General features: G+C 58.2%; 34 protein-coding genes and 1 rRNA gene (1 of these 35 only partly in view). 29 read left to right on the plus strand and 6 right to left on the minus strand.

The features are described 5' to 3' along the window. Together PQG80_RS04170 and PQG80_RS04175 are read left to right on the plus strand one after the other, a co-directional pair. Positions 1-19, plus strand: partial view of an LL-diaminopimelate aminotransferase gene (locus PQG80_RS04170; protein WP_271749866.1) — the end only. Its footprint begins 1,163 nt before the window's first position; 19 of the gene's 1,182 nt are visible here — the last part of the coding sequence; its start codon lies beyond the left edge, outside the window; the stop codon is at positions 17-19. Next, the gene (locus PQG80_RS04175; protein ID WP_271749867.1) at positions 16-1,497 is read left to right on the plus strand and encodes an aldehyde dehydrogenase family protein; all 1,482 of its coding nucleotides are present in this window, start codon (positions 16-18) and stop codon (positions 1,495-1,497) included. The genes PQG80_RS04170 and PQG80_RS04175 overlap by 4 nt, the downstream gene beginning before the upstream one ends. Here PQG80_RS04175 and PQG80_RS04180 read toward each other — a convergent pair. Further along, entirely contained in the window at positions 1,494-2,681 is a 1,188-nt protein-coding gene (locus PQG80_RS04180) for a CdaR family transcriptional regulator (protein ID WP_271749868.1), read from the minus strand. The genes PQG80_RS04175 and PQG80_RS04180 overlap by 4 nt on opposite strands. An 85-nt stretch (positions 2,682-2,766) precedes the next feature. Here PQG80_RS04180 and PQG80_RS04185 point away from each other — a divergent pair, with 85 nt between their 5' ends. The 3 genes from PQG80_RS04185 to PQG80_RS04195 are packed head-to-tail and all read left to right on the plus strand — an operon-like array spanning position 2,767 to position 6,376. Beyond that, positions 2,767-3,771 (plus strand): hydroxyacid dehydrogenase, encoded by a 1,005-nt coding sequence (locus tag PQG80_RS04185; protein ID WP_271749869.1) that lies wholly within the window; start codon positions 2,767-2,769, stop codon positions 3,769-3,771. Between the two features lie 39 nt (positions 3,772-3,810). Continuing rightward, entirely contained in the window at positions 3,811-4,962 is a 1,152-nt protein-coding gene (locus PQG80_RS04190; RefSeq protein ID WP_271749870.1) for a saccharopine dehydrogenase family protein, read from the plus strand. Positions 4,963-4,981: 19 nt separating this feature from the next. Continuing rightward, entirely contained in the window at positions 4,982-6,376 is a 1,395-nt protein-coding gene (locus tag PQG80_RS04195; protein ID WP_271749871.1) for a hypothetical protein, read from the plus strand. Between the two features lie 110 nt (positions 6,377-6,486). Here the strand turns inward: PQG80_RS04195 and PQG80_RS04200 are convergent, their stop codons facing one another. Next, on the minus strand, positions 6,487-7,428 hold the full coding sequence (locus tag PQG80_RS04200) for an ArsR/SmtB family transcription factor (RefSeq protein ID WP_271749872.1): 942 nt from the start codon (positions 7,426-7,428) through the stop codon (positions 6,487-6,489). A gap of 212 nt (positions 7,429-7,640) precedes the next feature. On the opposite strand from PQG80_RS04200, the gene PQG80_RS04205 reads away from it, so the two are divergent. The 11 genes from PQG80_RS04205 (at position 7,641) to PQG80_RS04255 (ending at position 22,689) form a co-directional block, all read left to right on the plus strand. Further along, on the plus strand, positions 7,641-8,063 hold the full coding sequence (locus PQG80_RS04205) for a hypothetical protein (protein WP_271749873.1): 423 nt from the start codon (positions 7,641-7,643) through the stop codon (positions 8,061-8,063). Between the two features lie 12 nt (positions 8,064-8,075). Beyond that, on the plus strand, positions 8,076-10,502 hold the full coding sequence (locus PQG80_RS04210; RefSeq protein WP_271749874.1) for a molybdopterin-dependent oxidoreductase: 2,427 nt from the start codon (positions 8,076-8,078) through the stop codon (positions 10,500-10,502). Between the two features lie 172 nt (positions 10,503-10,674). Next, a complete protein-coding gene (locus tag PQG80_RS04215) occupies positions 10,675-11,013 on the plus strand; it encodes an ArsR/SmtB family transcription factor (protein ID WP_271749875.1) in 339 nt (112 codons plus the stop codon). Positions 11,014-11,106: 93 nt separating this feature from the next. Beyond that, entirely contained in the window at positions 11,107-13,362 is a 2,256-nt protein-coding gene (locus PQG80_RS04220) for an excinuclease ABC subunit UvrA (RefSeq protein WP_271749876.1), read from the plus strand. A 24-nt stretch (positions 13,363-13,386) separates the two neighbouring features. Next, complete coding sequence (locus PQG80_RS04225) at positions 13,387-13,980, plus strand: YdeI/OmpD-associated family protein (protein ID WP_271749877.1); 594 nt, start codon at positions 13,387-13,389, stop codon at positions 13,978-13,980. 204 nt (positions 13,981-14,184) lie between these two features. Continuing rightward, positions 14,185-18,894, plus strand: coding sequence for an S-layer homology domain-containing protein (locus PQG80_RS04230; RefSeq protein WP_271749878.1), 4,710 nt, complete (start codon positions 14,185-14,187; stop codon positions 18,892-18,894). A 41-nt stretch (positions 18,895-18,935) separates the two neighbouring features. Further along, on the plus strand, positions 18,936-19,136 hold the full coding sequence (locus PQG80_RS04235) for a hypothetical protein (protein WP_271749879.1): 201 nt from the start codon (positions 18,936-18,938) through the stop codon (positions 19,134-19,136). Between the two features lie 177 nt (positions 19,137-19,313). After that, entirely contained in the window at positions 19,314-19,685 is a 372-nt protein-coding gene (locus tag PQG80_RS04240; protein WP_271749880.1) for an iron chaperone, read from the plus strand. Positions 19,686-19,820: 135 nt separating this feature from the next. After that, on the plus strand, positions 19,821-21,008 hold the full coding sequence (locus PQG80_RS04245) for a heavy metal translocating P-type ATPase (protein ID WP_271749881.1): 1,188 nt from the start codon (positions 19,821-19,823) through the stop codon (positions 21,006-21,008). After that, on the plus strand, positions 20,951-22,012 hold the full coding sequence (locus tag PQG80_RS04250) for a heavy metal translocating P-type ATPase (protein ID WP_432432713.1): 1,062 nt from the start codon (positions 20,951-20,953) through the stop codon (positions 22,010-22,012). The genes PQG80_RS04245 and PQG80_RS04250 overlap by 58 nt, the downstream gene beginning before the upstream one ends. Then, entirely contained in the window at positions 22,009-22,689 is a 681-nt protein-coding gene (locus PQG80_RS04255; protein WP_271749883.1) for a sulfite exporter TauE/SafE family protein, read from the plus strand. The genes PQG80_RS04250 and PQG80_RS04255 overlap by 4 nt, the downstream gene beginning before the upstream one ends. A gap of 23 nt (positions 22,690-22,712) precedes the next feature. Here PQG80_RS04255 and PQG80_RS04260 read toward each other — a convergent pair whose 3' ends face one another. Continuing rightward, positions 22,713-23,147 (minus strand): FixH family protein, encoded by a 435-nt coding sequence (locus tag PQG80_RS04260; protein WP_271749884.1) that lies wholly within the window; start codon positions 23,145-23,147, stop codon positions 22,713-22,715. A 176-nt stretch (positions 23,148-23,323) separates the two neighbouring features. Between PQG80_RS04260 and PQG80_RS04265 the strand changes: the two genes are divergently transcribed. From PQG80_RS04265 to PQG80_RS04285, 5 genes are all read left to right on the plus strand, one after another. Continuing rightward, on the plus strand, positions 23,324-23,503 hold the full coding sequence (locus tag PQG80_RS04265; RefSeq protein ID WP_271749885.1) for a hypothetical protein: 180 nt from the start codon (positions 23,324-23,326) through the stop codon (positions 23,501-23,503). A 108-nt stretch (positions 23,504-23,611) separates the two neighbouring features. Further along, positions 23,612-24,949, plus strand: a complete 1,338-nt coding sequence (locus PQG80_RS04270; RefSeq protein WP_271749886.1) for a spore germination protein — start codon at positions 23,612-23,614, stop codon at positions 24,947-24,949. Then, positions 24,946-26,055 (plus strand): GerAB/ArcD/ProY family transporter, encoded by a 1,110-nt coding sequence (locus tag PQG80_RS04275; protein ID WP_271749887.1) that lies wholly within the window; start codon positions 24,946-24,948, stop codon positions 26,053-26,055. Before PQG80_RS04270 ends, PQG80_RS04275 begins: the two co-directional genes overlap by 4 nt. Continuing rightward, positions 26,048-27,154, plus strand: a complete 1,107-nt coding sequence (locus tag PQG80_RS04280) for a Ger(x)C family spore germination protein (RefSeq protein ID WP_271749888.1) — start codon at positions 26,048-26,050, stop codon at positions 27,152-27,154. The genes PQG80_RS04275 and PQG80_RS04280 overlap by 8 nt, the downstream gene beginning before the upstream one ends. Before the next feature lie 114 nt (positions 27,155-27,268). Continuing rightward, positions 27,269-28,171 carry an aldo/keto reductase gene (locus PQG80_RS04285; protein WP_271749889.1) on the plus strand — a complete coding sequence of 301 codons (903 nt, stop codon included), beginning with the start codon at positions 27,269-27,271 and terminating at the stop codon, positions 28,169-28,171. Positions 28,172-28,273: 102 nt separating this feature from the next. Here the strand turns inward: PQG80_RS04285 and PQG80_RS04290 are convergent, their stop codons facing one another. Further along, complete coding sequence (locus PQG80_RS04290; RefSeq protein ID WP_271749890.1) at positions 28,274-29,911, minus strand: response regulator; 1,638 nt, start codon at positions 29,909-29,911, stop codon at positions 28,274-28,276. Between the two features lie 189 nt (positions 29,912-30,100). Between PQG80_RS04290 and PQG80_RS04295 the strand changes: the two genes are divergently transcribed. The 6 genes from PQG80_RS04295 (at position 30,101) to PQG80_RS04320 (ending at position 43,355) form a co-directional block, all read left to right on the plus strand. Continuing rightward, the gene (locus tag PQG80_RS04295; RefSeq protein WP_271749891.1) at positions 30,101-31,453 is read left to right on the plus strand and encodes an ABC transporter substrate-binding protein; all 1,353 of its coding nucleotides are present in this window, start codon (positions 30,101-30,103) and stop codon (positions 31,451-31,453) included. An 82-nt stretch (positions 31,454-31,535) separates the two neighbouring features. Beyond that, positions 31,536-32,405: a carbohydrate ABC transporter permease gene (locus PQG80_RS04300; protein WP_271749892.1), complete on the plus strand. Its 870-nt coding sequence runs from the start codon at positions 31,536-31,538 to the stop codon at positions 32,403-32,405. A 12-nt stretch (positions 32,406-32,417) separates the two neighbouring features. After that, a complete protein-coding gene (locus PQG80_RS04305) occupies positions 32,418-33,254 on the plus strand; it encodes a carbohydrate ABC transporter permease (protein ID WP_271749893.1) in 837 nt (278 codons plus the stop codon). A 410-nt stretch (positions 33,255-33,664) separates the two neighbouring features. After that, a complete protein-coding gene (locus PQG80_RS04310) occupies positions 33,665-40,003 on the plus strand; it encodes an S-layer homology domain-containing protein (protein ID WP_271749894.1) in 6,339 nt (2,112 codons plus the stop codon). 251 nt (positions 40,004-40,254) lie between these two features. Beyond that, a complete protein-coding gene (locus PQG80_RS04315) occupies positions 40,255-41,637 on the plus strand; it encodes an ABC transporter substrate-binding protein (RefSeq protein WP_271749895.1) in 1,383 nt (460 codons plus the stop codon). Continuing rightward, a complete protein-coding gene (locus PQG80_RS04320) occupies positions 41,634-43,355 on the plus strand; it encodes a sensor histidine kinase (protein ID WP_271749896.1) in 1,722 nt (573 codons plus the stop codon). Before PQG80_RS04315 ends, PQG80_RS04320 begins: the two co-directional genes overlap by 4 nt. 22 nt (positions 43,356-43,377) lie before the next feature. On the opposite strand, the gene PQG80_RS04325 is transcribed toward PQG80_RS04320, so the two are convergent. Then, a complete protein-coding gene (locus tag PQG80_RS04325; protein WP_271749897.1) occupies positions 43,378-44,658 on the minus strand; it encodes a Gfo/Idh/MocA family protein in 1,281 nt (426 codons plus the stop codon). A gap of 367 nt (positions 44,659-45,025) precedes the next feature. On the opposite strand from PQG80_RS04325, the gene PQG80_RS04330 reads away from it, so the two are divergent. Then, the gene (locus tag PQG80_RS04330; RefSeq protein ID WP_271749898.1) at positions 45,026-47,395 is read left to right on the plus strand and encodes a DUF4832 domain-containing protein; all 2,370 of its coding nucleotides are present in this window, start codon (positions 45,026-45,028) and stop codon (positions 47,393-47,395) included. A 48-nt stretch (positions 47,396-47,443) separates the two neighbouring features. On the opposite strand, the gene PQG80_RS04335 is transcribed toward PQG80_RS04330, so the two are convergent. Continuing rightward, the gene (locus tag PQG80_RS04335) at positions 47,444-48,451 is read right to left on the minus strand and encodes a DUF3231 family protein (protein ID WP_271749899.1); all 1,008 of its coding nucleotides are present in this window, start codon (positions 48,449-48,451) and stop codon (positions 47,444-47,446) included. A 355-nt stretch (positions 48,452-48,806) separates the two neighbouring features. On the opposite strand from PQG80_RS04335, the gene PQG80_RS04340 reads away from it, so the two are divergent. Continuing rightward, positions 48,807-48,905 (plus strand): 16S ribosomal RNA (locus PQG80_RS04340); the annotation flags it as partial.

Genomic DNA, 48,905 nt, shown 5'->3' on the forward strand with positions numbered 1-48,905 from the left:
CGATGGAGGCCAACCATGAAAAAAATATTGAACTACATTAACGGCAGCTGGACGGAATCGTCGTCGGGAAAATTCCTGCCCGTCACGAATCCCGCCACGGGAGAAATACTCGGGGAAGTGACGCAATCTACGGCGGAGGAGGTCGACCTGGCCGTCCAGGCGGCGATCGCCGCGCAGAAGTCCTGGCGGCTCGTGCCCGCCCCGGAGCGTGCCGAGGTCCTGTACCAAGTCGCGCATCTGCTCAAGGCTCGCAAGGAAGAACTCGCGCAAATTCTGACGAGCGAGATGGGCAAGGTCATCGACGAAGGCAGAGGCGAGGTTCAGGAAGCGATCGACATGGCCTACTATATGGCGGGCGAAGGCCGGCGCCTGTTCGGGGATACGGTTCCGTCCGAGCTTCGCAATAAGTTCGCCATGAGCGTGCGGGTGCCCGTCGGCGTCGCCGGGCTCATCACCCCCTGGAACTTCCCGATCGCGATCGCGTCCTGGAAGTCGCTGCCGGCGCTGGTCGCAGGCAATGCCGTCGTCTGGAAGCCGGCCTCCGAGACGCCGATGATCGCCGCCGAATTCGCGAAGCTCTACGAAGAAGCGGGGCTACCGGCGGGCTTGGTGAATCTCGTCCATGGTTCCGGCAGCGTCGTCGGAAATGCGATGGTCGAGCATCCGGGCATAGATCTGATCTCCTTCACGGGCTCCAACGAGGTCGGGAAGCGGATCAACGCACAGGCAGGCGCGCTGCTGAAGAGAACGTCACTGGAGATGGGCGGCAAAAACGCGGTTATCGTGATGGACGACGCCGACCTCGATCTGGCGGTAGACGGCATTTTGTGGAGCGCCTTCGGCACGAGCGGGCAGCGCTGCACGGCCTGCAGCCGGGTCATCGCGCACGAATCGGTCAAGGAAGAGTTGGAAAGCAAGCTGCTGGCGCGTATGAAGGGACTTAAGCTCGGCAACGGGCTCGATCAGTCCGTGCAAGTGGGGCCGGTAATCAACCGGGGCTCGCTCGACCGCATCGATTCGTATATCCGTGTCGGCGTCGAGGAAGGCGCGAAGCTGCTGGTCGGCGGCAAACCGGCGACGGAGGGCGGTCTCGCGAACGGCAGCTTCTATGAACCCACGCTGTTCACGGATGTAATGCCCGATATGCGGATCGCCATGGAGGAGATCTTCGGGCCGGTCGTATCGATCATCCCGGTCGGCAGCCTCGAAGAGGCGATCGAGGTGAACAACCGCGTGGAGTTCGGCCTGTCGAGCTCGATTTTCACCCGCGATATCAACCGCGCCTACCAGGCGATGCGCGATCTGGACACGGGGATCGTCTACGTGAACGCGGGGACGTCCGGCGCCGAGATCCATCTGCCGTTCGGCGGCACCAAGGGCACGGGCAACGGACATCGGGATTCCGGCGTCGCTTCGCTCGACGTATACACGGAATGGAAGTCTATCTATGTCGACTACAGCGGCAAGCTGCAGCGCGCGCAGATCGATAACTATTAATCCCTGGCGTTGCGGATCGCCATAAAGAGCAGCAGACTGTGCTCGAAGGTAGAGAGATCGAGGCCGGTGAGCTCCGAGAGCTTATCCAGCCTGTATACCAGCGAATTCCGGTGGATGAACAACGTGCGCGCGGTCTCGCTGAGGTTCAGATTGCACTTGCAATACGTCAGGAACGTCGCCGACAAAGTCTCATAATTGCCGTGGCTGCGCAGCTCGCTCAGCATCTCCGAGAATTTGTCCGCGACGGCCGGCGTCAGTTCTTTCGTCAGCAGCTCCAGCGTGATTTCCCAATCGTTATAGTGATAGAATGGGTGGGACATCTGGGTTCTTTTCCCGATTTTAAGCGTCCGGATCGCATTTTCGTAGGATTGCTTGATCCCGGCAGCGCCGCTCATCAGGTTGCCGAGCGCGACGGCCGCGCTGGCTTGATGCTTTTCATGGAGAAATTGATTAAGCCTGCGCACCCGCTGTTCGGTCTTCTCGATGAAGGCGTCCCGATCTTGAGGCTGCACGGTCTTGAGTACGATCAACTGCTCGAGATTGAGCAGGGAGAAGATATCCTGGCGATGATCGACGAATAGGCGCTTGACCTGCTCGATGAGCTCCTTCTGAAAATACGGGAACGAATACTTGTCCAGGCTGCCTTCTCGTCCCGGCAAGTGGAGAGAGAGCAGATCCAGCTCGATCACGATGCAGACGCGCTCGAGGTCGAAGCGATAGCCGAGCATCCTGCCGTATTCGATCATCGGCTCGGTATCGTCGGCATGATTGGAGAACAGCAAATATTGAACCAGCGTATCGAGCGCTTTGGTCTCGAGTACCGTCGTTTCTTTTTTGAACGATTCGTGGAACATGAGTTCGACATGGCTTTTGACCAATTGAACGTATTTCTTGATCGATTCCGGCTCGCCGGCGATGCCGAGTACGCCGATGACGGCGTCGTTCAGCAGGATCGGCGTGGCGATGCCGGGCAGCACGTTGTCGAGCGCTTTGACGTCGCCGGCCTCATAGGAGAGGGTCCGGTTTTTCCTCAGAACGTCGATCGAGGCGATGTGCAGGCTGCCCAGCCGACTGCGGTCGGTCGAGCCGATGATGTTCCCTTTTTCGTCCGTGATGATAATCGGATATTCGATAATCTCGCTCGTATGGTCGACGATCGTCTGGGCGATCTGGTCTAGTATCATGCGTGAATCGCTCCTGCCGGATGGCGTATTATGGAGCCCATTATAGCATGATTGCGGCGGCAGCAGGGCGGGAAAGGAGCCAGGGATGGCGAAACCGAAAGTATTGCAAATTCTGTCGATGTACCACGAAGCGGGACAACTCGTCCTAGAGGAAGGCGCGGAGGTGCTGCGGACGGATCGCTACGATATCCCGCATCTGTGCGAGATGGCCCGGCACGTCGACGGCATCGTGCTGCGCGCCCCGGCGCGGATCACGCGGGAGGTGATCGACGCGAATCCGCGGCTCAAGGTCATCTCCGGCGCAGGCGTCGGCCTCGACAACATCGACGTGGCCTGCGCGACGGCGTACGGCATTCCCGTCCTCCATGCGCCGTCCGTCAATCGGGTGTCGACCGCGGAGCATGCGGTCATGCTGATGCTGGCGCTCGGCAAGTCCGTCGTTCGGCTGCACGGCGAGATGAGCAGGGGCCATTTCTCATCCCGCAGCGTCGTTCCCACCTATGAGCTGAGAGGCAAAAAAGCGGGCTTGATCGGGTTCGGCCAAATCGCGCGGGAGACGGCGAGAAGGCTGAAGCTCGGCTTCGAGATGGAAGTCGCCGCCTGGGTCAGGGAGAAGGACGAGACGAAAAGCGGCATCGCCCGCGAGCTGGGCGTCGAACTTACGACGTCTCTATCGGATATCTTCGACGCGTCCGACTATGTATCCGTACATATCCCGCTCACGGCCGAGACGCGGCATCTGATCGACCGAAGCCTGCTTGGCAGAATGAAGCCGACGGCTTACTTCATCAACACGGCGCGCGGCGCCGTCGTGAATCAAGAAGACCTGTACGCAGCGCTGGCGGAAGGGCGAATCGCAGGCGCTGGGCTTGACGTATTCGATCCGGAGCCTCCCGCGGCAGACCTCCCGCTCTTGTCGCTGCCGAACGTAATCGTAACGCCCCACGTGGGGGGCACGACCGTCGAGTGCAACTATATCACGTCGACGACGGTCGCCCGCAACGTCCTTCGCGCGCTGCGGGGGGAGACGCCGGAGTACGTCGGAAATCCGGAAGTGCTGACGCAAGCAAGAGATAGACAAACGCCGTAATACGGCTCCGGGAATAAAGGGAAAAAGGGGGAGAATGCCGTGCGAGTCGTAGTATTGGGTACGGGAATGATCGGGAGCGTCATCGTCCGCGAGCTCGGCCAGGTCGCCTCGATCGACGAGGTCGTGGCCGTGGATGCCGTAGCGGCGAGCGTGGCGAGGTGCGTAGCGGCGGCGGATTCGGCCAAGGTCTCCGGCATGTCGGCCGTACTGGACGACTATGACAGGATGGTCGAACTGCTGCGCGGGGCGGACATCGCGGTCTCTTGCTTGCCGCATAGCTTGAGCCTGCTGGCGATCCGTGCCGCCATCGCGGCAAGATGCCACTTGATCGATCTGGTCGGCTCGAATTACGAGGAGAAAGCGGCGTTTGGCGAGAAGGCGCTCGAAGCCGGCGTGCTGGTCGTGCCCGGCGCCGGCGTGGCGCCAGGCATCGCGAATTTCCTGGCCGCCCGCGGGATCGAGCTGCTCGACGAGGCGGACGAGGCCGTCATGCTATGCGGCGGACTGCCGCGGCATCCGCTCCCGCCGCTCTGGTATCAGGTCGTCTTCCGGTTGGAGAGCCTGCTCGGACTATGCACCAAGCCGGCGCTCGCCGTAGAGAACGGCGAACTCGTGAAGCTGCCGCCGCTGACGCGCCTTGAGCGGCTGCGATTCCCCGATCCGGTCGGCGATTGCGAAGCCGTGGTCACGGACGCGCACAGCACGGCGTATACGCTGCGGTCGAAGGTGAAGCGATTGTACGAGAAGACGGTGCGATACAAGGGGCATTGGGAAAAAATGAGCGTGCTCGCCGAGCTGGGCTTCCTGGACGAGACGCCGATCGACGTAGACGGCGCGCTCGTCTCCCCGCAGCGGGTCGCGATCCCGCTGCTGGAACGGAAGATGAAGGGCGGCTCGAACGAGGATATGACCGTATTGCGCGTCACGGTCACTGGAACCCGGGGCGGAAGACCGACCAAGCTGGAATGGGAGATGGTCGACGCGTACGACAGCGAACGGCAGATCACCTCCATGGCGAAAACGACGGGCTTCCCGGCCATCCTGCTGACGGAATGGATGGCGGAAGGCAAACTCGGCAAGCGCGGCGTGGCCGCGATCGAGGACGTCATTATCGGCGAGCATTTCGAACCTTTCGTACAGGAACTCGGGAACCGGGGAATCGCGATCTCGTTCAGAGAAGAGATACAGTAGGGAAAGCGGGCCAATAAGGATGACATCCGCATTCAGGACGGCAATGGAGAGAGGCGTCATTTTCTCCATTGCCGCTGTTTTTATAGCGCAGCAGCTCTCTCATTTGACGTCGCTGACTTTTCTGCTCGGAGGACTCGTGTTTCTTGCCATCGTCCTGCTGCTGCCGAGACTCAAGGGGATGACGTTTTGGCTGACCGCCATATTCGCGGTAGCCGGGGTCGTTCTCTTGTCGGCGCGGTCGGCGGAAGCCCGCGTATGGTTCGACGCGGCCGGCGTGAACGTTACGATCGTTACGCTGTTTCTGTTCGCCCCCTTGTTCGGCATTCCGGTTCGACTCCCCGCATATGTCGATGCGTTGAAGCGGTTCTACGAGGCGAAATTCAGCAGCCCTGCCGCGTTAGTCGCAGGGACGCAGCTTTTGACGCAAATATTGTGCGTATTCATCAACGTCGGATCGATTCCCGTCGTTTACGAGATGGTGTTCGTCAAGCCGCGTCCCGGATTGAACCGGGTGCTGGCCAATGCCATGAACCGCGGATTCGCCGGCGCCATTCTATGGTCTCCGTATTTTGCCGCGATGACGCTCGTAACCTCCACGCTTCGCGTTCCCTGGTCGTCGGTACTGCCTCATATGCTTGTACTTGCCGTCATTAGCCTTATCGTCGGCTTGGCGGTCGATTATCGGGAACTGCGTCGCGTGCGAGGGACGGGAGCGCCTTCATCGGCACCCGGGGAGGCCCGCTTGGCAACGACGATAACGGAGGGGAGCGCCGCTTTCCCGATGGGACTCGGCATGTATTTAATCGGCGCGATGATCGTCATCTTGACCATGGAGAATACGATCGATCTGCCCATGGTCCTGCTGATCTGCATGGCTGCGATTTTTTTCCCGCTGATCTGGTGCGCGGCAAAGGGGAAACTATCCTTCTACCGGCGTGGGATTCGCCATCACGCAACCGTCACTTTGCCCGCTCTGCAGAAAGAGATCGCGCTATTTCTGGCAGCAGGTTTCTTTAGCGGTTCGATCGGCGCCTCAAGTATCGGAGAGTCTGTTCCGGAACTGCTGAGCGCGATCCCGCTTCCGGTAGCCATGACGTTTTCCATCCTCACTTTAGCTTTGATCGTGGGCACGTCCGCGCTGGGCGTACATCCGATCGTGCTGGTTACCATCCTGGCCGGAGGCATCGATCCGCTCGGCGTAGAGATGAGCCCGGTATCGCTCGCCGTGCTGCTGCTCGGGAGCTGGGCCCTATCCAATCCCGTGTCTCCGGCTTCGGCCGTGAACAACCTGCTGGCGGGGCTGCTCAAGAAAACGGTGTTCGAGACGGCGGCGCCGAATTACAAATTCGCAGGATGCATGGGTATCGTGTTTCTCGTATATTTAACGAGTGTCGTGATAAGCTACGAATCATGAATGCGCTCATAATTAACTACGTTAATTAAATTCCGTATTTCCCGCGATACTTCATGTCATAAAACAATTGAACAAGCTACCCTGTTTCCGGGGTAGCTTGTTCTTTTCCATCATACGGTTTCGTAACGAACCATGACTTCAATATCGTGCGGATAGTTGCCGAATTTCCTACCGTACAGACTCACGCCCCCGGGATACGCTGCCGACTCAGAAGAGGAGATCCGTAAGTATATCTCGCTGCCCGGGCGGATGCCCAGTTCGGACACGCGGACGTCCGAGATCTTGACGCCGTCCATGAAGGAGCCATCCTCCGTCACTAAGAGCGCTTTCTGAACCCCATGCTGGGAATCGCGATCTCCCCACCAATCGGGGTTCAACAATCCTCTCGATTTGCCGAAATCGCCCGGACTGGTCCATCTGCCGACATGAACGCCGTTAATGGAAAAGTCGATATCCGATGGCCAATCCTCCCGGTATCCCGGAGCTTCGGATCCGATCTCGAGCGTCATGCGCAGAACGGTCGGCGTCGTCGCGGTAATCAGGTAATTCGGAATCCGATACTCGACATATCCGCTTGAGAACCAGAGATGCTGCGCTTCCACATGCTCGGGGTCGGCAAAATACCGCGGATCGTCCACCATGCCGATTCGCTTGATGAAAGAGGCCAAGCCGCAGGACGGTTTGACATCAAATTTCGTATATTGCCCGATTGGAATGGAGACCCGATAACCTTTGCCTCCATCGTTCCAGTCCGCAGCGGGGGAATGCTCCGATGACGACGATGGTCGAAAAACGATGGTCATCCGATCATGAAGCAGCCGGCACATCTTCTGGCGGCCACGCTCGCCTGGTACCGAATCGGCGGCTATAAGTCCCGCCGATTCCAATTGCTGCACATGCCTGGAGACGATCGCTCCCGAGATGCCGAGCTTGTCCGCCAGTTCTCTCAGATTCATCGGTTCGTCTCTTAGCAGTTCGATCATCCGTACGCGGGTCGAAGAGGACAGGCATTCCCATATTTCCATGTGTTTAGTGCTGAACTCGATCTCCATCGCTATCATCCTCTTTATTCCTTTGTATAACTACCAGGTTAACATATAACGAAGCAGTTTGCTGTACGACCCCTTTGTAGAGAAGCTCGGAGACAGCGACAGCGCGTTCTCTTTGGTTGCGTCCGCAGGTTTGAAGGTTCGGGATTGACGTTTAATTAGATAGCATGGATAGCTCCTGTTGAATAAACCGCAGTCCCCCGAGGAGGACTTGTATGCCCGAACTCTATGCGTTATTCGAAGCCGTGTCGGAGGGCGCCCGGAAGATCGAGCGCGAGACCCGGAGTGCCGACAATCCGCTCGTTACGTTGCTTTTGGTCGTTTTGCGCGAGCAGACGCAACAGATCGAACGGCTGCTGCCGAAGCTCCGCGACGAACGGGTCGAGCTCGCCGACTGCAAAAAAGAAATCGCGATCGTGTATAACGACGACGATCTGCTCGATTCCTACTTCCGCTCCTGGCTCCGCCATCTGAAGTGGTCGGAGGATCCGTTCGAAGCCGAAGGGGAGCACCTGCTGACCCTGCTTGAAGAGATGAAGTCCCGGCTGAAGGAGGCCGCGCGGCTGCTCGAAGACCGGTACGGCTATGACGCCGTCAAATACGTCATACCTTCCTTTTACTTGCCAATACTTCGTTAAGGGGGCGTCGACTTGTCCTGGATCGATGAACGGGTAGATATGAACGTGTATTCGCAAGGCGAGGTCGACCGATGGGTGTACAGCACCTGCAATATTTGCTCCGTCGGATGCGGCTGCCATATTGCCGTGAAGGACGACAAGATCGTGGGCATCCGGGGCAATGCGGAGCATCCGATTAACCGCGGGCGGCTCGGACCGAAAGGCGAGAACCAATGGTATGCGAACAACAGCACGGATCGCCTGGTGTCGCCACTTATCCGGAATGCGTCTGGCGAGCTAGTACCGGCCTCTTGGGAAGAAGCCATGTCGCTGATCGTGCGAAAAACGAAAGAAACGCTGAAGCAAAAAGGACCGAACAGCATCGCTATCTATTCCACCGGCCAGGGCCATCTGGAAGACTATTATACGATCGCGAAGATCGGAAGGGCCGGCCTCCGGACGCATCTGCTGGACGCCAATACCCGGCTGTGCACGTCGACGACGGAGTTCTGCCTGCTGCAATCCTTCGGGGCGGACGGCACGCCGGCTTCCTATGGCGACGTGGACCAAGCGGACGTGCTGATGCTGTTCGGGCACAATCTGGCCGAGACCGGCACGGTGCTGTTCGAGCGGGTGATGCAGCGCAAGAACAGAACCGGCAAACCATATCTTATCGTCGTCGATCCGAGGCTTACGCCCACGGCCAAGGAAGCGGATCTGCACCTGCAGCTCTATCCGGGCACCAACGTGCCGTTATTGAACGGTCTGACGCGCATGATCGTCAAGGCGGGGCAGATCGACGAGGCTTTTATTAGGAAGCATACGATCGGTTATGACAAAATGCTGGAATCGGTGGAGGAATGGACGCCGGAAAAATGCGCGGAGGTCACAGGAATACCGGTCGATCAGTTGGAGAAAGGCGCCAAGGCGCTGGGACAGGCCGCCCGCGTCGTCACGACGACGCTCCAGGGCACGTTCCAGAGCGCGGATGCGACGACGGCTTGCGTGGCGATAAACAACTACCACCTCATCCGCGGCTTAATCGGGAAGCCGGGCTGCGGACCGCTTCATATGGCCGGGCAGCCGAGCTCCTCCGCGAACCGGACCGTCGGCGGCGTCGGCACCTATCCCGCGCACCGGAATCCGCAGAACCCGCGGCATCTGCAGGAGATGGCGCGGCTGTGGAACGTGGAGGAGCGAGTGCTGCCCGCCGGACCGGAGAAAGGCATCGAGGATCAAATCTCCATGATCGAGCGCGACGAGATCGGCTTGTTCTGGAATATCGGGACCAATCCGCTTGTATCGCTGCCGAATCGGCCACGAGTAAAAAAGGCGCTGGAGCGCGTTTTTGTCGTGGTACAGGACCCGTTCCTGACGGAAACAGCGGCGGTAGCGGACGTGATCCTGCCGGCCGCGCTATGGGGCGAGAAGGAAGGCACGATGGAAAATGCCGACCGGACCATCAACGTGCTGCGGAAGGCCGTCGATCCGCCCGAGGGCGTGAGGTCGGACTTCGATATCCTGCTGGACTTCGCGCGCCGCATGGACTTCCGCGACAAGGATGGCCAACCCCTGATCGGGTACCATACGCCCGAGCAGTGCTTCGAGGAATGGAAAAGAATATCGCGCGGCAGACCGTGCGATATGAGCGGCATGACGTACGACAAGCTGGAGCGGCAGAACGGGATTCGCTGGCCGGCGACGGAGGTTGCGCCGCTCGGCACGCCCAGGCTGTACGCCGACCTCAAGTTCCGCACGGAAATCGACGAGGCGCAGAGCTACACGAAGGATCAGTTCACGGGGCGTCCGCTCACCGAGGCCGAATATGCCGAGCTGAAGGCGGACGGACGGGCTATCCTTCATCCGACCCGCTACTCGCCGCCGCCGGAGCGGCCTACGGCAGCTTATCCATTCTGGCTGACGACCGGGCGGCTGGTATGGCATTGGCATACGAGGACGAAAACGGCCCGATCCCCGTACTTGCAGGCTATCGCACCCAACGCTTACGCGGAAATCAACGAAGAGGATGCCGAGGCGTTGTCCCTAGTGCCCGGCGAGATCGTGCGGATCGCGTCGCCGCGCGGCTGGATCGAGGTGCCGGCGAATATCGGAAGAACGGTGCAGAAGGGCCTCATCTTCGTGCCGTTCCACTACGGCAGCTGGGAGGGGCGCCAAGCGGCGAACGAGCTGACGGCGGACTTCGTCGATCCGCTGTCCAAGCAGCCGACGTTCAAGCAATCCGCCTGCAGAATCGAGAAAATCAGGCACGCCCATACCTTGACGATGGAGGATACGCTGCAGACCGTCGCAGACCATTATCGCATCCGTCTGGACGATCTGCGCCGGGCTAACCGGCTCGCAGCCGATCATGGCGTCCAGGCCGGCCGCACGCTGGAGATTCCATTCTCGGCCGCGAACGTGACGCTGCCGGCCTACAGGCCCTATCTCAAGCAAATATGAAGCAACACGGTTGACACGCCGCCAAAAGGCGTCCTAGAATGGAATAGACACCGCATGGTGACCAATCCACATTGCGTCGCTAGTAGAGACTGGAACTTGAATAAGCACGGCCCGCAGCAACCAACAATGTGAGGAGGACACCCATGCGTTTCTAGGTTTAGGAGAGGATGTCATGAGCGTAAACCATCCAACGCGCGACGTATTCGACGCGATCGCAGATCCGACCAGACGCCAGCTTATTCGTCTGCTCGCAGAGGCAGAGACGGAGGAGCTGCCGCTGCATGAATTGACGCCCGTATTTCCTATGGGCCGTACGGCAGTATCCAAGCATTTGACGATCCTCAAGGAAGCGGGACTCGTACAAGACCGCAAGGTCGGCAGAGAAACGCGATACAAGTTCAACGTGGCTCCGCTGCGGGAGATCCAGGATTGGCTGTCGTTCTACGACAAATTTTGGCGTACGAACCTGCTTCGCCTGGACCAATTATTGAAGGAGGATCTCGAAGAATGAGTTTGTCTTCCGGATTCTCGTCCGCTCGCGCGCTCGAAGGCGCAATCGGCATCATCCCATTCGCAGCGATCTCTCACTGGAAGGAAGTAGAGCATGAGCGCACCTAATCAAGAATATATCGTCATCTCCGGTGCCAGGGAGAATAATCTCAAGAATGTCTCGCTGCGCATTCCCAAGCGGAAGATTACGATTTTCACCGGGGTATCCGGCTCAGGCAAGTCGTCGATCGTGTTCGATACGATCGCGGCCGAGTCTACGCGATTGCTGAACGAGAACTTCAGCATGTTCGTGCGGACGTTCCTGCCTCGCTACCCGCAGCCCGACACGGACGCGATCGAGAACTTAAGCATGGCCGTCATCGTGGATCAGAAGCGCCTCGGCGGCGGTTCGCATTCCACGATGGGCACGATTACCGATATTTCCCCGATTCTCCGTCTGCTGTTCTCGCGCGTCGGCCAGCCGTACGTCGGACCGGTGAATCTGTTCTCGTTCAACGATCCGCAAGGCATGTGCCCGGAGTGCAACGGCATCGGACGCCGTCTTGGCGTCGATATGAGCAAGGCGGTGGACCTGTCCAAGTCGCTGAACGAAGGCGCGATTATGCTGCCCGACTACGGTGTCGGCGGATGGGAATGGAATATGATCGTGCAGTCGGGCGAGTTCGACCTCGACAAGAAGCTGAGCGATTACTCGGCAGAGGAACTGGATGCGCTTCTGTACGCCAAGGCCCGCAAGGTCAAGATGGACTTCGCCGGGAAGGCTATGAATATTACGGTGGAAGGCGCCGTCGAGAAGTTTACCAACAAGTACGTCAAGCAGGACGTGAAGACGAAGTCCGAGCGCACGCAGAAGACGGTGGCTCCGTTCATTACCGAGGGGACCTGCTCCAGCTGCCGCGGCGCGAGACTCAATCAGCAGGCGCTGAATTGCAAGATCAACGGACATCATATCGCGGAGCTCTCGGCCATGGAGGTCGGACAGCTGATCGGCGAAATTCGCGCAATCGACGATCCGGCGGCGGCGCCCATCGTCCGATCGCTGACGGAGCGGCTGCAGCATCTGGTGGATATCGGCCTCGATTACTTGACGCTGGATCGCGAGACCGACACCCTGTCCGGCGGCGAATCGCAGCGTGTCAAGATGGTGAAGCACCTGAGCGGCAGTCTGGTAGACGTGACCTACATATTCGACGAGCCCAGCGTCGGCCTGCATCCTCGCGACGTCCACCGGCTTAACGAGCTGCTCCAGAAGCTGCGAGATAAAGGCAATACGGTCATCGTCGTCGAGCATGACCCCGACGTGATCAAGGTGGCGGACCATATCGTCGACGTCGGCCCGCATGCCGGCAGCCGCGGCGGCACCGTCGTGTACGAAGGAAGCTACGAGGGACTTCTGGAGTCTGGCACGCTGACCGGCAACTTCATGAAGCGACCGCTGCTCCTGAAGCGCGAATGCAGACAGCCGTCCGGCAAGCTGTCCATTCGAGACGCGGCGCTGCACAACCTGCGCCACGTGAGCGTAGACATTCCGACTGGCGTGCTGACCGTCGTGACGGGCGTCGCGGGCTCGGGCAAGAGCACGCTGATCAACGAAGTATTCCTCGGCCAGCATTCGGATGCGATCGTCATCGACCAATCGGCGATCGGCGTGTCGACCCGTTCCAACCCCGCGACCTACACGGGCATCATGGACGATGTCCGCAAGGCGTTCGCCTCGGCGAATAAGGTGAGTCCGGGCTTGTTCAGCTTCAACTCGAAGGGCGCTTGCGAGAACTGCCAAGGTTTAGGCGTCATTTATACGGATCTGGCCTTTCTCGATAGCGTGAAGCTGCCGTGCGAGGTTTGCGGAGGCAGACGCTTCAAGGAAGAGGTACTCGCTTACAAGCTGAACGGCAAGTCCATCGCGGAAGTGCTGGAGATGACGGTGGAGCAGGCGCTGGCCTTTTTCCAGCTGAAAGAAGTCGTGCGCAAGCTGCAGGCGCTGAGCGACGTAGGACTGACGTATATTACCCTCGGCCAGCCGCTCAGCACGCTGTCGGGCGGGGAGTGCCAACGTATCAAGCTCGCCAGCGAGCTGCACAAGCAGGGCAGCATCTACGTGATGGACGAGCCGACGACCGGCCTGCATATGTCGGACATCGGCCACTTGCTGGAGATCATGAACCGGCTCGTGGACGCCGGCAATACGGTCATCGTCATCGAGCACAACCTCGAGGTCATCAGCCAGGCGGATTGGATTATCGACATGGGTCCGGACGGAGGCAGCAAGGGCGGACAGGTCGTGTTCAAAGGCCGGCCGGAGCAGCTCGTCGGTGCGCCTCAATCGATTACGGGCCGGTATTTGACATAACGCATCCCGGATAGGAGAGACGGCATGACCCAACGCATCACGCATCCGAAGGCCGACGAATTTTTCCAAAAGTCTAAACGATGGAAGGCCCAATACGAGCTCTTAAGGGAAATCGTCATGGACTGCGGTCTCACCGAGGACTTCAAGTGGATGCACCCCTGCTACACGTATCAAAATAAAAACGTTGTATTAATTCACGGCTTCAAGGAATATTGCGCGCTTTTGTTTCACAAAGGCGCCTTGCTCAAGGATCCCCTAGGCATTCTCATTCAGCAGACGGAGAACGTTCAAGCGGCGCGCCAGATCCGGTTCACCGACGTCGGCGAGATCGCGGCACTAGCATCGGCGCTGAGAGATTACCTTCACGATGCGATCAACGTCGAGAAAGCAGGCTTGGAAGTCGAATTCAAAAAAAGTACGGAATTCGTGGTTGCCGATGAGCTTCGGGTCAAATTCGACGAGCTCCCGGCGCTGAAAACCGCTTTTGAGGCCCTTACGCCGGGCAGGCAGCGCGCATACCTTCTTCACTTCGCCCAGCCCAAGCAGTCCAAGACCCGGGAGGCCCGCGTCGAAAAGTATATGCCCAAGATTCTGGAAGGCAAGGGGATCGACGATTAACGCGTACGATTACTAAATTCCTAGAACGAAAATAGTTGAAGAAGAGGAGCGCTTCCAAGAGCGTTCCTCTTCTTGCTGCCGGGATTTGTCGAAACGTCTTGACTCTTGTCAAGCCTATGCTGCATACTGATTTGTGGCAAATAATAGTAATTTCATTTATATACCTTCCGGTATGCATATGAAATGATCAAAGGAGAAGAGAAAATGAAGAGAAATGCCCTTGCGATCCTGTTAGTCTTCTTCATGGCGACTGCAGTCGTTTTGAATGCGGTCGTGCCTTCCCGGCACGCATCCGCGGAAGTCACTACCTGGACGCCGATTAACAGCGCGGCGGAGTTGAATCAGATCCGATCGGACTTGGCGGGCCATTATAAATTGATGCAAGATATCGATCTGGCGGGATTCGATGCAGGCGACGGCAAAGGATGGAGGCCGATCGGCGGTAATGGAAACGAATTTAAAGGAAGCTTCGACGGCAATGGATTCGTCATCCGTAATCTGACGATCGACCGGCCCAACGAAAATAATGTCGGGTTATTCGGATCCGCCTACCAAGCGACGATCGCCAACGTACATGTGACGAATGCGATAGTCGAAGGGTATTCCTCTGTGGGCGGCATAGCAGGAATCTTAACGGATTCATCGCTGAGCAAAGCCTTTTTTCAAGGTAAAGTGACCGGCAACGAGACCGTAGGCGGCCTGGTGGGTTATAACGACTTTTCACAAATCTCAGACAGCTATGCCGGCGGTCAGATCGCATTGGGCGCTCATCCCGGCGACAGCTTCGGCGGTTTGGTCGGGTATAGCTCGGGCAACGGAGCAAGAGGAACGATCGTTCGCTCCTATTCGACCGCTGCCGTCGGTTCGGGTACGATGGCCGGGGGCTTGGTCGGACAAAAGGTAGGTTCCGCGTCCGTGGTCTCTTCCTATTGGAACACGGAAACGAGCGGACAAGCGGCCTCGGCTGCGGGTTCCGGAAGGACGACCGCGCAGTTGCTGACCAAGTCGACCTACTTGGATTGGGACTTCGGCGGAAACGGTACGGATGACCCGATCTGGGGCATGGTGGAGGGCATCACCTATCCGATCCATTACGGCGACTATGAAAAAGTGGCGCTTGCCTCGCTTGTCGTGACGGATGCGAATGACGTGCCGCTGGCACTGGATCGCGAATTCGCCGGCAATCAGGGGATCTACGGCGTTCGGGTAGGAAGCGATACGGACCATGTGATCGTAACGGGTACGCCCCTCGCTTCGAGTTCGATCGTATCGGTCGAAGGGGGGGGCGACTCGAAGACGCTCGCTCTGACCCCCGGGAAGAATGAGTTCGAAATTAACGTTAGCGATGCTGCGGATCCGTCGAATCTGCATGCCGACTATAAGCTGACCGTTTTTCGGGAAGACGGGAGCGCGCAGTATCCGCACCGGATCTCGAACGCGGATCAATTGTCCAGAATCGGAGACTTGTCCGTCGGTTACGAGATGGACGACAGCTACGAATTGGAAGCGGATCTGAATCTGGCCCCATGGGCCGCAGGCGCCGGATGGGCTCCGATCGGCAGCGGTATGACGCCGTTCCAAGGCCGATTCGAAGGAAACAACCATACGATCGCGAATGCGAGCATCCATCGTCCGGCATCGAACGATCAGGGATTATTCGGCGTTACGTCCGGAGCGACGATCTCCAATCTATCCTTGATCCATGCGGATATAACGGGGGCAGAAGCGGTAGGCGGCTTGATCGGACGCGCGGAGAACACGGATGTGTCCGGGGTATCGGTGCAAGGTAAGGTAACGGGCTCCGGCGATACCGGCGGGTTGATCGGTTCCGCGGACGCGTCGACCTCCGTAACCGAAGCGTACGCCGCTGCCATTGTCAGCGCTGATAACGGCGGCGGCGGGCTGGTCGGCGCCGGAGCGGCTGCCGGATCGGTCACGCAAGCCTTCTGGGACAGCGAGCGGAGCGGTCAATCGTCCTCTGCGGGCGGAGGCGCGCCCTATACGACAGCGGATATGATGAAGCAAACTACATATACAAACGTTGTCGGCTCGACGTGGGCGTTTGGCAGCGGCCATAGGTGGGGCATCATCGAAGGGACTACCTATCCGATGCCTTATGCCAGTTACCTGGGCGTGAAGCCCGCGGCGGTAGCGGTCTCCGCCGCGGGCACGACGCTGACGATGTCGCCTGCCGCGTTCGATGCGTCAAAAGGTCTTTACGCGCTGGCGCTCGCTGCGCCGGTTCCGCATGCGGAAGTGACGGTGACGCCGGCGGCGGGTCAAGCCGTCACGATTAACGGCGTTAACGGAAATACGCGCCAAGTCGACTTGACCTTGGGAAGCAACCCGATCGAGATTGCGGTGACGGGCAGCGACGGACAGATCGGCACATACCGGCTGACGCTTGCGGTGCCCTCGCCATCCGCTGCCGTCACATCCGTTCCTGTGGACGGTTATTACGGGATTGGCGCCCAGTTGGAGTTCGTAGTCGCGTACGACTACCCCGTGGACGTCGATTTAACCGAGTCTCCGGAGCTGCCGATCGAGCTGGACGGCAGCGCGCAGCCTTCTGCTTCTTATGTTGGCATGGCCGGCAGCGATCCGAGGACGCTGAAGTTCCGCTACACCGTACAGCAGAGCGACCAAGCAGCAGCCGGGATTCGGCTTGCTGACGCCCTCGTCTCCGGATCGCCTTCTTCCATTACATTATTGGATAGCCCGGTATCGTTGAATCTGGCGAGCCCGCTGCCGGATACGAGCGGCATCGTGATCGACGGCAACGTTCCGGAGATCGAGCTGATCCCTTCGACGACTACGCCGGTCAACGGCGCCGTGACGGTCACGGTGAACGCGGACGGTACGGGCACGGAGATCTCGGAGGTCAAGTGGGCGGCGGGGAACCGAAGCGCGTCTTACTTTAACGGAGCGGGCTCGGCCTTGTCCGGCGCAACGTTCATCGCAGCGGATAATGGTACGTATACAGTCTATGCCATAGACGAAGCGGGCAACGAGCAGGTCCGGACGATCGACGTGACGAATATCGTCTCCGAGAAGCCGACCGTGCTGCTGGATTATAGCCCCAAGACGGCGGTTCGCTCGGGCGTGGACGTGTCGGTGACGACATCGGTGAATAACGAAGACGCCGGCAACGCGATCGAGCGATTAAGGTGGGCGGAGGGCTCGTTGACCGAGACCGACTTCGATGATCCGACCGTCGGGACCGACGTGCCGTCATCGGGAGCTTTCCATGTGGCCGCGAACGGGACCTATACCGTCTATGCCCTCGATACGGCAGGCAATCGCCGAGTCGAAGAAATTGCCATAGCGAACATCGTCAACGAGGCGCCTACGATAACGCTGGATCACACGCCGAAGACCGCTACCGCGGATGGCGTGGACGTCAAGGTATCGGCGGCCGCAGCCGACGATGCCGCGGGCAATCGGATTGTGACGCTGAAATGGGCGGAGGGCTCGCTGGTCGTAACTGATTTCGATGATCCGACCGTCGGAACCGACGTGCCCTCATCGGGATCGTTCCATGTGACCGCGAATGGAACCTATACCGTCTATGCTGTCGATACGGCAGGCAACCGCCGAGTCGAAGAGATTGCCATAGCGAACATCGTGAACGAGGCGCCTACGATAACGCTGGATTACACGCCGAAGACCGCTACCGCGGATGGCGTGGACATCAAGGTATCGGCGGCCGCAGCCGACGATGCGGCGGGCAATCGGATCGTGACGCTGAAGTGGGCGGAGGGCTCGCTGGGCGTAGCTGACTTTAATGATCCCGGCGTCGGGACCGACGTGCCGTCATCGGGATCGTTCCATGTGACCGCGAACGGGACCTATACGGTGTTCGCGGCAGACACAGCGGGGAACAAGAAAGTAACGTCTCTCGTCATCGATATCGTGGTCGACCCTCCTTTGCCCGCGGCGCCGCCTTCAGATCCGATTTTGAATCAGCTATCTTTTTACCTCATTCCGGGACGCGAGTATACGTTGACGATAGACGGCTTGGAGCTGTTCATACCGGCGGATGCCATTCTGCAGGCGACGAATGTCACGCTTAAGAAGGTGACAGATGAAGCCGAGGGCTTGCTTAAACCCGGTCAGCCGATCCTGAGCGACATCTACGAGCTGACGAAGGACACGCCCGGCAAGTTCAACGCGCCGGTCCGTCTGCGCATCGACGTGAGAAACGATTCGTGGGGCGCCGGTCAGCATCCCGCGTTAGTCTACTACGATGAGGCCGCCGCCAAATGGACGGATCTTGGAGGATCGCTCTCGGACGGCATCCTGACCGGCAACACCGATCATTTTACCAAGTTCGCCCTCATGCCCGTCGCAGACGAGAGCCCGGTACCGCTCCTGTCCGATATTGACGGGCACTGGGCAGAGCAAGAAATCACTGACGCAGTCGCGCAGGGCATCATATCCGGGTATCCCGACGGTACGTTCGGGCCGGACCATCCCGTCACGCGTGCCGAATTCGCATTGCTCCTGAATCGCGTATTGAAGCTGCCGGAGGGCCATACGTTCAGCTTCGAGGACCAGGGAGAGATTCCTGACTGGGCAGACGATGCTGTCGCCTCTGTCGCGGAGGCCGGCATCATGAACGGTTATCCGGACCGCGGCTTCCGTCCGGCAGCTCGCTTGAGCCGCATCGAGGCCGCCGTACTGATCGCCAGGGCCGCGGGGTTGCCCATAGACGGCTCGTCGCGGACATTATTCGCCGACGATGCCGCGATCGCCGGTTGGGCGATGCCATACATCCGTGCCGCGTCTACGTCGGGCCTTGTTCGGGGACAGAGCCTTAACCGGTTTAATCCGACGGCGCCGCTCACGCGTGCCGAAGCGATCTCGTTGCTCGCGAGGCTGGCAGCCTTCCATAATGCGCGCACGGCCGAATGAGACAACCAATCGCCTTCATACGCTGTTAAAAAGGCGAAGGGATGAATCGTCGGGTGAGGAAGAAGGAGCCCAAACTTTATGTTTTTATCATTAAAGGTTCGACCGTCAAAAAATTCATCCTGATCGATATCCTGTTGGGGACAGGATTCTATTATGCGATTAAACTGGTGTACGCAAGCGCGATCGTCGCTACGGCCGGAAGCGTCATCGGCACCGAAGGCATTAAACGAATCAGAAAATAATGGCTCGCGAAACCAGCCGCGTATCCGCTTTTTGAAGCGGATGCCCGGCTGTTTTTTGCCGCCTACGCGCCTCATAACCGACCTGCATGGACTTCAGCAGCCTATACCCAAAAAGTTAAGCGGCGTGTGGTAAAATTAGGGTCAAATTATCGTCTCGTATAAGGAGGAAACCGCGAAGTGGAAGCTTTTGCACCCTATCTGGCGAAAATCGACCATCCCGATCATCAAGCGCGCACCGAGGAGGTATTAAGCTGGGTCTCCCGGACGTTTCCGAACCTCTCGCCCAAGATCGCGTGGAACCAACCGATGTTTACCGATCACGACACGTTTATCATCGGGTTCAGCATTTCCAAAAATCATCTGGCCGCCGCCCCCGAAAAAATCACGATCCAGCGCTTCATCGACGATATCGCGCAAAGCGGCTACGACCACACCAAAGAGCTGGTACGGATGCCGTGGAACCGCCCGGTCGATTATTCGTTGCTGGAGAAAATGATCGCATTCAATATCGAAGACAAGGCGGATTGTCAGACCTTCTGGCGGAAGTAATGCGCCATCTGACGCCAAAGCGTTATTGCTTTTTTACATATGCGTTCCCCTGTGCGGACGGGTTCTTCAAATGATGGGCGCCGCATACCTTCATGGGTAGGCGTCGTCCAAGCCGTAGAGTAGGGGAGGAATCCCATGAACGAGATTCAGATTCAAATCACCGGCATGACCTGCAGCGCCTGCTCGGCTAGGATCGAGAAGGCGCTGCTTCGCATGGAAGGCGTGCGGCAGGCGGCCGTCAGCCTGGCGACGTCGACTGCAGGCGTACGATGGGAAGGGAATGGAATCGGCGGCGAGCAGATTCTGGAGCGGATCCGCAAGCTCGGCTATGGCGCCGCTGCCTACGCGCAGGACGCGGAGCCTTCGACGGCAGACGAAGCCGGGGCGTATCGGCGCCGCTTCTGGATAACGGCCGCGCTGTCGCTGCCGCTGCTCGTCGCGATGGCGACGCATGCCGGCGGTCCGCTGGGCCGTCTGGCGCCGGCGCTGCTGCTGCACCCGGTCTCACAGCTGACGCTCGGCTCGATCTTGCTGAGCTATGCGGGATATCCGTTCTTCCGAGGCGCCTTCCATTCGTTGCGGCAGGGCACGCCTAATATGGACGTGCTCATCGCGTTGAGCACGGCGGTCGCCTATTTATACAGCCAATATCAGGTGTTTCATTCTGGCTCGCCGCATGCGCTGTACTTCGACTCGATCGCGATGGTACTTACCGCGGTGACGCTGGGCAAATGGCTGGAGGCGATCGCCAAGGGAAACGCGCTGCGCAGCCTGAACTCGCTGCGCAATCTGAGGCCCGAGACCGCGCGGGTCGTTCGCGACGGCGGCAGCGTGGTTTCCGTGGCGTCGGGCGCGCTGTCGGCCGGCGATCGCGTCGAGGTCGGCCCGCTCGAGCAGGTGCCGGCCGACGGCACTAGCGAGGAGGGCATCGCGGATGTCGACGAGTCGCTGCTCACGGGAGAGTCGGCCGTCGCGGTCCGCCGCCCCGGAGAGCGGTTGTTCGCGGGGACGCGCATCGTGGGCGGCCGCGTCTTGATGCGAGCCGACGGGAGCGGGGCGCGCACTCGCCTGTCGGCCATGATCGGGCTGGTCGAGACCGCGCAGCTGTCCAAGCCGCGGATCGCGCGCAGGGTGGACCGGATCGCGGCGTACTTCGTACCCGGCATCGTCCTGCTGGCCGCCCTGACCTGCATCGCGTACATGCGCGCCGGACCGGCCGACGATGCCGTCGGCGTCGCGATGGCTGTCCTGCTCACCGCCTGCCCTTGCGCGCTGGGGCTCGCGACGCCGATCTCCGTGCTGATCGCTTCTGCCCTGCGCTGAGAGAGGGAGTCGTCATCAAGGAAGCGGGAATGCTGGAGACGCTGAACCGCGCGGATACGTTCGTCTTCGACAAGTCGGGGACCTTGACGCACGGCAGTCCCGCTGTAAATGGAATTGAAGGCGATTGGCCCCCGGATCAGCTGCTCCGGCTGGCTGCGTCGCTCGAACGGGCATCGGCGCATCCGTATGCGCAAGCGATCGTACGGGAGGCAGGCGTCCGGTCGCTCCAGCTGCTCCATGCGGAGCGCTTGGACGAACGCCCCGGCAGAGGCATAGCCGGGACCGTCGAGGGGATGCAGGTTGTCGTCGGCAGCGCGTCATGGCTTCTTTCGCAAGGCATACTTCCGCCTGCCAACGCGCGGATCGCGTCGGCGGATATGCGTTCGTCGTCGGACTCGGTCGTGCATATCGCGGTTAATAGACGCTGGGCGGGTCTCATTCGCCTGCAGGACCGGCTCAGGGAAGATGCCGGTACAGTGGTGCGTACGCTCTCTGCGTACGGAGAGGTATGGATGGCGACCGGAGACCGCGAGCAGGCCGCGTCGCGCATCGCGGCCGCTACGGGCATACGTCGCGTGCGCGCGGGGCTGCTGCCGGAGCATAAGCTTGGCCTCCTGCAGGAGCTGCGGGGTCGCGGGAGGCGGGTCGTCATGGTCGGAGACGGCGCCAACGACAGCGCCGCCCTGGCCGCAGCCGACGTCGGCATCGCGCTCGCGTCCGGCCATGCCGCCGCGTTGGAGACGGGAGATATCGTCATCGTCGGCGGACGTCTATCCCAGGTAGGGGAGATTTATAAGCTCGCGAGACGGACGATGCGCAATATCCGGCAGAACCTGCTGATCGCGCTGCTGTACAATGCGGTGATGATCCCCCTGGCCGTAGCGGGCTTGCTGGATCCCCGCGTCGCCTGCGTCGGCATGGCGTCCAGCTCGCTGCTCGTCGTCGGCAACGCGGCGAGGCTGCGGCGAGCCGCGGCCGGCCGCCGGAGGCGGAGGCCGGCATGAGCGGCGCGGATATCGCGCTTGCCGTCGCAGCCGGACTGACCGGGGCGCCCCATTGCATCTTGATGTGCGGCGGGATCGGGGCTTCGATCGCAATGGAGGCACGCCGGAGCGCGGCCCGATCGTTGGCCGCGTATCACGCGGGACGGATCGTGACCTATGCCTTGACCGGAGCTGCGATGGGCGCTGCCGGTTCCTTTCTGGAGGCTGCCGGCGGTCTGATCGGACTGCGGGGGGCGGCCAGCATCGCGGGCGGACTGCTGATTATGTTGTGGGCGTGGAAGCGCGTGTCGATCCCGCTCCACAAGCTTAAGCTGCCCGGTCTGACACGGATGAGCCAATCGAAGGCGGCGGCATCGCCGAGGTTCGAGACGTTCGGAACCTTTGTAACGGGTTTATGTCTCGGGTTATTGCCCTGCGGGCTGACTTACGCCATGCAGATGAAGGCCGCCGCGACAGGGACCTGGGAGGACGGCATGCTGCTGCTGCTCGTATTCGGGCTGTCGACCTTTCCCGCGTTGTTCGTGTTCGCGATGACCGCGCGGCGCCTGAGCCGCACCTGGAAACGGCGGCTAACTGGCGCAGGACGCCGGCTCGCCTACCTCATGGGGATCCTCTCCATACTCAAAGGCTTCAGCGCAAACGGATGGATTCCCCCCGTCCATCCCTGGCTGTGGTAAACCGAAAGGGCCGAAGCGCCCGCTCATGCATGACGTCCGGCCCTGAACGGATGCCGAACGGAGACCTCCCGATCGTCGATCGCGGCTTGGGCTTCCAAGACCCACCTGCCAGCCATGACGGGTACGACGATCGCTTCATACTCGCCCGTGCGGCCCGTCTCCGCGGCTTCGGCCGTGAAGACGCCGCAGAACATCCCCGGCATCCAATACTTAAGCGCGACCGTCCCGGCCCGGACCGGCGAGCCCGACGAGTCTGAGATCTTGACGACAAACCGGCTTGGCTCCATCGTAGACGGCGAGATGGCGGGAGATATTAACGTGATGGCGTACGCGTCGCCGCGAGACGACGTTTCCGCCGGCAACGCCGAAGCCCGGGACGAATACACGTACCACAAGGCAAGGCCGACGGCCGCGACGAGCGCCGCCGGCCTTGCCGTCCGTTTGAGGCGCAATCCCATAACCCCGCTCTCCTCGCTGTTTTCCGCATGTATATGACGGCAAGGATCGTCCTTATCTCCCCGAGCGTTAATTTCAACGTTAATTCCAACCATGTTTGGACATAATAGCTTCAGTTAAGGCCAATCAAACCGCTTGGAAAGTCATCCGGCATTCGATGGGGAGGCGCATCACTAAATTGTCAGCTAAAAAAAGCTACTACGCGTTCGAGGATCCGAACGGCAACGTCATGGAATTTCAAGCAACCAGCTTGCAGCAGGCCTATGTGATTAAAAAGAAAAGAGCGCATGATCTCGGAATTCCCAAAGAAGCCTTCGAACTGACAAGCATAAGCAAGAAACCAAGCCAGAGCGCATAGCCTGGCTTTTTTTGCGGCGATGACCGGCCGGCGGCAACAATGTAATAATCAGGAAGAAGAAAGGGAAAGGTAATCCGGAAATAAAGATTTGAGGCGAGGAGACATCCCATGTCGATCGACGATACCATCGAAAGGCTGAAGCAGTCTTCCGACTTCCAATGCGAGTCTCTGGATAACGGCCGTTTCAAGATCGAACTTTGTTATTTTACTACGCTGTGCGACAAGGCGGTCATCAAAAAGGAAGCGGCCCATCCGTTCTTCCATGCCGAGGATGCGTCCGAATACCGGGAGAGGCTGAGCGCCGCGCTTTCCTGCTTGAAGCTGGACGACGATGCCGACCCGATGCCCGATCTGATGCGCGGCTACGTCCTTATCCGTTTCGATGACGCAAGCTACTCGCTGGAAGCCGCGATGGCCGGCAACGATAAACCGCTTCACGCAACATCCGAAATGACCATTCAGGGACCGCAAACCGCATTCAGTGAAGACGTCGATACGAACCTGCTGCTCACGCGCAAACGATATCCGTATCCCGCATTGGTCGCCGAAAAGCGAAATCTTGGCAAGATCTCCCAGACCAAAGCCTATTTGGTGTACGACAAGGAAAAGTGCGACCCGGACGTTCTACGCAGGGCGAAAGGCATGCTGGAACGCATTCAAGCGGATACCGTCATGGCGGTCGGGCAGCTCGAAGCGCTGATGACCGAGACGAAGCTGCGATGGTTTCCTACGATGGTTATAACGGAGCGGCCCGACCGCGTCATCTTCAATCTCGCGCTGGGCAAGATCGTCATTCTATTGGACGGGACGCCGTACGCGCTTGTCGCTCCCGCCGTATTTTACGATTTTATCTCCGCCATGGACGATATGTACCAATCCTTCATCGTCTCCAGATCGCTTATAATCATGCGCTATATCGCGCTGCTCATCACCATTGCGCTGCCGGCGCTTTACGTCGCCGTCGTCTCCTACAACCCCGAGATTTTCCGTATGCAATTCGCCTTGTCCGTGGCGGGGAGTCGCGCGGCCGTCCCATATCCTTCGTTTATCGAGGTCATTATCATGCTGTTCCTCATCGAAGCGCTGATTGAAGCGAGCCTTCGCCTGCCCAGCTACATCGGTTCGACGGCGACGACGGTAGGGGGACTCATCCTCGGACAAGCCGCGCAAATGGCGGGATTGGTCAGCAGTATCATGATTATCATTACGTCCGCCGTCGCCATATCCAACTTCGTCGTACCGATCAATACGATGAGCTTCGCGCTTCGGATCGCCAAGTATCCGCTGGTACTCCTCGCTTCCATGTTCGGACTTGCGGGCGTGGTTTCCGGGATGTTTGCGCTGGCGCTGTACGTCACGAATCTGGAGAATTTCGGACGTCCGTATTTCCGTCTTTTTCTCGGAGAACCGTCCGTGGCGGGATATAAGGAGAGTGAATCGGATTGACCCGCTACTACTTTTACTTTTTTCTGATTTGCATGCTGATCAATACGATCTTCTTCGTGCCCCGCATTTTGCTCTCGCAGCGATTTGAAGGGGGCATTATGGCCATGATCCTCGCGGTGCTGATCGGCAGTGCCCTCGCGCTAACGTTCACGAAGGCGCTCAGTCAATTTCCGGGGCAAGGTTTGCCGGAGATCCTAACCGCTTTTATGCCTTCGGCAATCCGAATTCCGATTCTGTTGTTTCTCGGCATCATGTGGGGCGTGGCGGGTTCGATCATCATCATTACCTTCTCCGTCATCACGAACCGATTTTTAAGCCCGGAGACAAGTCCCGAATTCTTGTTGATATGCTTCTGCGGCATATGCTGCTGGGCGTCCACCCGGAAGTCCTCCGCGATCATCAGCGTGACGGAGATCGTGATCCTTCTGAATTTGCCGATCGTCGCTTTCATTATGTACAAAGCCTACACGCAGAAGTATTTCGAGTGGGACGCCGTAAAGGTGATGTCCGACTATACGTTCAAAATGCCGAGTTGGACCTTGCTTTCCGCGGCCACGTATCCATTCACGGGCTATATTAATTTTTCCCTCTACAACCGGTATTTTAAAAAGTTGAAGGTGGCGCATCAATGGTTGATTCCGATCGTCGGCGCCGCCGTTTTGTTTACGTCCATCATCGTACCCATCGGCGTGCTCGGGGTCACGGGAGTCGGAGACTACCTTTATACCTGGATCAGCACGGCCGATACGCTCCGCATGCAGTACGGCTTTATCGAACGCGTCGTGTTTCTGTTCCTGTTCATCTACATCGGATTCTCGCTTCTCTTCGTGACGATCACGTGGAATATCGGAATTCAGCTGATCCTCGAGTGCCTGCCGAAACGGTTGAAAAAGGTAAAGCGTGGACGCACGGCGTTGCCGTGGATCGTTGCCTTCATTATAGCGGCGGTCACGTATTGGGCCGGGATCGTATCGAACGACAAAGGGATGATCGGCTCCGTGAAGGTATGGCTGTCCATTCGGTTCGATTCCGAGATCTTGTTCGTACTGCTAATGGTATGGATGGCTTGGAAGCGTCATCGGGAACGGAGAAGCGAACATGGCTAATCTGCCGAAGCATGCCAAGCGATGCTGCATCATCGTGTTGTTATGCGCGAACATGTTGTCCGGTTGCGGATTTAGGGACATCGACAAACGTTTTTTTGTCGTGGAGATGGCGCTCGACAAAGGCGAAAAGAAACCGTACAAGGTGTCGCTCAAGCTCGCGATCCCCTCGCCGAAAATGGAGCCCGGCGATTCAAAGTCGCAAATTATTAGCGCGGAGGGCGATAGCATCGCCGAAACCGTCAGACGCATGAAATCGATGGTGGACAAGGAGTTCGATTTCGGTCATACCAAGGTTTTTATCCTAGGAAAACCGTTCGCGGAAGAAGTAGATCTGCGGCACGCGCTCGACTGGCTGGCACGCCGCAGAGATATCCAGGGCGTCGCGTTCTTGGCGATGGGGCAGCCGGACGCGCTGACCGTGCTCAAGGTCAAGCCGCCGTCGGAGCGTTTGCCGGGCAACTCGCTGATTCTTAGCTTTACGAGAGAAGGAACCGATTCGCCGTTTATCGTGCCGGAGTATTGGTTCGATTTTTATCGCAGGTTGAGGGAGAGAGGCAAGGATCCTTACCTGCCGGTCATCATACCTGAGCAGGAAACGTTCGATATCAGCAAGGTGGCCGTGGTTGCCGGAGGGAGGAGCAAGCTGGAGCTGGACGATCGGGACACGGAAATATTCAATCAGCTCGCCCGCTATGTTCAGAGGTCCGTCCTAAAGGGCGAATATAAAGGCAAATCCTTCGAAATAAGCGTCGACCAGATCAAGAAAAAGTACAGGATCGTGACGCCGGCCGAGGGGCAACCGTCTGTCGAGATGCACGTCACCTTAAAAGGAGAGGTCGAGGAATCTGCGGTCTCTTTATTCGAGAAGGACTGGGAGATGCTGGAGCGCAATCTTGCGGAGAATCAAAAGCAGCGGTATGTCGAGGTGTTGGAGAAGCTGCGCGACGCAAACGTCGATCCCGTCGGGTTCGGCTTGCGCTATCGGGCGACGCGGCACCATCCGGCTACGGAGTGGGAGGAATGGCAGAAAATTTATCCCCGTGTTCAATTCCATGTCCATGTGAAGGTGGAACTCAAGGGGACTGGGATTGTCAAGTAAGGCAGACGCCCCGATTCCATAACTTTCCGCTGCGTTTTTTTGCCAAGTAATTGATTCTATCGATGAAAACTGGGGGAAAACCGTTGTAAACAAGGGAAAGGGTGAAAAGACAACATGGAGCAGAGACAACTGGGCAAGACGGATATGAAAGTTTCGGTGGTAGGATTCGGCGGTTACGAGATCTCGATGAAAAGCGTGGAAACGACGATCGAAGGCACGCGTAAACTTCTCAACACCGCATTGGACCAAGGCATGAACGTCATCGATACCGCATCCTGCTACCTGGAAAGCGAGAAAATGATCGGGGAAACGGTCTCGCACCGCCGCCAGGATTACTATCTGTTCAGTAAATTCGGAGAGGGCAAGAGCTACGGGCTGCCCTATCCGGATTGGGACGTACGGAACGTGAAGCCTAGCGTCGAGCGCACCTTGCGCGATCTTAAAACGGATTACCTGGACGTGATGTTCATTCATAGCTGTACGGAGGCGGTACTCCGTCGCGGAGAGCTCGTAGAGGCGGCGCAAAAATTGAAAGAGGAAGGCGTAGCGCGTTATATCGGCTACAGCGGCGACTCCACGCATGCGTTATATGCGATCGAGACCGGCGTGTTCGACGTCCTGCAGACGTCGCTCAGCATCGCGGACCAGGAAGCGGTCACGTTGACGCTCGACAAGGCCAAAGAAAGAGGGATGGGTATCGTCATCAAACGTCCGCTCGCCAATGTGGTATGGTCCCGACAAGGGGCGGAAAACGCGCCCGAGGCGTATATCAAACGGCTGGAAAAGCTGGCTTATCCGTTCATGGACGAGGAATCGGACGTGATCGCCGAGAAATCCCTGCGCTTCGTTCTGTCGTTCCCGCAGGTGCATACCGCGCTGGTCGGAACGAAGAATCTGGACCACATGCTGCGAGCGTTCGAATTCGCCGCCAAAGGCAAGTTAAGCCAGGAGGAATTCGACGCGATCCGCCAGCGCTGGCAGGACATGCACGAGCCCGCTTGGGCAGGATTGGAATAATAATGCGACTTAGACTGGCGAAGATCCGCGGGATGCGGATCTTCGTTTTGCGATAGCTTGTATTTGCCGTATCCGGACGTATACATAGCGCTCCTCGCTTGTTCAGGAGGTTTTGTGGCGATAGTCCTGGGGCGTCAGACCATAATGCTCCTTGAACAGCTTAATGAAATATTGCGGCTTGTGGTAGCCGATCGCCGACGCGACGTCGCTGACCTTGAGCTCCGGCTGTTCCACGAGCAGCTCCCGCGCGCGCTGCATGCGCGTCCTGTACAGGTAATCGCTGATGTTCTCGCTGGCCTTGCTCTTGAAGAGGGTGGACAGGTAAGCCGGATGCAGGCCGACATGATCCGCCGCCGTCTGCAGCGTTGCATCCGCCAGCCGGTCCGCGATGAACTGCTGAACCTTCCGGATGAGCGCCGCCTGCTCGTTGCTCCACTCATTCTTGGTCAACCCTTGCAGCTTCGCCAGCGTATCCGCGACCCAATCCTGAAGCTGCCGCATATGCCGGAACCGGGCGGCGTCGCCCGGCTTGTCCGGCTCGGCCGAGAAGACGTCGTGCAGGCTGAGCCCGTTTTTGTGCGCAAAAAAGCTGAAAGCGCCCATCGCGTGATAGTAGAGCTCGAGCAGCGTCTCCCGCGAATCCATTCCCTTCTCCGCAACCTCATGGAAGACCGTCTCCCACTTGGCCGATATCGCCTCCCACTGGCCAATCTCGAATAGCTGGATGAACGTCGGCGACTCGTACAGACTGTGAACCCGATAGGGCTGCTCGGGCGTCAGGGCGTCCTGCAGACGGATGAAGAGATCCGTGCCTCCGCCGAGCTGCCGGACGAATGCCGCCAGCGAATCCCTGTACGTCCCGCTCAGTCCGTGCGACATGATCTGCCAATCGCTTACGACGACCGAGATGCTGCTCTTGAGAAATTGACGCACGTGGTGCTGCAGCCTGGATGCGAGATGCTCGAGGGATTGCCGCCGGGCAAGCTCCGGCTTCGGATCGCTCGACAGCCAAGACTCCTCCCTGGGCTTGAGAATGAATACCTCGTAATCGTATGAATCGCGCCCGTGCCAGACGTGGAACAGGTCCGAGAACGTCTCCTCCGAAATATTGGCGACGGCCGAGGCGAGCAGGGAATGATCCCGCCAATTCAGCTCCTCCGCGGAGGATTCGATGCGAAGAAGGCACATCGCCGTCAGATCGTCAGGCCGGAACGGCAGCTGATAATAAACCAGCTTCTCCTCGAGCAGCTCGGCCGATAGCTTCCGCCCCTGGAGCAGATCCATCAGCAGCTTCTCGCGGAACAGCGGCATATGCTCTCGGACCATATTCATGGCCTTCTGCTGCCGGCCGCGCTCATCCCACTCGAGGCGGAGCGACTCCGTCAGCCGGCGCATCATAATGGCCAGCTCCTCGTGATCGACCGGCTTGAGCAAGTACCCGTCGACCTGCTGCCGGATCGCCTCCTGCGCATAATCCCACTCCCCGTAACCCGACAGCAGTATGCTCTTAAAGCGCCTGTCGTATTTTTTAAGCTGCTGAATAAGCTCCAAGCCGGAGATGCCGGGCATGCGGATATCGGTGATCAGAATATCGACGGGGCAGGTCTTGCAGAATTCGAGCGCCTCTTCGCCGGTGAACGCCTTGTACACCTTGCGGATGCCCAGTTCGTGCCACGGCATGTTTCGTTCCAGACTGTCCACGAGGTGAGAGTGGTCGTCGACGATAAGCAGATCGTACATGCTGTCCCCCCCAATGGCGTTCGACTCATTTTCGCTTCTGTTTTAATTATGCAGTCCACGCAGACGATAGGAAAGGGGATCTAAAGAATGTGGTTTCAATCTTAAATTTGAGGCATATCGTCGCGAGAATCCCGTGACTTATGATGAGAGCGTCAACATCAGCTTCAAAAAAACGAGGGGGATACGACGATGAACGTAAGGAAAAAATCGACGGCGGTAACGGCAGCGGGCGTGCTGCTGGTCGCTTCGCTGGCGCTGGCCGCCTGCGGCGGCAATTCGAATAACGGAGGCAACGCGGCCGGCAGCGCTTCGGCAGGCGGCGCTTCGAGCCCGGCTGCCAGCAAACCGGCCGGCGGCGACCCGAAGAAAAACGTGACGATCTCCTACACGATCTGGGACAAGAACCAGCAGCCTGCGATGGAGGCGATCGCCAAGGCGTTCACCGATCAGAATCCGAACATCAAGGTCAAGATCGACGTAATCCCATGGGGCGATTATTGGACCAAGATGTCGGCGGCCGCTCCGTCGGGCACGCTGCCGGACGTATTCTGGATGCACGGCGGACAGTTCATCAAGTACGCCACCGGCAAATTCATCGAGCCGATCACCGACAAAGTGACGGCCGGCGAGATCGACCTCGGCAACTACGCTTCCAACCTCGGCTCGATCTACACGCTCGACGGGGAGAACTACGGCATTCCCAAGGACTTCGACACGATCGGTCTTGCTTACAACAAGGAGCTGTTCGACACGGCGGGCGTGCCGTATCCGGACGATACGTGGGACTATGCCAAGCTGGCGGAAGTCGCCAAGCAGCTCAGCCAGCCGGACAAGGGCATCTACGGCTTCGGCGCCAAGCTGGATACGCAGGCCGGCTACTGGAACGACATCCTGGCGAACGGCGGGCACATTCTGAACGACGACATGACCAAGTCGGGCTATGACGAGCCTGCTACGATCGAAGCGCTGAAGGCCCGCTACCAGCTGATCGTCGACAAGGCTTCGCCGACGCACCAGCAGATGACCGACACGGACGCGGTCGAGATGTTCAAGTCCGGCAAGCTCGCGATGATCTTCGACGGGTCGTGGGACAACGGCAACCTGGCGAGCAGCGACATCATCAAGGGCAAGTACGATTGGGCGCCGCTGCCGAAGGGCAAGGTCATGCGCGGCAACATCATCAACGGACTCGGCAACGTGATGTCGTCGAAGGGCAAGCACAAGGAAGAATCGTGGCAGTTCCTGAAGTTCCTCGGCTCGAAGGAAGCCGCCGAGATTACGGCCCAGATGGGCGCGGCGATCCCGGCGTTCACCGGCACGCAAGACGCCTGGGTGAAGTCCCAGCCTGATCTGAACCTGCAGGTGTTCATCGACCAGGCGGCGGACGCGGTCCCTTATCCGAGCGGCTCCAAGTCGTATCCGGTCTGGTTCGCGAAGGAAGCCGAGATCATGTCCCAAGCATGGGGCGGGGCGATCTCGGTCGAGGAAGGCGCCAAGAAAGTGGCGGAAATGATGAATCAGGCAATCGCGGACGCGAAGTAAAGCAACGGCGCAGGTCCGTGAGGTAAACTCGTCGAAGGCGATCCCGCTGCGGGACGCCTTCGGCCATGACGGGGTGAACGCAATGAATTCAAAGAGCAGGTACGCATGGGCCTACGTGATGATCGCCCCTACCTTGATCGGGACGCTGGTTTTCTGGTTCTGGCCGGCCATCTACTCGATCTACCTGGGATTTTTAAAATCCGAGAACTTCGGTCTCGACAACCGCTGGGTCGGCCTGGCCAACTACGAGCGATTGTTCAAGGACGGCGAGTTCTGGCAAAATCTTCGCAACACAATGCTGTACGTGGCGCTGTTCGTGCCTACGACGATCGTGCTGTCTACGTTTTTCGCCGTCATGCTGAATGCGAAGATCAAAGGCCGGTCCGCCTACCGGGTCATTTATTTTCTGCCGCAGGTCACGATGGCCGCAGCGGCCGCCATGGTGTGGGTCATTATATTCGCGCAGGATTACGGCCTGCTGAATTCCGTGCTCGGCACCCACATTGCGTGGATCTCTGACAAGCGATTCGCCATGTATGCGCTCGTCATGGTCGGCGTATGGGCCGCGATCGGCTTCAATATGCTGCTGATCCTGGCCGGTCTCCAGAGCATCCCGCGTCCGCTGTACGAAGCGGCCGAGCTCGACGGCGCCGTCGGCATCCGCAAGTTTCGCTGGATTACGCTTCCGCTGCTCACGCCGACGCTGTTTTTTACGTCCATCGTGCTCGTGATCGGCGCCACGCAAATTTTCGACAGCATCTACCTGATCATCGGCAAGACGAACGTCGCGCTGCCCGCCGTGCGCTCTCTCGTTTACGCCTATTATCAGAATTCGTTCATTTACTACGATCAGAACTACGGAGCGGCGATCGTCAACATCCTGCTGCTCATCAACCTGATCCTGACGGGCTTCCAGTTCCTGATGCAAAAAAAATGGGTGGTTTACGACTGAGGAGGTACGAATATGGGCGGCGTAGCCTCTGCCAAGCGTAGAAGCAATATCGTCATTCACTTGATTCTCATCGCGGGAGCCGTCATCATGGTGTTCCCGTTCCTCTGGATGATCCTCACGTCGCTCAAGACGACGACGGAGGCGACCCAGATTCCGATCCGACTGTTCCCCGCCGAGCCCAGCCTTCGCGGTTATCGTGATGCGCTCGCGCAGTCTCCTTTTCTGCATTATTACGCGAACACGCTGATTGCGGCGTTCATGAAAACGCTGTTTCCCGTCATTTTTAGCGCCATGGCGGCTTTCGCGTTCGCGCGCATCCGCTTTCCGGGCAGCGCGCTGTGCTTTTTCCTGATTATCTCGGTCATGATGGTGCCGAACCCCGTATTTTACACGCCTCAGTACATGATGATGAGCAAGCTCGGACTCGTCAACACGGTGACCGCGCTCTGGATCGCCTCGCTCGTGAGTCCTTTCGCGACCTTTCTGCTGCGGCAATTTTTCCTCGGCATCTCCAAGGAGCTGGAGGAGGCGGCCGTGCTGGACGGGTGCAACCCGTTCCAGATCTTCCGCCATATCATGCTGCCGCTCGTGAAGTCGGCGCTCGTCGCGATCGTCATCATCCAGCTGCTCTGGTCTTGGAACGAACTGCAATGGCCGCTCATCATCAACAGCTCGCCGGAGAAGCTCACGCTGTCGGCAGGCCTCGCGACGCTCGTGTCCATGTTCCTCACCGATTACCCGGTACTCATGGCCGGCGCGTTCATGGCCGTGGTCCCGATGCTCGTCCTGTTTTTCATATTCCAACGCCGGTTCATCGAGGGCGTCGCCTTCAGCGCCAGCAAGGGCTGACCGAATGCTTGGGAAGATGAAATAGTTAGCGGCCCGAGGCGCAGCTCCAAGCGCGGAATGCGCGGTTGCAGCGGCGTGTGTATATGAGATGACGTCTGTAAGCGAGAAAAGCGAGCTTGCAGCGGTTTGCTGTAAGCGCAAATGGTGAGCTTGGAGTCACAGAACACCGGTTCGTTTAGGAGGCTTGTTCTGTGGCTCCGATTTCTTGCGTCCATGCGCCCATGTGCATGAGGAAGAAGGGAGGGGCGATGCATCCTGCCAAAGCCAAGCGTCACACAGAGATTTGTTAGCGCTATCATCTGAAAAATCATAAAACGAGGAGGATTTAGATGCATTCAATATCAGCACGCCGGATTCGAAATTCGTCGTTTAGCGTGTTTCTAGCGATGTGCATGCTCTTGAGCTCCGTTATGGCGAATACGGCTCCGAACAGAGCCTACGCAAGCACGGATCTGTCGCGCGTGCCTAGCAATCCGTATCCGAGCCCCGCGGCGGACACTACGCTTACCAAGCACGATCTGACGGCAGCGCCAAGTCCGCTCGACAATCCGCTCAAAGGCTTCGCGCCCTTTTATCCGTGGGAGACCGAGACTTCATTTCCCCACAGCCTGGAATGGGTCTACGTCCCGCTGAAGGCGGTGATGAACGGCCCGAATTCCTTTACGTTCGATACCGGCATAGAGACATCGCTAAACGCCATTGCGGCAAGAGGCAATCAGGCCGCGATCAGAGTCTATCTTGAATATCCTGACAAAGCGGATGCCATTCCGCAATTCATCCATGACAGCGACATTGCCATGCGTCACAACGATGCGTTTAACCAGGATGAACCCGACTACGACAATCCGCTCATGGTCGAATACTTAACCAACTTTATACAAGAGTTCGGCGCCAGATACGATGGAGATCCGCGCATCGGATTTATCCATATGGGCCTGGTCGGACTGTGGGGCGAGTGGCATACCTGGCCGTACGATACGGATACGAGCAGCGACAGCTATCCGAACCACATGCCGAATGCCGATACGGTCAACGCTATATTCTCGGCCTACGATACGGCTTTCGACAAAACGAAGCTCGAAGTCCGCAATCCGGACCTGCCGAACGCGGGCGAGTATAACTTCGGATATCATGACGACTCGTTTGGCTTCAAGGAAGGGGATCCGCTGCAGAGCGTGACCCAGCCGGAGAGCATGGGCGGCGCCTACTATTCGTTTATGACCCGGATGCTGGAAGCGGGCTCTGAGAATAAATGGATCACGGAATCCGTCGGCGGCGAGGTCCGCCCGGAGATCCAGAGCCAATTCTTCAGCGGCGGCGCCAATGTGGACAACGCCATGGACGATATCGAGCTCACTCATGCGACGTGGATGATCAACCAGGGGGGCATCAGCAATTACAACGCGAACGATCCGACGGTTGCCGCGGGCGTGAGGAAGATGGGCTACGACCTGAACGTGAAGAGCGCGCATTACAATAATGTGGCTCAGGGAGATCCGCTTAAGGTCGGCGTAACCATACAGAATAACGGCGTGGCGCCATTTTCCTATCCCTGGAAGGTACAGCTGGGCGTGAAGAATGCATCCGGGAAGCTGGTTAAGCAATGGGACACGACGTGGGATATCACGAAGGTGCAGCCTTTGCAGATCAGGACGTATCCGGAATGGAATGTGGCCGGGGACCCGAAGTATGTGGCGTTCGGCGAGCCTTATTACTTTGATACGACCCTACCTGATCCGGACCTCGGAGACGGCTATTATAATCTGGTCATGAAAGTCGTCAATCCGCTGGAGGCCATCAGCAATAAGGCGAAAAAGGTCGGATTCGCGAATACGAATCAGGATAAGGAGGGCTGGCTCAATCTGGGGACGGTGCTGGTGGGGGACTGCGACTCTCCATGCTCGCCGCCGCCGACAACGCCTCCGCCGCCGCCGACGAAGCTGCTCGTGGATGATTATGACGGGACGCCCGCTTGGTCGGGAAGCACGCAGAACGATCTGAATCAATGGACCGGTTCCAGCAACTTCGCCAACGGGAACGGCGCCGGCGTCGTTGAAGACGGATCGCTGGTCCTCCAGTATCAGAATATGTCCCGGCTCGAGACGAATATCGGCCGCAATCTGGCCGCTACGAGCAAGCTTGTCCTTCGGGTGAAAGGCGCCGCCGGCGGCGAAGAAAGCCAAGTTAACGCCACGATCGGCGGCGTCACGAAAACGCTCGGTCAATTCAGCGGCGATACCATAACGACCAGCTATAAGGATCTCGTGATCGACCTGCCGGCGAACGGCGTGGATCTCTCGCAAACGATCTGGAGTATTGCCATCGCGCAAGCGACCTGGAATACGACGGGCACGATCTCGATCGATGAGATTTATTTTACGGATAAATACGAATCGGATACGGAGACGGGCGGAGGCGGCGGTACGGATCCGGGTACGCCTCCGGACCCTGGCACGCAGGCGCCGGGACTTATCGATAACTTCGAGTCCTATGCCGACGATGCGGCCCTCGGGCAAGCGTGGACGGAGGCCTGGTCCGACAAGCCGGGCTCGGTGACGAGAACGGTCGGCGGAGCGAGCGGGAGCAAGGGCCTCAAGCTGTCCGTCGCCGATGGCGATTCGGAATGGTCGAATATCATCCATGCCATTCCTGAAGGCAAGCGCGATTGGTCCCGCTACGACGGCTTAAGCTTCTGGGTGAACAACACGACAAGCGACAGCAAGGACTTTAGCTTGAATGTAGTCCTGCAGACGCCTGCCGCGAACGGAGAGTTCGGGTTAAAGGACGGCGGAACAGCCATGACGCTCGCTGCCGACGGAAGCTGGCGCGCCGCGGCATTTAACGGCGCCTCGCTGAACGTGCCTGCAGGCTTTAGCGGCGTGGTGAGAATTCCTTGGGATCAGTTCGTTCAAGCCGCATGGCAGTGCGGCGGCGATCAGGCAGCATGCGCCGGCGTGCTGGACCCCAGCGAGATCAACGGACTTCAGTTCGGGTTCCCGCCGAAGGGCTACGCCCATAACTTCGTCACGATCGATGACATCCTGCTCTACCGGGCAGATCGCATACTGGACGGCTTCGATTCCTATGCGGACAACGCCGCGCTGCAGAACATCTGGAAGATCGATTGGGAGGACGGAGATCCGTCCGCGCTTCGGACGATCGACAAGGTGAACTTTGCGGAAGGCACGCAGGCGATGAAGTTGTCCGTGTCCCCGACGCCCGGCAAGCCGGCATCCAATTGGGTCAACATCAAGCGCGCGGCGTTTACCGGGACGGATTCGGACTGGTCCGACTATGACGGACTTACGTTCTGGGTGAACAATATCTCGCCAAGCAGCAAGAGCATGAACCTGAACGTTGCGCTTGTGACAGACGCGTCGAAAGGCGAGTTCTCCTTAAAAGCCGGAGGCGCCGTGAAGTTTTATGACGCTGCGGACGGCTGGAAGACAACCACCCTGGGCGGAGGCTCGCTGTCGATCGCTGCCGGCTACAAAGGAATGATCCGAATCCCTTGGGACGCATTCTCTCAATCGGCCTGGCAGGGCTGCGGCGCTTGCGGCGCCGAGTTCGACAGCAGCAAGGTTCTGCAAATTCAATTCGGTTTTGGCCCGGTCAGTCAATCGGACAATGTCCTCACGATCGATGCGCTTGGATTGTACGCCTTGGCGGGCAGAACGAGCGGCGGCGGCGGCGGACCTTCGGAGCCGGAGCCCGTAGATCACCCGAGCGCGCCGGCTTGGGCAACGGCAGAGGGGACGCATGCGCTCGCGTATCGCAGCGCACCGGTGGATAATCCCTTGAAGGGACTTCTTCCTTTCTACAATGCTTCGGAAGAAGCTTACTTTACGGAGGGCGACGACTGGAGAAACCGTCCCGCCCAGCTGCCTTACAGTCTGGAGTTCTTCTACCTGCCGCTTAGCAAGCTGATGAACAACCTGAACGACTTTGACTGGACCGAGCTGGACAGACGGCTTGAGGCTGTGGCCGCCAGAGGCAATCAGGCCGTATTCAGAGTCTATCTGGATTACCCGAATAAGCCTTCGGGCATCCCGCAGTTTCTAATCGATGAAGGGCTGAAGACGTTCCAATACGAGGGGTACGACAATGGCAAGGATGCCACGAGCGAAGCGCCCGACTACAACGATGAGCGTCTGATGGGCGCACTGGACAATTTCATCGGCGCGCTTGGTTCGCGATACGACGGCGACCCGCGGATCGGATTCATCATGATCGGCCTGATCGGCTTCTGGGGCGAGTGGCACACGTACCCGTACGACGGGAATCTGAAGTCGCCGAACCTGATGCCGACCGATGCCAACCTGAAGCGGGTCCTGACCGATATGGACGATGCGTTCGACAGCACGCAGCTCGTTCTCCGGTATCCGATGGACAACAGCACGCTGAAGACGACCAACTTCGATGTCGGTTATCATGACGATTCGTTTGCTTTCCAGACGCTGCCGCCGAGCCTGGGCGGTCAGGGCTGGCATTTCTGGGGCCGCATCAAGGATGCGTCGGCCACGGCGTTCTGGAAGACGAACAGCATGGGCGGGGAGATGAGACCCGAGATCCAGCTGAAGATGTGGAACAACGATCCGCCGAGATACAATGAACCGTCGGCGCCGATCGAGGGCGCGCAGGGCGAGGATTACTACACAAGCCTGAATCTGACGCATGCCTCCTGGTTGATAACGCAAGGCGTATTCCAGACCCCGCTGGCGCCCGAACCGCTGGCCAGAGCGACGGAAGGCTCGCGCAGGATGGGATATGAGTACTACGTTCCGGCTGCTTATCTGGAAGCCGCGGACGGAAGACTGAAGGTCGGCGTAGAGGTGGAGAACAGAGGCGTAGCGCCCTTCTACTATAACTGGAAGGTCGAACTCGCCGCTCAAACTGAAAACGGCATCGTGAAAATCTGGGAGCCGGGTTGGGATCTGAAAGAGATTCTACCGAATACGAACGGCTTCGACGGCAACAAGCTGTTCGAGTCGACGACCCATCCGGCATTGAGCAACGGCAGCTATCAAATTCTCATGCGTTACGTCAATCCGCTCGAGCAGATCAATGCGGACGCCAAAGCGTTCCGCTTCGCCAATGCCGAGCAGAATGACAGCGGATGGGTGACGCTGGGCACCGTCGCCGTATCCGGCAGCGCGGCCGAGGCGCCGGTGCGGGTCACGAGTCTGACGGCCGTTACGGCGGATCACCTGAAATTGGCGGCGGGCGAGAGCAAGCAGATCAGCGTGGCCGCGGCGCCTGCGGAAGCGAGCAATCCAAGAATAAACTGGTCTTCGGCTGACCCTGCGGTCGCTTACGTATCCGCGGCAGGCTTGGTCAAGGCCATCGGCAACGGCCGGACCGCGATTACGGCGAAGACATCCGACGGCAATATCGCGAAGCAGTTCCAGATTACCGTATCGTCCGAGCCGGATCCCAATCCGCCTCAAGGCGATACGACGGTCATCCCCGCGACGCCGTCGCCTGAGCAAACGAAGGATGGCGTTAAGCTGTCGCAAGAGGCGATAAAGACGGTTCAGAAGACGAATGACGATGGCACGACCGATACGAACGCAACTATCGACGCGAACCGTCTTCAGGAAGCATTCCAACTCCTCGCGAGACAGTTAACGACATTAAGTACGGTTACGATCGATTTGAAAGACGTTGACGATAGCGTGAAGGTAAACATACCGGCAAACGCATTCGTTAATGTGGTTAAGGATTTGCCGGACGCTTCCATTCTTATACGATCCGAGCTCGGGGGCTACAAGGTCCCTATCGGGGTTCTGGATTTGGAAGCTTCGGCGAAGAAGCTTGGCGTTAGCCTGGAAGGGATGACCATCCGAGTAGAAGTGAATCGCGTGTCCGGCAAGATCGCAGATCAAATAATGGCACAGGCGCGTTCGGATGACCTTGACTTGCTATCTTCTTCTCTGGAGTACCGTATATTTGCCCAGTCCAACGTACGGTCGATCGAGATCGCCGATTTCGGCAGCACCTATGTCGAACGATCGATGATCCTGCCGGGCGCAGTGGACGAGACGATCGCTACCGCGCTCCTGTTCGACCCGGGTACCGCGACCTTCCGTTTTGTTCCGGCTCTATTTAATAAAGACGGCGACCGCACCGAAGTCGTCATCAAACGGAATGGGAACAGTATCTACGTGGTGGCATCCGGCAGCAAGACCTTCGCCGATGTGGCCGGCCATTGGGCTAAGCCGGAAATCGAACGGTTGGCGTCCAAGCGGATTGTCGACGGGGAGGCTACCGACCGCTTTTCGCCGGACAATCCGATTACGCGCGCGGAGTTCGCGGCTCTAATCGTTCGTTCGCTGGGATTAAGCGCTCCCGATGCTTCAGCAGCGTTTACCGATGTAACCGACGGAGACTGGTTCAGCGATTCGGTTGAACAAGCGGTGAACGCAGGGATTATCGAGGGCTATCAGGATGGTTCGTTCAAGCCCGATGAACGAATCACCCGCGAACAAATGGCGGCCATGCTGTCTAGAGCGATGAAATACGTGAACAAGCCAGTCGCTGCCACCGGTAGGATGGATTCCATCCTAGAGAAATTTACGGACAGCGGATCCATCGGCGCATGGGCGAAGCCGTCGATCGCCGAGCTGCTTGAGGCTCAGATCATCAAGGGGAAATCGGCGACGACGATCGATCCGACCGCCCCTGCTAGCCGGGCCGAAGCCGTCGTCGTGCTCGCGCGGTTTTTACGGTTCATTTCGTTCATCAACTGAATGCTGGAGCCTCGGCAGGATTGCGCCGAGGCTTTTAGCGTGCATTTTGAGCGCCTATAATGCAATTAAAATGGTATTATTACTCCTGATCGGGGGGCGTGCCAAGGATGATTCAGTTACGTCGAATTTATATGATCGGATGGCTAATCGGCATCATAGCCCTAACGTCAGCCTGCAAGATAGCGGTGGGCCCCGATGCTGCCGGAGGCGGGAGTGCCCCAGGGGCGCAGCGGGCGAGCGTCACCTTAAGGATGATCATGCCTGGAGACGAATCGGCGCGCATGCGCGAATTCATCGACAATGAGCTGAACGCCCGCTTAAAAAAGGAATTGAATATTAAGCTGGAACTCACGTATATCCCCTGGTCGGACTATCAATCCAAGGTGGAGCTTGCCTTGTCTACTGGCGAGAATTACGACCTGTTTTGGTACGGCATGTCGTTCGTGTCGGATTACAAGGCGAAGGGCTACCTCAGGCCGCTCGACTCGCTGCTGCAGACGCACGGTCAGGCATTGACCGCCAACATTCCTTTGGACAACTTCAAGCAGTATCGGATGGACGGCAGACTCTGGGCGATTCCTTCCCAGGCGTTTACTTCCGCGGGCAAGTTCACGTCGGTAATGGTGCGCCAGGATTTGTTGGAATCGGTCGGTATGAAGGAAATTCGCACGATCGCCGATCTGGAAGCGTTCTATCTCAAAATGCGCGCTGTGGATCCCAGCTACTACGGATACCTGGAGACCGACCGGGGCCAGGACGTGCTGTGGCGCGAGCTGTCGGATCAGCCCCTTACGTTCCTCGACGAGAATCAAATGTTCGCCGTAAACGAGGAGACGGGCGCCCTCGTGAATTATCTTGAATCCGATTTGTACGAAGAGGTGGCGCGGGTACGGGAACGGTGGGTCGGCATCGGGTTGATCGACAAACGCCTCGCCGGCAACAAGGCGGCGAATATCGACGAGGAGGTCGCGGGCAAGCTGCTGTTCCGGGTAGGCGCTGTCTCCCGGGCGATGGAGAATCTGCAGACGGTCCAGAATGCCGACCCCGACGCCAAGCTCAGAGAATATTATTTGTTCCCCAGCAAACCGAAATATATCGTGGCGCCCTCCAACGAGGCTTATATGATTCCGGCAAATGCGCAGCACCCCGAGCTCGCCATGCAGTTCATGAATTGGATTCTGCAGAGCAAGGAGCACTACAACTTCATCATCTATGGCGTGGAAGGCAAGGATTACCGCATCGAGGACGATAAAATCAAACTGCTCACCAACGACCAGTTCATGTACGAGTGGATGTGGCGGAACAAAAATTATTTCATGGCGACGACCAATGTCGACGACTCCGTCGTGCAGGACATGATGCATAACGACGATAATGCGAAAATATCGCGAATTTTCGGCTTCCATTTCAATCCGGAACCGGTCAAAAACGAATATGCCAAAGTGCTCGCGATCTATAACGAGAAGTTTCTGCCGATCAATCTGGGAATCGTGAGCTACGACAAGGAATTCCCCGGCTCGATGGAGGCGCTGAACAAGGCGGGATACGATAAGGTTTGGGGTGAGCTGCAGCGGCAGTACGCGGCTTTTCGGGCAGCACAGGCCGCTCGCGCGGATCAGGAGGCGTTGAAGTGAAATCCAGCATTTTTACGAACATGGTGCTTGCCTTGCTTCTTCTGCTGACCCCGATCATTACGCTTTATGCATACTCGAACTATACGAGCTCGCGCGTATTGACGCGGGAGATCGTCAAAGCGAAGCGGACGCAGATCCAAACGTTCGTGGGGCAGCTCGGACAAATGTTCGCCCAATACGATTCTTATCAAAAAATGCTGTACGAGAGCACGGAAGTGCGCAATCTGGCTTATCCGGATCTGCTGAGCGACGACCTGCTCCATTATCGTACGCTTAAAACGGTATCCGAGGAAATCAACCGCCTGACGGGGTATGGAAGATGGAAGGGCATCATCGCGGTCGTCTATCCGAAGACGGGAATGGTGATCAAGAGCAACTCCAGCCTGGGCGCCGTGCCCGCGGCACTGCCGGACAAAGACGGCTTCTGGAGCTATCGGACGAATCCGAAGGGCGAAGCATACTTCATTGAGACCATCTCCAACCCGGCCAAAAACGACAAGGACGAAGAGTCGGATCTGACGGTCGTGGCGAAAGTGGACGAAGGCGAGATTAAAAGCGATCTGTCCGAAATGAAGAGCAACGGGCTGGAGGATCCATTTCTATATAAGCCCGGCGATAACCCGATTTACAACTACACGGCGAATCAAGCGCTGATTCAGGAAATGCTGCCCGAGCTTGACCCGCGAGGCACTGAAGGGACGTTTGATCCGTTGCTTATCCGCACTAGCGGCGGCACGTACCAGGTACATATGGACATGGTTCAGTCGCTGGGCTGGTATCTGGTGGACTACGTACCGATCGACACGATCATGGCCCCGATCAAACGCAACCAGATGATGTTCTATTCGATCAGCGGCATGATGCTGTTCATGGCTTGCATCCTTTGCTTTTTACTGTATCGAAGCGTGCGCATCCCGTTCCGCAAACTGATGCAGGGCATGAACTTTATCGAGAAGGGCATCTATACGAGCCGGATGAAGGATCCTCCAAAGGGGGAATTCCGGTACGTCTATCAGAAGTTCAACTCGATGGCCGCGCGAATCGAAGAGCTCATCGAGGACGTGCTGAAGGAGCAGATCCGGACGAAGGAAGCCAACGTGAAGCAGCTGCAGTCGCAGATTAATCCGCACTTCCTCTACAACACGCTGGCGTATATTAAGAGCATGGTGGAGCTGGGGGAGAAGGAAGCGGCCGTTTCGATGACCATGAACCTGAGCAGGTATTACCGCTATACGACCAAGCTCAGCAGCAGCTTTGCGACCGTTCAGGAGGAATTGAATCTGGTCGAGAATTATTTGGATATTCATCGCATGCTGACGGACGATTTCGAATACGAGATCGATATCGACCCGGCGATGCTGACGATGGAGATTCCCCGCCTGACCTTGCAGCCTTTGGTGGAAAACGTGATCGTTCACGCCTTTAGAAAGCCCGTAAAGTACGGCACCGTCCGCATCCGGGGCGTACTGGAGGGGGCAGGCATCGCGCGGCTATCGGTCGATGACAACGGCGCGGGCATCGAGGCGGCGCAGTTGGAATCGCTGCAGGCGAAGATCCGCAGCGCGCCAAGCGATCGGATCGATTCCGGGTTGCAGAACGTCCATCAACGGCTGATGCTGCTGTTCGGCAAGAGCTCCGGGCTTTTCCTCGGGCCGTCCGAATGGGGCGGATTGCGCGCCGAATTGATATGGCAGGTGCTGGACGACGAGCCGCAATGACGTTGTAGGCTTAGGTTCCTGATCAAACCAACGTCGCTCCTGACAGTATTGAGTTCTTGAACGAAGTCATGTCGATGACAGTGCCTTGGTTCAGCCTGGACGATTCGGCGGCGAACGCCATCAGATGGCTGTCCAGCGAAGCTTGCGCAGATGTCAGGGTGCCCCGGTAATTGCCCTCGCGCAAGTCGAGCAGAAACTGGCGCATGATGCCTTCGTCTCCGCCCTGATGTCCCGCTGCGCCTGTGAACGTAGAGATGACGCTGCCGGCGCCGCTCGAGAATTCGAACAGGTCGATCTCCTCCTTCAGCAAGTCCCCGCGAATCTCTCCCTTCGTGCCCATGATCTGTACGATGCGGTTGATGTCGCGCGTAAAGCCGCACATGCTGAACGTCACGGTCGCCCCGCCCGCGAACTTCATGTTGACGACCTGATGATCGACGACATTATTGTCCGTCCGGTAGACGCATCGCCCATAAGGTCCGGTCAGCACGGCGTTCATCCGGTTCGCCTCTGTAGGCGGCGTGGCGATGAGCGCGGCGAACCCATTGTCTTCGAGCGGCTGCATGTAATAGCGCGGCGCCGAGTACGGGCAGGCGGCTTCGACGGCGCAGCCGTCCGTGCAGCGCTCAGTCGAGCCTGCCGGCGCTTCTTCGGCACGGAAGTGCTTCAGGGAACCAAATGAGCTGAGGCGTACGCACTCGTCGTCCACGAGCCAGCGGATCAGGTCCATATCGTGACAGGACTTGGCCAGAATCATGGGACTGGACAGCCGGTCGTTGCGCCAATTGCCTCTGACGAAGCTATGGGCATAGTGCAAGTAGCCGACGTTCTCGTTGTGCTGGATCGAGACGACCTCTCCGATGACCCCGTCCGACAGCAATCGTTTTAGCCGCTGCCAGAAGGCAGCGTAGCGGGAGACATGGCAGATGGACAGCAGCAGACCTGCGCGGTCGGCCGCCTCGGCCATCCGGATGCATTCGAGCGGTTCGTTCGACATCGGTTTTTCCAACAGCACGTGATAGCCGCGGTCCAATGCCGCCATCGTCGGCTCGTAGTGCATCCGGTCCTGCGTGCATATGAGGACGGCGTCGCACAGCTTCGGCTGTCCGAGCAACGGCTCCCACGATTCGTACAGCTGAGCGTCGGTCAAGCCGAGCTGCTCCGCGGCTTCGGCTCTCCGCGCCGGATCCGGCTCCGCGACCGCGACGAATTCGGCCTCCTCCGGATGTAGCCGCACGTAAGGCGCATAGCTAAGGAGTCCGCGGGCTCCCGCGCCGATCAGCGCTAGTCTAATTTTAGTCATGGCTTTAAGCTCCTATCGCTTCACTTTGTCCTTGGCAGAGCCCCGCCAGGGACTTTTTTGGCTTCGATTTTTATTATGCGGACAACGCCGGGAGCTGGAAAGGGTTTCTAAAGAATGGGGCTTCAATCTTAAATTTGAGGCATTTCTCCGGGCAAATCCGGTGACTTATGATGAAGCTGTAAAGCGCTTACAAATTTCCGCGACTCGCTGGATCGCGCCTTAACCTAGTGCAGCCGAGGAGCGGGCCGAAGAGAAGAGAGGGCCGGAGAGAAGAGAGGGCCGGAGAGGAGGTGAGAATCGAGGACGGCAGTAGGACTCATCGATCGAATCCGCATTCAATCCCAATCGAACTGGAGTGAACGTTGTGATGTGGAAAGGAAGACTCGCCAAGCCCGCCGTGATGTTGATCGTCTTTTTCCTGGTCGGCTCGATGCTGCTTATGAACTTCAGGCTGCCGCATGCCGCCGCCTCGGGCGAATGGCAGACCCAGACGTATGATCCGAATAAGCCCGGTCTGGAGCAAAATCCGTTAAAGGGCTTTTTGCCGTTCTCCAAGCAGCCTTCGGAGAGCGTCGATCCGAACAACGGTTTCCCGCACAGCATGGAGTGGTTTTACGTTTCGCTGCGCGACCTGATGACAGGCTGGAATACTTATAATTGGGCGCCGCTCGACGCCTATCTGAACGATATATCGAGCCGAGGCAACCAGGCCGTTTTTCGCGTCTATGTCGACTATCCGGGCCGTACGACCGGCATACCGCAATTTTTGATCAACGGCGGGCTGCTGACCCGAGACTACGATCAGAACGGCAATCACGACAGTTCCACGCACAGTCTGGCCCCCGATTGGAACGATGCCAACCTCAACCTGGCTCTGCGTCAGTTCGTCGCGGCGCTCGGCGCCCGGTACGACGGCGATCCGCGGATCGGCTTCGTGACAGCAGGCTTGTACGGCTTTTGGGGAGAGTGGCATACGTGGCCATACAATGCCGCCCCGAACGACTGGCAGATGAACCAGTCGAACCGGGACGGACTGCTGACCGCGTTCAAGGACGCGTTCAACACGACCCAGGTACTCGCGCGATACCCCTATTCCGCCAGCACGTCGGCGCTGAAAAACGCCTTCGGCTACCACGACGATTCGTTCGCTTACGAGACGCTGACCCAGACGACCTGGGACTTCTGGAGCCTCATCACCCAGAACGGTCTCCAGTCTATCTGGCAGACGCATCCGATCGGCGGCGAGCTCTATCCGCCACTCCAACAGGATACCGGTTTCTGGCAGACTTGGCCCAATCAGAACGGCCAGAATTTCCAAACTTCGGTCGAGACGACGCACGCCTCCTGGCTGATGTACGACAGGGTATTCAAGTCGTCCCTGCCGAGTCAGACTGCCGCATCCAATGCGCTGCGGGCGCACAAGATGCTGGGCTACTCGCTGTACAACTCCGCCGTACAGCTGCCGGATTCGTCCGCGTCCTCGCTGCAGGTCAACGTGAAGCTGCAGAATAAGGGCGTTGCCCCGTTCTACTATAATTGGCCGGTCGAGTTCGGCGTGCTGAACGCTTCCGATGCCTGGGTGAAGTCACTCGGCACGGCGAGCTGGAACCTGAAGAGCGTGCAGCCGGGCGGCGCGGATTATAGCTTCGCCTTTAACGCGAACCACAATCTGCCCGCCGGCGACTACAAGCTGGTCATGCGCGTCGGCAATCCGCTCACGGGCGGCAAGACGCTCCGCTTCGCGAATACGCGGCAGGACGCGAACCGCGACGGCTGGCTGACGCTGTCGGGCTTCCATGTATCCGCTGCCGCCACGACTTCTACGACGCTGGCCGATCCGCCTTTGACCGGCGGGGCTACGCCGACGCCGACACCTACGCAAACACCGTCGCCGACGCCGACACCCACGCCTACGCCGACACCGCCTTCCGGCACGATCGTCTATGAAGCCGAAGCTTCGGGCAATACGCTCGGAAGTCCCGCTACCGTCGTTAGCTGCGCGACATGCTCCGGCGGCAGCAAGGTCGGCTATGTCGGCAACGGCGGTACGCTGCGATTCAACGGAATCACCGCGCCTTCCACAGGCGATTATACGGTGACGATCCATTATCTGAACGGCGAAGCCAGCCGGTACGCCGCGCTCAGCGTGAACGGCGGCGCAGGCACGTCGATTAACTTCCCGAGCTCCGGCGGTTGGACGACGGTCGCTTCCTTGGTCAGGACGGTGCATCTGCAAGCGGGCACCAATACGCTGTCGTTCTCCCAGCCGACCGGCTATGCGCCGGACTTCGACCGCATCGCCGTCAGCGGGGGCGCGATGCCGCTCGTTTTCGACAATTATGACAGCGCTAACCAATATAACTCGCTGCATGCGAACGACATGGGGGGCGGGTATTGGGGAGACGGCAGCGTCTCGGGCAACGGTTCTGAACTGACGCTCTCCGGTGTCAGTTGGTGGGATGCCACATTTAGCGCTGCCGAGACGAACGTCAACTTATCCGCTTATACGTATCTCGTTTACGTCGTCAAGAGCAGTACGAACGGCGCATCGTTTAACGTCACGATGTGGGATGCAGGAGGCGCGAAGGGCACCAAGACCGTCGCCGCTACGACCGCTTACCAGACGATCCGCATCCCGCTGGCGGACTTCGCGGGCTTCGACAAGGCGACGGCCATCAAGTTCAAGCACAGCGCGTTCACGGGCAACTTTACGATAGACGAGATCCGATTCGAATAAAACGACATAAAGAAACCCGCAACGGAGTTGGTTGCGGGTTTTCTGACGTCACTTGCTTGCGACGATCGCGTCCCGGTCGACAGCGCCCGGCACCTTTTCCATCCGATGGTGCTTCAGCATGATTTCCGCGCCGTCTTCGGCATACTTGCCGATCTCTCCAAGCAGTCTTACATAAGTTGCTACCAGATCCCGTCTAGGGCTGTTCGGCGCGGCTACGCCATAATTAGCCGCACTAGCCACGTTTAGGCCGGCAATATGGAACATCATGAGCTTTTCGGAAAACGGAGCAACCGTCGAAGTCGTCACGCCATCATCCCAATAGTTTGGCGCAGGCAGGTTATCGTCTCGAAGGATCGAACTAAAGACATCGACATGCTTGCTTGCGATGTCTCGTCCTCTGAGCATCCAGTCGCGAACGTCCTCCGTCCGGCTCACCTGGGCAAACCCCTGAATCAGGGCTTTACCCAACAGATTCGTCATGACGTTCGCGTATAGATGCGCGATCTCCGGTCCATTGACCGGCCGCTTATCTCCGAAAACCGCAAAGAAGTAGCTCTCCTTATGAACGAATTCCGGCGAATCCGGGATCGGAATTTTCGGAGCTCTAATGTATATTCCTTTGGATTCCATCAGGTCGATGGCGCGGTTTGTAATTTCCGCGGACGATTCCATGCATCCTGTCAGGTAATCGCGGACATCCTTCCTTGAAGACACCGGAATGGCCATTGAATAGATCATCATGCCTTGCTTGCCGAAGTTCATTATATAACCGATGCATATCTCATCCGAGTAGAGGCGAGGCGCGCCTCGGGTTACGTCCTCGTTCGTAAAGGCAATCGGCACGGGTATTTCTTCGGCTTGAAAAAATTCGCTTAACCACTGAACATGCCTTTCGCTAATTTCAAGGCAATATAAAACAAGATCTTTAATTTGCGTATCTTCGACTGTATCCGCGAAGTGGCTGAGTACGCAAGTCGCCATGGTGTCGCCCTGATATGCGGACCATAAATTGGCGATCTCCGGCGCCGTCAGCGGGATGTTCCTTATCGGTTCCAAGGGGGCACGCGCTCCTTTGTCTTTTTCGTTAGTCTTCCTGACGAAGAATAAGTTATACCTCTGGGCGCCGGGAGGGATCGAGCGAGGGAATGGTCAAATTAAATTCCCAATATAAACCTGTTGCTTCTATGAATCTATCCATGGTATATTCTTATTCCGGCCGAGAGAGAGCGTTGGTCGGCAAGCAAGAGATTGCTCCTTGAAAACTGAACATCGAGCGTTAAAACAAACGGGGCCTGAAGCCTTTCGAGGCGGAAGCAAAAGTTATACCAGCAATGAAATGAGCAAGTCGAACTACCACCTGTGCATTTTGACTTTCGTCGTTTCTAACGAAACGTCTTTCGTCAAAAGCACTTATATGGAGAGTTTGATCCTGGCTCAGGACGAACGCTGGCGGCGTGCCTAATACATGCAAGTCGAGCGGATTTATGATGGAGCTTGCTCCTGATTAAGT

Origin of the sequence: Cohnella rhizoplanae (assembly GCF_948329515.1) — a bacterium.
GTDB lineage: Bacteria > Bacillota > Bacilli > Paenibacillales > Paenibacillaceae > Cohnella > Cohnella rhizoplanae.

What these genes read in the sequence shown, in the direction of transcription:
- PQG80_RS04175 (WP_271749867.1), top strand. Translation starts at nt 16, where the DNA reads ATGAAAAAAATATTGAACTACATTAACGGCAGCTGGACGGAATCGTCG.
- PQG80_RS04180 (WP_271749868.1), bottom strand. Translation starts at nt 2,681, where the DNA reads ATGATACTAGACCAGATCGCCCAGACGATCGTCGACCATACGAGCGAG.
- PQG80_RS04185 (WP_271749869.1), top strand. Translation starts at nt 2,767, where the DNA reads ATGGCGAAACCGAAAGTATTGCAAATTCTGTCGATGTACCACGAAGCG.
- PQG80_RS04195 (WP_271749871.1), top strand. Translation starts at nt 4,982, where the DNA reads ATGACATCCGCATTCAGGACGGCAATGGAGAGAGGCGTCATTTTCTCC.
- PQG80_RS04200 (WP_271749872.1), bottom strand. Translation starts at nt 7,428, where the DNA reads ATGGAGATCGAGTTCAGCACTAAACACATGGAAATATGGGAATGCCTG.
- PQG80_RS04205 (WP_271749873.1), top strand. Translation starts at nt 7,641, where the DNA reads ATGCCCGAACTCTATGCGTTATTCGAAGCCGTGTCGGAGGGCGCCCGG.
- PQG80_RS04215 (WP_271749875.1), top strand. Translation starts at nt 10,675, where the DNA reads ATGAGCGTAAACCATCCAACGCGCGACGTATTCGACGCGATCGCAGAT.
- PQG80_RS04220 (WP_271749876.1), top strand. Translation starts at nt 11,107, where the DNA reads ATGAGCGCACCTAATCAAGAATATATCGTCATCTCCGGTGCCAGGGAG.
- PQG80_RS04225 (WP_271749877.1), top strand. Translation starts at nt 13,387, where the DNA reads ATGACCCAACGCATCACGCATCCGAAGGCCGACGAATTTTTCCAAAAG.
- PQG80_RS04230 (WP_271749878.1), top strand. Translation starts at nt 14,185, where the DNA reads ATGAAGAGAAATGCCCTTGCGATCCTGTTAGTCTTCTTCATGGCGACT.
- PQG80_RS04235 (WP_271749879.1), top strand. Translation starts at nt 18,936, where the DNA reads ATGAATCGTCGGGTGAGGAAGAAGGAGCCCAAACTTTATGTTTTTATC.
- PQG80_RS04245 (WP_271749881.1), top strand. Translation starts at nt 19,821, where the DNA reads ATGAACGAGATTCAGATTCAAATCACCGGCATGACCTGCAGCGCCTGC.
- PQG80_RS04255 (WP_271749883.1), top strand. Translation starts at nt 22,009, where the DNA reads ATGAGCGGCGCGGATATCGCGCTTGCCGTCGCAGCCGGACTGACCGGG.
- PQG80_RS04260 (WP_271749884.1), bottom strand. Translation starts at nt 23,147, where the DNA reads ATGGGATTGCGCCTCAAACGGACGGCAAGGCCGGCGGCGCTCGTCGCG.
- PQG80_RS04270 (WP_271749886.1), top strand. Translation starts at nt 23,612, where the DNA reads ATGTCGATCGACGATACCATCGAAAGGCTGAAGCAGTCTTCCGACTTC.
- PQG80_RS04280 (WP_271749888.1), top strand. Translation starts at nt 26,048, where the DNA reads ATGGCTAATCTGCCGAAGCATGCCAAGCGATGCTGCATCATCGTGTTG.
- PQG80_RS04285 (WP_271749889.1), top strand. Translation starts at nt 27,269, where the DNA reads ATGGAGCAGAGACAACTGGGCAAGACGGATATGAAAGTTTCGGTGGTA.
- PQG80_RS04290 (WP_271749890.1), bottom strand. Translation starts at nt 29,911, where the DNA reads ATGTACGATCTGCTTATCGTCGACGACCACTCTCACCTCGTGGACAGT.
- PQG80_RS04295 (WP_271749891.1), top strand. Translation starts at nt 30,101, where the DNA reads ATGAACGTAAGGAAAAAATCGACGGCGGTAACGGCAGCGGGCGTGCTG.
- PQG80_RS04300 (WP_271749892.1), top strand. Translation starts at nt 31,536, where the DNA reads ATGAATTCAAAGAGCAGGTACGCATGGGCCTACGTGATGATCGCCCCT.
- PQG80_RS04305 (WP_271749893.1), top strand. Translation starts at nt 32,418, where the DNA reads ATGGGCGGCGTAGCCTCTGCCAAGCGTAGAAGCAATATCGTCATTCAC.
- PQG80_RS04310 (WP_271749894.1), top strand. Translation starts at nt 33,665, where the DNA reads ATGGCGAATACGGCTCCGAACAGAGCCTACGCAAGCACGGATCTGTCG.
- PQG80_RS04315 (WP_271749895.1), top strand. Translation starts at nt 40,255, where the DNA reads ATGATCATGCCTGGAGACGAATCGGCGCGCATGCGCGAATTCATCGAC.
- PQG80_RS04325 (WP_271749897.1), bottom strand. Translation starts at nt 44,658, where the DNA reads ATGACTAAAATTAGACTAGCGCTGATCGGCGCGGGAGCCCGCGGACTC.
- PQG80_RS04330 (WP_271749898.1), top strand. Translation starts at nt 45,026, where the DNA reads ATGTGGAAAGGAAGACTCGCCAAGCCCGCCGTGATGTTGATCGTCTTT.